This is a genomic window from Noviherbaspirillum autotrophicum (assembly GCF_000818395.1).
GTDB lineage: Bacteria > Pseudomonadota > Gammaproteobacteria > Burkholderiales > Burkholderiaceae_D > Noviherbaspirillum > Noviherbaspirillum autotrophicum.
In genome coordinates, this window is the sequence record NZ_JWJG01000028.1 from 3,226,215 (window position 1) to 3,282,946 (window position 56,732).

Sequence of the window (56,732 nt, forward strand, 5' to 3'; positions counted from 1 at the left end):
AAGTGTTAGCCCATAATTTCAACGACCTTTATTTGTACGTTGAAATATGAGTTACAAAAAAGCGGCGTCAAAACCTTTAAAATAAAGCGCTTGACGCAAACGATAAAACGCTTCATAATCCCGTTTCTCTGCTGCTGACAAACAAAACGCTATGTCAGCGAGTCGCAAAGCGACGGCAATATAAGTTCTTTAACAAATAACAGCCGATAAGTGTGGGCGCTTGGTGGCAGTGCGGCGGCGACGGAAGTTGCCGAAGCTCAAAGCATATCAAGTGCTCACAAAGAAATACAGGTAAGTTCGCAAGAACGGACCTAGTCAGTATTTTGAGTGAGCGACGGTTCTACGGAACCTGCCAGAGATGGCACAAAACAGGAATTAAACTGAAGAGTTTGATCCTGGCTCAGATTGAACGCTGGCGGCATGCCTTACACATGCAAGTCGAACGGCAGCGCGGGAGCAATCCTGGCGGCGAGTGGCGAACGGGTGAGTAATATATCGGAACGTGCCTTAGAGTGGGGGATAACTAGTCGAAAGACTAGCTAATACCGCATACGACCTACGGGTGAAAGTGGGGGATCGCAAGACCTCATGCTCTTAGAGCGGCCGATATCTGATTAGCTAGTTGGTGGGGTAAAAGCCTACCAAGGCGACGATCAGTAGCTGGTCTGAGAGGACGACCAGCCACACTGGGACTGAGACACGGCCCAGACTCCTACGGGAGGCAGCAGTGGGGAATTTTGGACAATGGGGGCAACCCTGATCCAGCAATGCCGCGTGTGTGAAGAAGGCCTTCGGGTTGTAAAGCACTTTTGTTCGGGAAGAAATCCCTTGGGCTAATACCCCGGGGGGATGACGGTACCGGAAGAATAAGCACCGGCTAACTACGTGCCAGCAGCCGCGGTAATACGTAGGGTGCAAGCGTTAATCGGAATTACTGGGCGTAAAGCGTGCGCAGGCGGTTGTGCAAGACAGATGTGAAATCCCCGGGCTTAACCTGGGAACTGCATTTGTGACTGCACGGCTAGAGTGTGTCAGAGGGGGGTAGAATTCCACGTGTAGCAGTGAAATGCGTAGATATGTGGAGGAATACCGATGGCGAAGGCAGCCCCCTGGGATAACACTGACGCTCATGCACGAAAGCGTGGGGAGCAAACAGGATTAGATACCCTGGTAGTCCACGCCCTAAACGATGTCAACTAGTTGTCGGGTCTTAATTGACTTGGTAACGCAGCTAACGCGTGAAGTTGACCGCCTGGGGAGTACGGTCGCAAGATTAAAACTCAAAGGAATTGACGGGGACCCGCACAAGCGGTGGATGATGTGGATTAATTCGATGCAACGCGAAAAACCTTACCTACCCTTGACATGGAAGGAATCCTCGAGAGATCGGGGAGTGCCCGAAAGGGAGCCTTCACACAGGTGCTGCATGGCTGTCGTCAGCTCGTGTCGTGAGATGTTGGGTTAAGTCCCGCAACGAGCGCAACCCTTGTCATTAGTTGCTACGAAAGGGCACTCTAATGAGACTGCCGGTGACAAACCGGAGGAAGGTGGGGATGACGTCAAGTCCTCATGGCCCTTATGGGTAGGGCTTCACACGTCATACAATGGTACATACAGAGGGCTGCCAACCCGCGAGGGGGAGCTAATCCCAGAAAGTGTATCGTAGTCCGGATTGTAGTCTGCAACTCGACTACATGAAGTTGGAATCGCTAGTAATCGCGGATCAGCATGTCGCGGTGAATACGTTCCCGGGTCTTGTACACACCGCCCGTCACACCATGGGAGCGGGTTTTACCAGAAGTAGGTAGCCTAACCGCAAGGAGGGCGCTTACCACGGTAGGATTCGTGACTGGGGTGAAGTCGTAACAAGGTAGCCGTATCGGAAGGTGCGGCTGGATCACCTCCTTTCTAGAGTATTCGCACGAAAATCAAGCGTTCACACTTATCGGTGTGTTATTCGAGAACAGCAGTAGGTCTGTAGCTCAGCTGGTTAGAGCACTACCTTGACATGGTAGGGGTCGTTGGTTCGAGTCCAATCAGACCTACCACTTCATGACAATGAAAAATCAAACCTAAGTTGCGTCACACAAGGTGGCGAAGCGATGCGGGAATAGCTCAGTTGGTAGAGCGCAACCTTGCCAAGGTTGAGGTCGAGAGTTCGAGACTCTTTTCCCGCTCCAGTTTAGGTTTGATCTTTTAGATCATTGGCTGTTTTTGTTCTTTAACAATCTGGAAGAAGTAGTAAAGATTTATCAGCTGGAGCTGATGCGTTGTGATGACGCGTTGGTGAAGACTGGTGGGTTGTGATTGTATCAATCAATAGTATGAAAGAGTTCTCGTAACAACGAGAGTCTGGAATACGGCACGCAAACTCAAGCTCTATAGCGTTTCTCGCAAGAGAAGCTAACGTTATAGGGACAAGCGAATAAGTGCACATGGTGGATGCCTTGGCGATATCAGGCGATGAAGGACGTTGTAGCCTGCGATAAGCTGCGGGGAGCTGGCAAACAAGCTTTGATCCGCAGATTTCCGAATGGGGAAACCCGGCCCTTTGGGTCATCTCACACTGAATACATAGGTGTGTGAAGCGAACGTGGCGAACTGAAACATCTAAGTAGCTACAGGAAAAGAAATCAACCGAGATTCCCAAAGTAGTGGCGAGCGAAATGGGAACAGCCTGCAAGATTTAGCAGTCGAGATAGCAAAATGCTCTGGAAAGTGCAGCCATAGCGGGTGATAGCCCCGTATGCGAAATCTGGATTGTGGAACTAAGCTTGCGACAAGTAGGGCGGGGCACGTGAAACCCTGTCTGAACATGGGGGGACCATCCTCCAAGGCTAAATACTCGATATCGACCGATAGTGAACCAGTACCGTGAGGGAAAGGCGAAAAGAACCCCGGAAGGGGAGTGAAATAGATCCTGAAACCGTGTGCATACAAACAGTAGGAGCCTCGCAAGGGGTGACTGCGTACCTTTTGTATAATGGGTCAGCGACTTACATTCAGTGGCAAGCTTAACCGTGTAGGGAAGGCGTAGCGAAAGCGAGTCCGAATAGGGCGTTCAGTCGCTGGGTGTAGACCCGAAACCAGATGATCTATCCATGGCCAGGATGAAGGTGCGGTAACACGCACTGGAGGTCCGAACCCACTAGTGTTGAAAAACTAGGGGATGAGCTGTGGATAGGGGTGAAAGGCTAAACAAATCTGGAAATAGCTGGTTCTCTCCGAAAACTATTTAGGTAGTGCCTCAAGTATCACCATCGGGGGTAGAGCACTGTTATGGCTAGGGGGTCATCGCGACTTACCAAACCATTGCAAACTCCGAATACCGATGAGTGCGAGCTTGGGAGACAGACGCCGGGTGCTAACGTCCGACGTCAAGAGGGAAACAACCCAGACCGCCAGCTAAGGTCCCCAAGATTGGCTAAGTGGAAAACGAAGTGGGAAGGCTAAAACAGTCAGGAGGTTGGCTTAGAAGCAGCCATCCTTTAAAGAAAGCGTAATAGCTCACTGATCGAGTCGTCCTGCGCGGAAGATGTAACGGGGCTAAGCCAGTCACCGAAGCTGCGGATCTGCAGTAATGCAGATGGTAGGAGAGCGTTCTGTAAGCCTGCGAAGGTGTCTTGTAAAGGATGCTGGAGGTATCAGAAGTGCGAATGCTGACATGAGTAGCGATAATGCGGGTGAAAAGCCCGCACGCCGTAAGCCCAAGGTTTCCTGTTCAACGTTCATCGGAGCAGGGTGAGTCGGCCCCTAAGGCGAGGCAGAGATGCGTAGCTGATGGGAAGCAGGTTAATATTCCTGCACCGTCGTGTGATGCGATGGGGGGACGGATCGCGGAAGGTTGTCCGGGTGTTGGATGTCCCGGTTCCTAACTCAAAGAAGGCCAGTAGGCAAATCCGCTGGCGTAATTCAAGGGGTTGGGACGAGCGGCTTTATGCCGCGAAGCAATCGGAAGTGGTTCCAAGAAAAGCCTCTAAGCTTCAGTCATACGAGACCGTACCGCAAACCGACACAGGTGGGCGAGATGAGTATTCTAAGGCGCTTGAGAGAACTCGGGAGAAGGAACTCGGCAAATTGGTACCGTAACTTCGGGATAAGGTACGCCCTTGTAGCTTGACTGGCCTGCGCCAGGAGGGTGAAGGGGTTGCAATAAACTGGTGGCTGCGACTGTTTAATAAAAACACAGCACTCTGCAAACACGAAAGTGGACGTATAGGGTGTGACGCCTGCCCGGTGCTGGAAGATTAAATGATGGGGTGCAAGCTCTTGATTGAAGTCCCAGTAAACGGCGGCCGTAACTATAACGGTCCTAAGGTAGCGAAATTCCTTGTCGGGTAAGTTCCGACCTGCACGAATGGCGTAACGATGGCCACACTGTCTCCTCCCGAGACTCAGCGAAGTTGAAGTGTTTGTGATGATGCAATCTACCCGCGGCTAGACGGAAAGACCCCATGAACCTTTACTGTAGCTTTGCATTGGACTTTGAACCAATCTGTGTAGGATAGGTGGGAGGCTTTGAAGCGGTGACGCCAGTTGCCGTGGAGCCAACCTTGAAATACCACCCTGGTTTGTTTGAGGTTCTAACCTTGGCCCGTTATCCGGGTCGGGGACAGTGCATGGTAGGCAGTTTGACTGGGGCGGTCTCCTCCCAAAGTGTAACGGAGGAGTTCGAAGGTACGCTAGGTACGGTCGGACATCGTGCTAATAGTGCAATGGCATAAGCGTGCTTAACTGCGAGACTGACAAGTCGAGCAGGTACGAAAGTAGGACATAGTGATCCGGTGGTTCTGTATGGAAGGGCCATCGCTCAACGGATAAAAGGTACTCTGGGGATAACAGGCTGATTCCTCCCAAGAGTTCATATCGACGGGGGAGTTTGGCACCTCGATGTCGGCTCATCACATCCTGGGGCTGTAGCCGGTCCCAAGGGTATGGCTGTTCGCCATTTAAAGTGGTACGTGAGCTGGGTTTAAAACGTCGTGAGACAGTTTGGTCCCTATCTGCCGTGGGCGTTGGAAGTTTGAGGGGGGCTGCTCCTAGTACGAGAGGACCGGAGTGGACGAACCTCTGGTGTACCGGTTGTCACGCCAGTGGCATTGCCGGGTAGCTAAGTTCGGAAGAGATAACCGCTGAAAGCATCTAAGCGGGAAACTTGCCTCAAGATGAGACTTCCCGGGAACTTGATTCCCCTAAAGGGTCGTTCGAGACCAGGACGTTGATAGGTCAGGTGTGGAAGCGCAGTAATGCGTTAAGCTAACTGATACTAATTGCCCGTGCGGCTTGTCCCTATAACCTTAGCAGGTATAGGCAAGAGTAGCGTGTGACTCGATTGAGCATCACACCCGCCAATATATGTAGTACCCCTACTGCTTCTTCCCAGATTGCGTTGTTTGATGCGCCAGTGCACCGGCCTCAAGCAACACTACAAGTTATGCCTGATGACCATAGCGAGTTGGTACCACCCCTTCCCATCCCGAACAGGACCGTGAAACGACTTCGCGCCGATGATAGTGCTGCAACCAGTGTGAAAGTAGGTTATCGTCAGGCTAGTTACTCCTAAAACGCCCCCAGCATCCCCTTGCTGGGGGCGTTTTGCTTTGCACCCCGCCTTTTGCCTGCCCCGATCAAAAACGCATCTGCAGCAACACGGGGCACTCAAATCGAGGTAAGCGATCCATCATCGGCGTCTTGAATCGCGGAGTTTGAGCAGTCAGGATATGTCCACCTACATGGAGGTGGACACCTATGGCAGAGCATGACTCAGAGCTGTTGCAGCGGCTGGTTGTCGGCAGCAAGCGGGATGGACGCCGGCGATATGACAAACAGGCGAAGGCCGAGCTGGTCCAGACATGCCTCAAGCCAGGCGTGTCAGTGGCGCGCGTGGCGCTCAAGCATGGCATCAACGCGAACCTGCTGCGCAAGTGGATCAGCCTGCACCTGCAGAAACAGGAGCAATCTCCTGTTGCGACATCACAGTCTGTCGCGCCTTCACCGCCTCCATTCATACCGGTCGTGCCGGCGGGCTCCTGCAGCAAGCCCACAGAGTCCGGGTTACGAGTGCGGCTGCCCAACGGCATCGAGATTTGTCTGAGTGGGCATGGCGAAGATGAGCTGTCGTGCTTGTTGCGCCTGCTGTGCACACTGCCATGTTCCGTCTCGACCCGGCTCTGAAGGTATTCCTGCACCGCGAGCCGGTGGACGGCCGCAAGAACATCAATGGCCTGGCTGCGCTGGTCGAACAAGGCCTCGGGCTCGATCCCTTTGCTCGGGCGGTCTACGTCTTCAGCAATAAGCGGCGCGACCGCATCAAACTGCTGCTGTGGGATCGCACCGGATTCTGGCTTCTGTTCAAGCGGCTGGAAGCGGACCGCTTCGTCTGGCCGAAAGCGTCAGCGGTGGTCGAGCTCAGCGTCGAGCAGCTGCAATGGCTGCTCGATGGGATCGACCTGGAAGCCATGCGCGGCCATCCTGTGCGCCATTACCGTCGCACGGCGTGAACCGGGGCGGCAGAGCGTTGTCAAAAAGTCCATGCAAAACGTCATGATCACGGCCGAGGAACTGGAAGCGTTGCGCCAGGCAGCGCAGGAGCGTGACGCGTTGCGCGGTGAGCTGCGGGTCGTGACGCTCGAGCGGGGCCTGCTCAAGGAACGCGTGCAGGCGTATCTGCACAAGCTGTATGCGGCACGCAGCGAAGCACGCAGTGCCGGGCAAAAGGATCTGTTCTTTAACGAGGCCGAGACCCTGGCGCCGACTGCCTCCGCTGAGCCTGCCAAAGAGGACGAGCCAGGCGTTGAAGTGGCGAGCCATCTGCGCAAAAAGCGTGGTGGCCGCAAGCCGCTCGATCCCGCGCTACCGCGCGACGTCGTGCGTCACGAGCTGCCCGAATCCGAGCGTATTTGCCCGCATGACGGCAGCGTCCTGATCGAAATCGGTGCCGAGATCAGCGAACAGCTCGACATCATTCCCCAGCAGGTACGCGTGATCCAGCATCAGCGCATCAAGTACGCCTGCCCGTGCTGCGATGGCGGCATCAAGGTCACGCCTGCCGCAGCGCGCGTCATCCCCAAGGGCCTGCTGACCGAAGCGGCGCTGGCGTGGATCGTGACGGCGAAGTATCAGGATGGCTTGCCGCTGTATCGGCAAGCGGCCTTGCTGCGCCGCTTTGGCGGCGACCTGTCGCGCACCACGCTGGCCGCCAGCGTGGTGCGCGTTGGTCAGGCAGTGCAGCCGATCATCAACCTGCTGCGCGACGTGCTGCTGGAATCCGAGCTGGTGTACGGCGACGAGACGGAACTGCAGGTGCTCAAGGAACCGGGCCGCTCGCCGCAGACCCAAAGCTATCTGTGGGCGCAGATGAATGGCACGGGACCGCCGGTGCGCTTGTTCGGCTACTCTCCCGGTCGGGGAACCAGCCATGCGCTCAAACTCTATGCCGGCATGGCCAAAGGCGCAGTGCTGATGACGGATGGCTATGAGGTCTACAACGCCATCGCGGCGACCCATGGTCTGGTGCACCTCGGATGCTGGGTCCATTGTCGACGCTACTTCATCGAGGCCGAGGACGTGCTGCCGAAAGAGTCGCGCACACCGCAGCAGCCTGCCACGCAATTCATTGCAGCCATCGGCAAGCTCTATGCCGCCGAGGCCCGAGCCAGGCACGCCGACGCGGCCCACCGACAACGGCTGCGCGCCCGCTACAGCGCCCATGTGCTCAAGCACATCGAGCGCCTGCTGCTGACGTATCAGCCGATCGTCACGCCCAACAGCAAGCTCGGCCGTGCTCTTGCCTATCTGAGTGGGCAGTGGTCCAAACTGACGCGCTACATCGAGAACGGCCTCTGGCCGATTGACAACAACCAGTGCGAAAACGCGATCCGTCCCTTCGTGATCGGGCGAAAGGGCTGGCTGTTTGCGGACACCGTCGGCGGCGCTACTGCCAGCGCCAATCTGTATTCCATCATCGAGACCTGCAAGGCCAATAACGTCAATCCGTACGCCTACCTGATCAAACTGCTCCGCGCGCTGCCTCTGGCAACTACGGCCGATGATTACGAGGCGCTGCTGCCCTGGAAAATCTCCCTCCCGACGACTCGGTTGTAATCGCGCTAACAACACGCGAGACTATCCGACAAGGGACGTCCGTCATGGATCGCTTACATCCAATCGACAACTTGTAGACGCGGTTTACTGATACATTCGGCCACGGCACTCCAAAGTGGGTCAACTTCCGGTGAACGTCAACAGTCCGTGCTCACCGCTGGGTGGTAGGGAACAAACAGCTGACTGAACCGGTTTCGCCGACTGCTGGTGCGATGGGAAAAGCGTGCAGACACATACCTGGCGATGCTGCAGTTCGCTTGTGGCCTCATTACATGGCGGTTCGCCCTATCGAAATAGGCTGGAAATATGGAAAGGATTCGCTTTTTATTTTTATTTCATAAGTCCATTTCTTTTGCCTGGCAATCATGTGTCTTCACCGAGGGCATTCAGTAAGTTCAGTGCCTGCGCTACAAGGTATCGGAGAAATACACGAACCGGTCTCGCCCGCGCATCTTTGCAACATACATCGCTTCGTCCGCATGTTTGACAAGCGATTGGAGATTGTCGGAATCGGACGGATACACAGTAATACCAATGCTGGCCGATACCTTCCCCTGAACGCCCCCAAGTTCGAATGCGCTACGCAGGTCCTGAACGATTTCTGTCGCAATACGATCAACTGTTTCCTTGCCACCATATTCCGGGATAATGATGGTGAACTCGTCTCCACCTAAACGTGCGAACGTGTCGGTTCCGCGAATTAGGCGTTGAATTCGCCGAACTGCCTCTTTTAACAACAAGTCCCCCTTGTCGTGGCCAAGCTTGTCGTTGATTTCCTTGAAGTTGTCGAGATCGATGAACAGGATTGCAAGCGGCAAGCCGGTGCGCTTTGCCTTCTTTAGTTCATGTTCCAAGCGGTCGAGAAACAGCCGCCTGTTCGGGATGTCCGTCAATTGATCGTAGTTGGCCTGATGCCAGATCAATTCATCCTGCTGGCGTCTTTCGGTAATGTTCGAGAACTGTGCAACATAGCGGTAAACGCGGCCGTCGGCGCTACGGATTATGCTGACGTTCAGCCATTTTCCGAGCAAATGCCCGTCCTTGTGGTGATCCCACATTTCGCCCTGCCAGCACCCGTTTTTGTTAAGCGAATACCAGAACTGAACGTAGAACTCCTTGTTGTGCAGTCCGGACTGCATCAACTTCGGGTTCTTGCCCTTGATCTCGTCCAGTTGATATCCAGTGATGCGGGTGAATGCGGGATTGACGTCAAGAATCCGGTTTTCTTCGTCGGTCACCATGATGCCTTCATTGCTCGACAGGTAAATCAATGAAGCGAGCTTCATGGATTCGTCCAGCTTTCTGGCATTGGTAATATCCTCGACAAGCGACCAGACGCAGGGCTGGGTGCCAGGTCCAGGAATTTGTACGCCGGTCAATCTCACCGGAGTCCGCTCGCCGTCCTTCCGCAGGTACTCTTTTTTATACGGACCGTAGCTGCCACTACGCTCAAGCGACTCAAGCTGCACCTCATCCTCTGCATCATATTCCGGAGGAGTGAGCGACCGGTAGTCGAGGGCATGGAGCTCGTCTGCGGTGTGCCCGGTGATTAGCTCAAACGCCCGGTTGAATTCAAGAAAGCGACCATCACAATCCGTCAGCACAATCCCAACCGGGGCAGATTGAAAGAGGCCTCGCAACATGGCGTCGCTTGCACGCACTTTTGCGTCGGCATGCTTCTGGACTGTGACATCAATCGTTATGCAGATAAGATAGAGCGGCGTTCCATCGTCATCGAAAACAGGCCTTTTCGAGGTGTTGCCAACGCGATTTTCCTTGAGGGACTCGTTCCAATAGCTCTCTTCGAAGTCGACCGCAGTTCGACTGGCCCACACATGACGGTCCATTTCGAGGAAGTGTTCCATCTGGTCCGGGGGAAAGAATCCGCTGCCATCGGTCCCGTATAAGTCGTCAAACGCGATCCCCCACTGCTCCTCGCATGCGCGGTTCATCAGGATGATCCTGCTTAAACGATCCTTAACGAAAAAGGCTGCCGGAATCGCGTTGACGATATCCCTGGCACCTCGATTCAGAAACTCACGCTCTGCGAAGATGGTGCGGGCGTCCATGGGCGCTTTCGATAATAACAATTTGAAATTTAAGGATAATCGAACGGAACGACTTTCGCTACTAAAATGCAACTTTCCCTCACGTCCCACCTGTTTTTTCTAAAGAGCTAATTCTCAGTGTCAACGGGCGTCCTCTGGTTCTTTCTCGACCTGCGTCCTGCTCTATATCTGGGATGATTAAACTTTTGGAGAACCTTGAAGGCGCAATCGATGTTCTTTCCTTATTAGATACGCATAGGCTTCAATCAGCCGAGCTAAAAAGTAGTGAATGGCAAAGCGTCTACTCATACATAGACCGCTTAAGCAAGGTTCTGAAACGTGCGTATGCTGCCTGCAAGGTATGCGTGCGATAGCAAATTGAGATCATTCTCTTTTTGCTTCCATATTTGCAGCAATCAAGCGACCGAGCGTGGTTAACGCTGCCTCCGTTCGCTCATCCCACGGATGTCCATAGTTAAGACGAAGGCAATTCGCAAATCCGCGGTGCGCGGAAAACATCGGTCCCGGCGCGATGCTGATTCCCAGTGAGAACGCTTGCCTGTGCACTTCAAGCGTATTGATTTTGCCCGGCAGCTCTATCCACAAGAAATACCCACCGCTTGGGCGAGTCGCTTTTGTGCCCTTGGGGAAATGACGCACAACGGCTTGCACCATTGCGCTTTGTTGCACGGATAACGCGTGGCGCAATTGGCGCAAATGCTTGTCGTATCCACCTTTGGCCAGGTAGTCGGCAAGCGCCGCCTGTGCCGGCGCCGAGGCGGACAGCGTCGTCGTGACCTTTAAGCGAGCCACGCGCTGGGTAAATCGCCCTGGCACTGCCCAGCCTATCCGGTAGCCCGGCGCCAAACATTTCGAGAAGGAGGCGCAATGCATCACCAACCCCTTCGTGTCGAACGCTTTTGCGGAAATGGGACGCTTGCTTCCAAAATAAAGCTCACCGTAGACGTCATCCTCGATTAACGGCACATCATGGGAGGTCAGCAGCTCAACCAGTGCCTGCTTTTTTTCATCTGACATCAGGCTACCCAGCGGATTCTGGAAGTTCGTCATCAACCAGCATGCCTTCGGTTTGTGACGTTCCAAAGCTAGCGCCATCGCTTCAAGGTCGACACCTTCCCGCGGGTGCGTCGGCACCTCGATTGCCTTCAGCCCAACGCGTTCCAGCGCCTGGAGTGCTGCATAAAAGGTTGGAGATTCAATGAGCACGCAATCGCCCGGGCGGGTGACCGCCTGAAGACATAAATTCAGCGCTTCCAGCGCACCATTGGTAATCACGATTTCATCGGTGTGGATATGCAGGCCGTCAGCGAGGTAGCGCAAAGCGATTTGACGACGCAATGCCGCATTTCCCGGCGTCAGATCATCCACCGTGCTCCACGGGTCCATCTCCTGCACGCTGCTCGCCATCGAACGTGCGAGCCGCTGCAGCGGGAACAGCAACGGGCTCGGAAAGGCAGAGCCAAACGGAATCACGTCACGTGTCTTGAGCGACTCAAGCACATCAAAAACCAGCTGGCTGACGTCAACGTTAGTCGAATCCCCGCTTGGCTGGGAAGAAATGTCGGGTTCGGGCGGAAGCGATTTTGCCCCTGCGGTCACGTAATATCCGGACCGCTCGCGTGCGCGTATCAGCCCCCGCGCTTCCAACAGGTAATACGCCTCAAAGACTGTCGAGGGGCTGACCCCGCGGCTCGTGCTTGCCTGCCGAACTGAAGGGAGACGATCGCCTAGTTTCATCACCCCGGTGCGAATGGACTGAGCAATTTCCTCGGCAAGTGCTTCATAGCGTTTCATAAAGACCTTGGGTTAAGCGCTGAAATAAACTTTCTTGAGGCATGACATCTGATACGGTAAGCAAACACAAAGACATTCTGCTCCGTATCACGTTGCTGCTGTTGTATTTCACCATAGCACTCGTTAGAAAGTACAGGTACAGGAACGAATTTTTTGAATAATCAAGATGGCTCTGATCTGGTTTTTAAAGCCGTCCCTGATCCTGTTATTCAACAACACTTTGGAGCATACTCAATGGCGCCGATCTCGTTTTTCCGATTGGTAAAGAACTTGAGGGAATGACTATGCTGGGCTCGACCGCGCTTGAACTCGCCCGAATTCAATTCGGGTTCACCATTTCCTATCACATCGTTTTTCCTGTCATTACCATCGGCCTCACCTGTTACCTGTCTGAGCTGGAAGCGTGCTTGCCGCGCACCTGGCAAGAGGTATCGCCGCCCAGATCAAAGGCAAGTCAATACCCGTAGCCCTCCCGATTTCCAGTAAATGAGGGAATTTGTTCGCAGCACAGTCCTTCCCTCAAACAGCCCGCTCAAACACGCTCAATCAACACGAAGATGAATCGATACTGGAGCCCAGGCGTAGGGAATTTGACACCCTACTCCCCGGGCGAGCAGCCGGCAGGTGAACATGTCGTCAAGCTGAACACGAACGAAAGCCCGTTCGGGCCTTCGCCGCTGGCGCTTTCTGCCATTCAAGAAGCCGCCACGGATAGCCTGCGGCTCTATCCCGATCCGAACGCGGCCGCCCTAAAGGAAGTCCTCGCGCGTTACCACGGCGTATCTCCCGACGAGATCTTTGTCGGTAACGGATCGGACGAAGTGCTCGCCCTGGCCTTCCTCGCGCTGCTAAAACATGATGCGCCGCTATTGTTTCCCGATGTGACGTATAGCTTTTATCGCGTCTACTGCAAGTTGTATGGCATCGGATTGCGTGAGATTCCTCTATCGGACTCCATGGAAATCAATACGAAGGATTATGACCAGCATTGTGGTGGAATCATTTTTCCGAATCCGAATGCGCCGACAGGGATAGGACTGCCCTTGGTCGCGGTTGAAGACCTGGTTGCAGCTCATCCTCACGCAGTCGTCGTGGTTGATGAAGCCTACATCGATTTCGGCGGCGAATCCGCCATACCGCTGATTCATCGCTATTCCAACCTGTTGGTCATCCGGACCTTCTCGAAGTCCAGGTCGCTTGCGGGGCTGCGTATCGGATTCGCCGTCGGGCATGTGGGCCTCATCGAGGCATTAAATTGCGTCAAGAACTCCTTTAACGCTTACCCTCTTGACCGCGTTGCGATCGCCGCTGCCATCGCATCCTATAACGACGAGAAATATTTTCAAACGAACCGCATTGCAATCATGACGACTCGGGACGCGTTGGTACAGAAACTTTCTGCGATGGGCTTTGAAGTGCTGCCATCCATCGCGAACTTCGTATTCATGCGCCACCCGGCTGTGGAAGCGCCCCTACTCGCAAAACCCCTGCGCGAAATGTCTATCTTCGTACGGCATTTTGCGCAGCCTCGCATTAATCAATATCTTCGTGTAACTGTCGGAACGGCAACGGAATGTGCGCGATTGGTCGATGCGTTAAGCGACATGGTGGGCAAACAGAAGAGCGCCTTCGAATGATGAATAGCGTCATAAAGATCCTCATGTTCCAGGCCCTGGGAGAGGCAGTCGCATACGAGCTCTCGCTCCCCATACCAGGAGCCGTCATCGGCATGCTGTTCCTGTTTTTCTATCTGCTGGCCCGAGACACGGAAGATAAAAGCCTGCTGACATTCTCAACTCGGTTCCTTGGTTACATGACTTTGCTGTTTGTCCCGGCGGCCGTCGGCATCATGTTGCATATGGAGCGCATTGCCAATGAATGGCTTCCCATTACGGTTGCGTTGACAACAAGCACAGTCGCATCGATAGCGATTACGGCGTTCGTTGTTCGCCGCTTAAGAAAATGACGACTTCTCCGACTTCTTTATTGAATTTTCTAGCGGCCTCACCACTGCTATGGCTACTGGCGACATTGCTTGTGTATCAACAGGCGCTCGCCATTTACGCTAGGGCTGGATTCAACCCATTGCTTCATCCTGTGGTCGTATCCGTGGCAATCCTCGTGGCAGTGCTAAAGTTCACCGGAACGCCATACCAGACGTATTTCAACGGTGTCCGGTTCATCCACTTCCTGCTGGGACCGGCCACCGTTACCCTCGCGGTTCCGCTATACCGCCAAGTGAAGGCGATCAGGCGCAACTGGCTTGCGCTTCTCTTCGCTGCCGCGGCCGGTTCCGCCGCCTCCGTTGCGATTGCGATGGGAACGGGCGCATTACTTGGAGCGTCCCGTCCAACGGTTTTATCCCTGGCAGCAAAATCGGTCACAATGCCTATCGCAATGAGTGTCACCGAAAAGATCGGCGGCTCCCCTTCTCTGACATCCGCACTGGTGATGCTTACCGGGATCTTTGGCACCTGTGTAGCACAGATCGTTCTGCGCGGGATGAAGATTCCTGATGCGGATGCAGGCGGCTTCGCGCTTGGTGTGGCAGCGCATGGCATAGGAACATCAAGGGCGCTGCAGATAAGCCAGGAGATGGGGGCATTCGCCGGCCTCGCAATGGGGCTGGCCGGCATGCTCACCGCCTTTGTCCTGCCATTCCTTATTCAGGCGCGATAGGTCATTTAATCGGCCGCACGCGCCGGTTGGAGCTCGCCGGCGGCAACAAATCCACCACGGGACGATCATGACTGCCGGCTGTCTTGCCAGTCGCCGATATTGCGATTCGCCTCCCGGAAAATCAATCAGCGCAAATCAAGGCGGCTCTGGCAAGTGGCTAACAGCCTGTGTGGGTAGGTCGATAACCGGAGTGAGGCTGGCAGCCAAGCCGATGCCAGGAAAGGAAGACACCAGCTTTTATGGTTATCGACCTACCCAAACAGGCTGTTAATGAACGACCAAGTGCACGACCGCCATAAGAATCGCAATAAATGTCGCGCCGCCGATCAAGCCGGCAAGAACGACGTATAGCGGGTTTAACCTGCCTACATCCTGCTCAAAATCTTTTCTCCTGCGCAGGCCAACAAAGGACCATGCCACGGCATTTATCGTAGAGAAAAAGGAGCGCTTGGTTGACATGTCGGAGGTCCTGTGTGGTATTTGGCTGCTACAAGGAGAAGTTAGACACCTATCCGTTATGCGCGACAACGCCGGTACATCGGTCAGAAGGTTTTACTGGCGTTCATGTGCATTCTCATTTCAGAACTGCTGATGCGCCGACTATTTTTGGAGCAGCGTGGTGAGCAGCAATGCGACAGGCGCGATGGCCACGAAACCGCGCAGCAGCCAGGCGATGAACGGATGCGCGGAGCGCGATTCCAGAAAATAGCGGGTCACCACGGTTCCCTTGAGCCACATAACGGCGGCGACGACGAAAGGCATCCACGAAGCATGGCCAACCTTCTGCCCCAATAGCAGGCTGATGCCGGTGAGCGCGAGCAGTGCCAGCCAGGCCGGCACCGGCAGCGATTTTTTTGTGGTTTGATTCATCGTTCAAGCCAATACGTAAAACAACGGGAAAAGGACCAACCAGATAATGTCGGTTGCGTGCCAGTAGCATGCCAGCGCTTCCAGGCCGTCGTGCTGCTCTGCGGAGTAAGCCTTGGTCGACAACCTGAAAAATGCCCAGCACATGCCCAATATGCCCCAACACGCATGCACCAGATGGTTGAACGTCAGGTAGTAGTAGACCGTGTAGAAAATCCCGGCCTTGCCATCGATGCCGTGCGCCAGGTTCCAGTCGACTTCCAGCAGCTTGACCACGGGGTAACCCAGTGCCGTCACGATGGCTGCCGCCAGCCAGAACCTGGCGCGGCGAAGTTGCGCATTCTTGACGGAGGCGAGCGAACAGGCCACGAAAAAGCTGCTCGTCACCATGATGAGCGTGTTCACAGCGCCGGCCGTGGTCCAGATCAGCTCCGGCCCCTTCCGAAACGCCTCCGGGTAGTGATACCTGGCGATGAAGTACACCGAAAACATCAGGGCGAACTCGACGAATTCGCAGGTAATACCAACCCATATCCCCTTGTTTCCTGGTATGCGCCCCGCCAGCTGCCGCGTAATGGCTTCCGACGTAGGCTTCGGGGAGTGCTCCGCATCTGCCGCCGCATGCGCGGGAGCGTAAGTCGCTTCCATCATCATCTTGAACGTCCTTTATGTTACAGCTTGAATATCGATAATGAGGGGCTTATCGTGGCACGAAAAACACGGCCTTTTCTTTCACCTGAAGCTGCACGTCATCCTGCGCTTGCAAGCCGAATGTCACCGTGTTGGATCCCGCCTTTCCCTTATCCTTGGGAATGTGAACCGTCACCGGGACCGCGCGCGATTCCGCCCCCTGCAGTTGAACCTCGTCCTGCGTCACCAGGGAAATGCCCTCAATTCCAGTGACCGAAATCTTGTAGCGGTGCGGATGCTCGTCGGTGCTCATGATCTGGAGACGGAATGCATTTTCGATCATGCCCTCCTCCACCTCGCGCCCCATTGCACCGCGGTCGCGAATGACATCCATTTTCAGGGGCGTCCGGGTAAGCAGCGAGACCCAGAACGCGCTCATGACTAGTACGAGAATGCCTGTGTAGATGAGCACGCGCGGGCGCAGGACGCGCCGTGCAATCTGTTTGGGAGCGAGATTGTTGCGCAAGGCATTCTCCGTCGTGAAACGAATCAAGCCACGCGCGGCACCAATCTTGTCCATCACCGAATTGCAGGCGTCCACACAAGCGGCGCATCCGATGCAGTCGGACTGGAGGCCATTGCGAATATCAATCCCGGTCGGACAGACTTGGACGCACAGTGAACAATCGATGCACGAACCCGAGGCCAGGTTCTTTGCGGTGGCCTTCGCAAGTGCGTTGCGCGGCTCGCCGCGCTTCTGGTCGTAGCTGACAATGAGCGTGTCCGGATCAAACATCGAACTCTGGAAGCGCGCGTACGGGCACATGTAGCGGCAGACCTGTTCGCGCAGCCAACCGGCGTTGCCATAGGTCGCGAAGCCATAGAACAGAATCCAGAACGACTGCCAAGGCCCGAGCGCCAAAGTGGCAGCCTCGAGCGCGAGCGTGCGAGCCGGCGTGAAGTAGGCAACCAAGGTAAATCCCGTCCATAACGCAAACAGCCCCCAGGCCGCGTGCTTGGACGCCTTCCTTGAAAACTTGGCGATTGACCACGGTTGCCGGTCCAGGCGCATGCGGGCACTGCGCTCCCCCTCGATCTTGCGCTCGAACCACATGAATATCTCCGTATATACCGTCTGTGGGCATGAGAACCCGCACCAGACGCGACCGGCCACCGCAGTAAACAGAAAGAGCGAAAAGGCAGCGATAATCAGCAGCAAGGCCAGGTAGATGAGATCCTGCGGCCAAAGCACAATGCCGAACAGATAAAACTTGCGCGCCGCGAGATCGAACAGCACGGCTTGGCGCCCATTCCATGATAGCCATGGCAACCCGTAGAAGATGAGTTGCGTCAGCCAGACGCAGGCCCAGCGCCAGTTTGCATACACACCGTTCGCCGCTCTCGCATAGATCTGCTCGCGTGGCGCATACATCTTCACAACTGACACTGTCTGGGCGGATTGGCTCATGATCGTTATTCGCTTGATCGGGATGGAGACGGGCTCAAAGGCCGGTTATATGGACAGGGGCAACGGGTAAAGAACTGCGCTTATCCGTGGTTCCCGCTTCTGCGCCGGAACAGCGGAAGCGGCTCGTCGACCGAGCCCTGGTATTTGACCGAGTAGTGGTTGAAACTCAGGAGCGCATCGTGGATGTCCTTGTCAGCGCGCACCGCAAAGGAATCGAACCCGCAGCGCCGCATGTAGTTGAGCTGATCCCGTAACACATCGCCAATGGCGCGCAATTCGCCGGTCCACCGGTATCGGGAGCGCAGCAGAGTAGCAATGCTGTAGCCGCGGCCGTCACGGAAGCTGGGAAAATCGACGGCAATCAGGTCGAGCTGGCGCAGATGCGGCGCAAGTGGCTCAAAGTCGTCGTCCGGCGAAATCCAGACCGCGCGACACTTCGACGTGTCGGCGCGGATGCCAGCAGTATGAAAATACGACAGCGGCACGATCTTGTTGGATAAGTTGATTTCATCGAGCAATTCGACGTCTCGAATCACTCCCCAAAGGTCATCCACGATGTGCGGAGAACCACCGACCAGCTTGATTATCTTCGGCATAAAAGCACTGAAAAATTGATTAGGCCGCCTCGCGGTAAACACCGGACCTGAACGGCTCGGCGCCGACACGGGCCAATGTCTCAATGAAAGGCTCATCGTGCACGCGTAGCCGACAAAACGTTTCGACTAGCCGCTCTATGACCGTCGACATTTCTTCGGCGCGGAACGAAGGACCGATGACTTTGCCGAGCGCCGATTCCATTCCTTGGGCGCCGCCGATGGTGACTTGGTACCATTCCTCGCCATCCTTATCGACCCCGAGAACGCCGATGTTTCCTATGTGGTGATGGCCGCATGCATTAATACAGCCGGAAATGTTGAGGGACAGATCGCCAAGCTCGCACAGGAAGTCCAGGTCCTCGAAGCGCTGCGCAATGGCTGCCGCAACAGGAAGCGACCGGGCATTGGCGAGCGAGCAGTAGTCTCCGCCAGGGCAGGCAATAATATCGGTCAGCAGGCCAAGATTGGCCGTTCCAAGGCCATTTGCTGTTGCCTTCACCCAGAGCGTGTACAGATCGCGCTTGCGTACGTCCGGCAGGATGACATTCTGTTCGTGCGCGACCCGGATTTCGCCGAATCCGAACTCTTCCGCCCATGCCGCGATCTGTTCCATTTGACCGGCCGTCACGTCGCCTGGTGGCGTTGCAACGCCCGGCTTGGTCGACAGCGTCACGCATGCGTATCCGGCCACCTTATGCTCGCGCACATTCCTTTTCACCCATTGGGCGAAGCGCCTGTTTTCCGACAGATACTGTGCGAATGCAACGTCCTCGTCGTCGAGCGGTTCATATCGCTTGTACTGGAAAAATTGGGCGACGCGCTCGTACTCCTGTTCGGTCAAGGTAGACGGACCATCCTTAAGATGGCGCCACTCCTCTTCCACCTCGGCGGAAAACGTTTCGACGCCAAGCGCCTTGACCAGAATCTTGATCCGGGCCTTGTATTTGTTGTCCCTGCGGCCATACCGGTTATACACCCGCAGAATGGCCTCCACATAGGAGAGAAGGTGTTCCCATGGCAGGTTATCCCGGATCTGCGAACTGAGAATCGGCGTGCGACCCAAGCCGCCGCCGGCAAATACGCGTAGCATCTTTTGCCCGGCCTCGTTCTTGTACAGATAGATACCGACATCATGCATGCGCACGGCGGCGCGGTCCTCCATCGAAGAAGAAAGCGCAATCTTGAACTTGCGTGGCAAAAAAGCGAATTCCGGATTCAGCGTCGACCATTGGCGCAATATCTCGGCGAGAGGACGCGGGTCAATCAGTTCATCCTTTGCGACACCAGCAAACTGCTCTGTCGTGATGTTGCGTACGCAGTTGCCGGACGTCTGAATCGCATGCATCTGGACAGTCGCGAGTTCGGCAAGAATGTCGGGCGCTTCCTCCAGCTTGATCCAGTTGTATTGAATGTTTTGGCGCGTGGTGAAATGGCCGTAGCCGCGGTCATACTTGCGCGCGATATGCGCCAGCATTCTGAGCTGAGTAGAAGACAGCACGCCGTAAGGAATGGCCACGCGCAGCATGTACGCATGTTTTTGCATGTACAACCCGTTCTGCAATCGCAGCGGCAGAAACTCTTCCTCCGACAAAGCTCCCGAAATTCTGCGGGCAACCTGGTCGCGAAACTCTGCCACGCGCTCGTTCACAAGAATCGCGTCGTACTCATCGTATTGATACATCTACCTACCCCTGTTTCAACCAATGCCTGAATCGCGGCGCCAGGTGGCGTTCAGGAAATCAAGACATTTCGTTGTTCTTGTCCGTTGCATCTGATTGTCTGTCTTTAACGATGTCCAAAACAGATTCAGAACCCTGAAAAAACACCGTATCAGATCGATGTGTCAGCGAGGCAGTTGATGCCGTGGCCGTAACCAACATCCAGAGAGCAAAAGCCTGGAGAGGTGATGTGGAGAGCGCAGTCCGCCAACATTTGGTTCGTGCCAGATCAGAAGGCCGTCTGATATGCAAAAAGAAGGCGCTACTGACACTGTTTTGGAGGGCGTTCGAACAGCAAAATGTCGGCTGATACCAAAAGCGTTGTCTTGTTACTAATGGTGAGCTCCAATGTATTGAGCGCATTAACCCAATTTTGACGTTATGAAGAGAACTTCAAGGAGTTCACACGACCGAGAGCGGCCCCGCCGTCTCGCCACAGGCCGCATAAATTTGATTTGCGCGTGCTTCGCAGGCGTCCTTGCATCGGGCGCGCAAAGTGTCCAGGCGCAGCAGTCGCAAATTCCCGACACGATCGCACAGCGCGCCATTGCTTGTGCCGCCTGCCATGGTAAAGAAGGACGGGCCACGAATGATGGCTTCTTTCCCCGCATAGCGGGAAAACCAGCTGGGTACTTGTATAACCAGCTAGTCAATTTCCGCGACGGACGCCGGCAGAACCCGCAAATGACCTATATGGTCGGGCATATGTCGAATGCCTTCCTGCAGGAGCTAGCCGAATATTTCGCCAGCCTGCACCCGCCCTATCCGCCGCCCCAGCTCTCCAATGCGGCGTCCACTGCCCTGGAGCGCGGACGTACCTTGGTCATGTCCGGAGATCGGTCAAGGAATATTCCTGCATGCGTGGCTTGCCATGGACAAAAACTGAGTGGCACGCTCCCGGCGATTCCCAGCCTGTTGGGTCTGCCGCGCGATTACCTGAACTCCCAGTTCGGCGCGTGGAAGACAGGCACCCGCCGTGCCGCCGCGCCCGACTGCATGGCAAAAATCAGCAGGCAGCTCAGCCCGGAAGACATCAGTGCCGTGTCGAGTTGGCTCGCTTCGCAGCCGATTCCGAATGACATGACGCCTTCCCCAGCGTCATCCATCAAGCTGCCTATCGCTTGCGGCAGTGTGCCGCAATGACCAAGCGTCACCTCATGAAACGCCTTTTCCTCATTGTTCTTGCCATGGGTATTTTTGTGCCTGCCTGCGTGATCGGCCTCGAGTTGGTCCGCGAGCCGGGCAGCGACCAGGTCAGCACGTTGGCGGCCGACTCGAACGGTCAGATTGCGCGGGGTGCGTATTTGGCGCGCGCCGGGAACTGCATGGCCTGCCATACGACACGAGGCGGGCAGGAGTACGCAGGAGGAAGAGCGATTTCTACGCCATTCGGCAATATTTATTCGTCGAATATTACGCCGGACAAAAAGACTGGAATCGGAACATGGACATCAAACGACTTTTGGCGGGCGATCCATAACGGCAAATCGAAAGATGGCAGCTTCCTGTATCCAGCCTTTCCGTATACCAGCTACACAAAGGTAACGCGAGCGGATTCCGACGCCATCTTTGCGTACCTCAGGACGCTTACACCCGTGGCACAGGAAAACCGGCAGCATGAGCTGCAGTTTCCATTTAGCCAGCGCATCTTGCTGGCATTCTGGCGGATGCTCTATTTCAGTCCCGGCGCCTATCAGGAGCAAGGGAACCAGAGCCCCGAATGGAACCGCGGCGCCTACCTGGTCCAAGGACTTGGACATTGCAGTGCCTGCCATACGAGTAGAAACTTCCTTGGCGGATCGGCGGACACGGCGGCCCTCACCGGGGGAATGATTCCCACTCTGAACTGGTATGCGTCTTCGCTTGCATTGGACGCCGGGGCCGCTCGTCGTGATTGGCAGACGAAAGACCTTGCCGACTTATTAAAGACTGGCGTGTCCTCCAAGGGAGCGGTGTTTGGGCCGATGGCTGAAGTCATTAGCGGCAGCCTGCAGCATCTTTCGGCCAGCGATATCAACGCAATGGCCATCTATTTGAAGTCCATTCCTCATGTCGACACTATCGCGCAATCAGAGTTGGGCGAAGTATCGAAGCAAGAAGAGGCAGTATTAAAACAAGGCGCAAAGCTCTATGAGAAATATTGCGCAGAATGTCACAAGTCGGACGGAAAAGGAGCACCTCCGGGGTATCCCCCGCTGGTCGGAACGCGATCGCTGGCCGCGCGCTCTCCCATTAATCCGATTCGCATTGTATTGAACGGTGGGTATCCCCCAACCACAAAGGGAAATCCGCGACCATATGGTATGCCCCCATTTGCGGTCGAGTTAAACGATAGTGAAGTGGCGGCAGTTGTGTCTTACATTCGTACGAGTTGGGGGAATAAGGGAAACATGGTGTCGCCGATCGACGTCGGCCGGTTTCGCGGGGCTCCCATAGAATAATCACCTTCGCTTTGCCACATCCGGTTATTAACGGTCCGCTTTCGGGTAGAAATTTGGATGTTGAGAGACTGCTTGTGGCCGAGCTGGACTTTTCTTTGCTTGTCGAGTTTATGCCGTAAGGCGGACGCTTGGCGCTCCCGGGGGGGGCGCAGGCAATGTTAGTGTCCGCAATAATTCCGATCGTCCTGCGTTCGGAAAACATCGTAATACGCCCCTACTCCGTCTATCGGACTATCTGGCAGCGGTACTAGACATTATGCTCATAATGTTGAAAGTGCCGCCCCACTGATTGTGCTGTTCTCACTTCACAGAAAAGCCAGCCCTATGCTTTTTTCTGGGGAAAGCTGTGAACACAGAAAGGTCCTCGCTTTCCAAATAAGAAAACGGAGGCGACTCATGATCATCGTTTTGGAAGATAGATATGCCACAGCTGGAACTCATGATGTGCGACGCGCCATGGCAGCACATCGGGATGCCTTTCTCCAAGAAGGAAAATCGAAACCGGTCGTGGCGTCGTCGATAATCGGCTTTCGATTGAGGCCGTTCTATTGGAATGCACAACCATCCCATGGCGTGGCCTGTCGATTTCGGCCAAGGCGAATGCCGCATCCGCGTTCAATGAGTCATCAAATTTATGACGGGCATATTTTTATTCATTGATTTCTTTTACCAGTCGAATCTCGAGCAAGATGTCCGCCCTCGCTATCCCACTTGGCCACTTCGGCTTGGTCAATTTCATACCCGGGAGGTCGATAAGTGCCGGTCTTCGTCACAGCCTCGTCAATTTCCTGAGGGGTAAGCAGCACAGTCGTTTTGCACTGGGTTACTCCAGCGGCATTGACTCTGATAGCAAGTGCCGCGGCAGTAGCATTGTCAGGGAGATCGGCAATGATGAAAACGTCCTCGTTGCCAAAGGCAAAATAAAATGCTTCAACGGTTCCGCCCATCGATTTGAATAATTCATCAACAGCATCACGTCGCCCCGTCCCCCCCTCTTTGAGCAGGCCCTTTACGCCGTCGGTGAGATAGTTGGCTTGAATGAGATATTTTGGCATTTGAATCTCCTTCCAGGTTTTGCGCACCTTCCTGGGACACCAGTCTGACAACGCCAATCGGTCAATTCGTCAGCGCGCGTCAAACGCTACAGCGTTTGTTGACGCGCGAAGGCCAGCTCGCCCGCCATGGTCAACACTGCTTTCCTGATCGCTGGCACAAGCGCCATCGAGCCGGAGGCGCAGTAGTAGCGGGTTTGCCGAAGTGGCGCCCACGATCGTCACCGGCCTTCAAATTGTCGGGTATCCGATACGACTGAACGGATCTCTGCATGACGTCCGTCAAACTCGTTGTCCTTCGCACAGACTAGTACAGCTGCTGAATAGGGGTAAAAAAATGGTTAACGTGCGATCGTGTTGGTGCGCTTGATCTTGCTGTGTAACTGGATGAGGCCGTAAATCAGCTGCTCTGCAGTCGGCGGGCAGCCCGGCACATAAATGTCGACTGGGATGATGCGATCACAACCACGCACAACGGAATATGAATAGTGATAATAGCCACCTCCATTCGCGCACGACCCCATTGATACCACCCAGCGTGGCTCAGCCATCTGATCGTACACCTTACGTAGAGCCGGTGCCATTTTGTTGCATAAAGTACCGGCGACAATCATCAGATCGGACTGCCGTGGAGACGCGCGAAACATGATACCGAATCGGTCCATATCGTAACGCGACGCACCAGCATGCATCATTTCCACTGCGCAGCAGGCCAAGCCAAACGCCATTGGCCACATCGAGCCGGTACGGACCCAGTTGACAAGCTTGTCCACTTCCGTTGTAACGAACCCTTCGTTTAACACGCCTTCGATTAACATGATGCGCTCCTGATTCGGAACATTTCCCGCATGGCCGACATCCCGCATTTATTTGACAATGCAACTCGGCAGAAAATGCATGGCACCCGATGAACCGCAATTTAGTCATTCGTTTCGAGCGCCCGCCATGATGAGATGAGCGAACGGCGGGCTACGTATTTTTCGGTGCTCAGAGGTGGCCCCGGAATTTCGGACAGTAGGATAAGTGGCAGCTTTGCTTCACAATCTGGGCCGCAAGGCCGATTACAGGAGCAAAAGCATGACCAAAAGAACAAGGCGCAACCACTCAGGGAGTTTCAAAGCAAAGGTGGCGTTGGCAGCGCTACGCGGCGACAAGACATTGACCGAGGTAGCGCAGCAGTACGAAGTCCATCCCAACCAGGTCACCGAATGGAAGCGGCAGTTGCTGGAGCGGGCTGCCGACGTATTTGACGGTGGCGCTGCGGTCAGCGAGAAAGAGAGCGTGCCGGACCTGAAGGAGTTGCACGCCAAGATCGGGCAGCAGGCATTGGAAATCGATTTTTTAAGCGGCGCGCTCACCAAAGCGGGATTGGTGAGCGCAAAGAAATGATCGACCGAACCCATGAACTGCCGGTGTCCCGGCAATGCCAGATCCTGTCCCTGGCACGCTCGACGGCGTACTACCGGCCGCAGCAAGCCAGTGAAGCGGACCTGGAATTGATGCGGCGGATCGACGAGCTGCACACGCAGCATCCATTCGCCGGCAGCCGCATGCTGCGCGACATGCTCCGTCGGGAGGGTCATCAGATCGGCCGCAAGCACGTAGCGACGCTGATGAAGAAGATAGGCATCGAGGCGCTGTACAAGAAGCCCAATACCAGCCGCCGCCATCCGGCACATCCGGTCTATCCGTACCTGCTGCGCAATCTGGAGATCAATCGTCCCAACCAGGTGTTCGCTGCCGACATCACCTACATTCCGATGAAACGCGGCTTCGTGTACCTGTTCGCGGTGATGGACTGGGCCAGCCGGCGGGTGCTGTCATGGCGTCTGTCGAACACGCTGACGACGGATTTCTGCATCGAGGCCGTGCAGGAGGCGATTCACCGCTACGGCGTACCGGACATCTTCAACACCGACCAGGGCGCCCAGTTCACCAGTCTCGAATTTACGCAACTGCTCAAGGACAACGGCATCGCCATCAGCATGGACGGCCGTGACTGCTGGCGCGACAACGTGTTCGTCGAACGGCTGTGGAAATCGATCAAGTACGAGGAGGTGTATTTGCACGCGTATGAAACGGTGAGCGCGGCAAAGAGCGGGATCGGTCGGTATCTGGATTTTTACAATTCTCGGAGGCCACACAGCGCACTTGACGGCAGCACGCCGGATGCGTTCTACTTCGCCAACCTGCCCGCGTGGCAACAGGCGGCGTAGATGGCAGGCCGGGTTCCCCACCGCGCCGCACGCTCTTGCCCTGCCCATCGGGCGGCGAGCGGCGCCGTGGATAACCCTACATCCGCAAAGCTCCACTTAACGAAGTCAAATTCGTGTCCAACAAAACGGGGCCACCTCTCTCGTCAGCACCCGCAACTGGTCAATTCTGTTATAGGTGGATACTTCCATCAGGAACACATAGCGGAGGCGCTTGGCAGTGCGCAAACGGGGCGCAGCGTTGACGACGTCATGCACCAGTTCGTCGGTGTGCAGACTGCCTCCCATGAGTGCTTCACACTCGCTGGACCGGCAGAGCGCCATCGTCCGTGCTGCAGCCTCATGGCTGTGCTCCGTGGTGACGAGCCGGCAAGACGAAATATCGATGCCTGAGCCTTTGGCAATGGCATGTATTTTCGTGGGCGGACCGACCAGGACCGGGTTGATCAATTGCATCTAGGCCACTTCCATTTCACCAAGCAGCGACACGTCGCTACAGGGAGGGCAAATGGCGATGCTAACAAGCTCCAGTGAGCGGCCCAGGTCGATGAGGCTTTGGCGTGCCGGGGAAGTCTTATTCATTGTCAGCATCTTTGCTCTCGATGCGCCAAATTCCAGAAAAATGGCCTCTACCACTCGATTCAAAGTTTGCCTTTGATTATCAATGATCCCGATTTCATGCATACAGGGTTTTGCGTGTAAAACGCTTCTGCACCAATTGATTTTGGACAGTGCAGTGCGCCTAGTAAAAACGTTTGTGGTGCATCAGTGGTTCGGCTCAAATCCATTTCCAAACGCGATTCCAGCAACTACAACAACAGGGTATATAGCACGACGAAGTAGCCTGGAAACACTGATGCGAATTAGCATAGGCGCGCAAAAAACTTTCACCACAAGATTGCAACGTATGGCGCTGCGCTCGCGATGGGCGCGATACGATAAGTTGCAAAGTCAACGAATGGAGGTGCAATATGGCAGAGCGTGAGACGAAGTCGCGCACAGCGCACTCACATGAAGCGGGATCGGATGCGACGAAACAAAGGCGTCACGCGGCCCCTGCATCCACCGATGCATCGAAAGCATCTTCTCCAGTAGCCGGGAAGGTCAAAGAGGGCATCGCACGACGGCTCTCCGACATCAACGATATTGAAGCAGATATCACCAAGCTTGTCAGGACGACCGTATCCGATACTTTGCGCGCTGGCGGAGATGCGACAGCCCAGCTGACCAACGTCGTGGAGAATACCGTAACAGGCGCAATCCAGGCTGCCGAAAAAGTCGGCACGGGGCTGACAATGAGTGCCAAAAGCGTCGCTACGGGAATCGTGATGGGTGTGCATGACGTTGGGGGTGATGTCGCAAAAGCGTCTACAGAAACTATTCGCACAATCATCAGGCAGACAGCGACCATAGGTGCCGACATTGGTGCGGTAGCGAAGCGCACGGTGGACGGAATTATCGAAGCCACTGCCGAGGTTGGGGAAAACGTCGCAGAAATTAGCAAAAAGTCTGCCGAAGGTGCCATTGAAGAAGCGGCACACATCAGCAATATGGCCGTCCAGGCGGTGCAAGATGTATTAACAGGCATCCGGGGCGGGATCAGTGAGTCTGCCGCCGTTCCCGCACGTCGTGGCGGCGCTGCACAGCACGGGCATACCACGCATTAGGAGGATGGAATTGCTCGTTCTGACTGGAAGGAAATGACGTAAGCTGAAAAAACCTCGCATCAGCGCTGCGAAAAGAGTGGTGTTATGTCCTATAAAACGATTCTGGTACATGTCGACGATGGCCGGAATTGTGACATCCGTGTCGAACTGGCGGCCCGGCTGGCGATGCTGGAAGATGCACACCTCATCGGCGTCGCCATGACAGGCGTGTCCCGCTTTCTGATCGAAGCTGTCGCCATCGATGTCACCCCTGAGAGCCTTCAGCCATATCTCGATATCCTGCGCCAACGCGCCGAGCGGTCACTCGTTCCTTTTGAAAAAATCATCCGGCAGGCGGGACTTGCATCCTATGAGCAACGCCTGAGTGACGACGAAGCCGCCGGCGGCCTGGCTCTTCAGGCGGGATACTGTGACTTGGCCGTTCTGGGGCAATACGATCCAGAGGGAGCGGCGCCATCGGTCTATGCCAATCTGCCGGAATACGTCGCGATGACGAGCGGTTGCCCTGTCCTCGTAGTTCCTTATGCGGCTACGACAACGAGTTGTGGCGAACGGATTTTGGTCGGATGGAATGGCAGCCCCGAGGCCGCCAAAGCCGTGCGCAATGCAATTCCTTTGTTGCGCCGGGCAAAGATCGTGGAAGTAGCCGTGTTCAACCCGGATCGTCCATCCGATGCTCACGGTGAACAGCCCGGCGCCGATATCGCGTTATATCTTGCACGCCACAACATCAGAGTGGACGTGATGCAAGAAAGGACAGAAACAGATGTCGGCGAAGCGCTCCTGTCTCTCGCTGCCAATTTGAATAGCGACTTGCTGGTGATGGGGTGTTACGGGCATTCACGCTTTCGCGAAATTCTACTGGGGGGCGTTACGCGCACGATGCTGAACGCGATGACAATTCCCGTTTTCATGTCGCATTGAGGAAAAGGAAAGCGGCATCAGAATCCCATTTCCCCTGGCATTGCTTCGGGCGATGCCCTTGCCTGCGATGGTGCTTCCATGACGATGCAATCCGTGGTCAGCACCGGCTTGCGATCGCGGCCGCGTTGGCCAGCGCGAGGCGCGTGACTTTGGTGGGATCGATGATTCCCATTTTCATCAGATTCCTGTACCTGTCATCCGCCGCGTTGTACCCGAAATCACCGGTGCCGTCGGTTACTGCCTCGATCACCGCGTCAGGGTCGCCACCAGCATTGAAAACAATTTGGCGCAACGGCTCTTCCAGCGCACGGTGAACGATCTTTACCCCGGAATCTTGCGCCAGGTTATGGAGCTGAAGATTTTCAAGAGCGCTGCGAGCACGAAGCGAGGCCACTCCGCCAGCGGCACCGATGCCCTCCTCGACTGCGCGCGCGTCGCATGTCCGCATACGTGCGCGAAGAAATACTTGCTCTTGAAAATGTTAAGACTCCTCGGGAATGAGCGATCTCAAGCCCCGTACGGCATGCATGACTATGCTGAATTGCAGGCACATGCCCACTTCTGAATGAGATACGTTGTCTTGATTGCGCCAAGGTGGCATGGGGATTCTTACATGAAAAAAAACTTCAGAATCATGCCTCCAGTTTTTCCAATGATGCTCTTAATGCTGTTGGGAGTTCCCGGCGTGGCACAGGAGCGCCATGGACGTTTGGAACATGAAGAGCACGATGTCGAGCGTGCCGAACGGGGTCGTGCAGCACCCGGACGCAGTCATACCCCACGGCACTGGAGCGGCGATATCCGGCGCTTTCATGAACATGACCTGGCGCTTTGGCGCGGCGGCCGCTGGCTCCATGGACGACATGGTGACCAATCAGGTTGGTGGTGGATCGTCGGCGCGACCTGGTACTTTTATCCGGCACCAATCTACCCCTATCCGAATCCCTATCAACCGCCGCCCATGGCGTCGATCGCCCCGCCGAGCGACCCGTCGGCGATGCCGCAATACTGGTACTACTGTGCCGATCCTCCCGGCTACTACCCCTACGTGCCACAGTGCCGCGTCAATTGGCGCGCCGTGCCAGCGACTCCGCCGTGAACACGGTGGTGAAGCCAGCGCTGGCGATTCGGGCAAACACGATCGTGAAGTACTTTGGCAAAGGTGAAGCCAGGACGGTCGCCTTCAACCGCGCCAGCATCGTCACCTGCTTTGGTGAAATGCTCTCTATCGTCGGCCCCTCCGGCAGCGGCAAGACGACGTTCTTGCGCATCCTCTCGGGAATCTTGTTCCCGAATGAAGGCAGTGTCATGGTGGAGGAAACCGATATGTGCCCACGCTCTACGCTAGCTATTGCCGGGCGCTCCGGTACTTTCCGTCAACTCGATTACGATTTCCTACATCCTGGCCGAGCTGAAAGACCCGGCCGACGCACCAGCGATACAGAAAGAAGTGGCGCGCCTTGCCTACTTCGCGTTGACCAAGGGCGAGTTCATTCAACGCATCAGCAATTTCTACAAGTGCCAGACCGCCATCGGCACCAATATTTTTCTGATGACGATCATCAGCGTCATTGCCGGACCGTCGATGTCGGGACAGGCTTTTTACACTTTCACTCTGGAGAACCTGGAGAAGTTCGGCGCGTTGAAAGCCATCGACGCGAAGGGCCGGGAACTGGTCTACATGATCCGGTTCCCGGCAACGATTAAGGCATTGACGGGTTAGGGCATCGAAGTGGGTTGATGCACGCGCTTGATTGGCGTGGCGAAGCTCCGGCTACCGGATTATGCATCGTTGATCACGTTCTACAACTTCGGGAAAGCATTTGGCATGGTGATGCTGATCGCGACCAGCTCCAGTTACATCGGCATTCGCAAGGTGCTCAAGATCGCGCCGTTCGATATTTTCAGCGGGTGGGAGTACGCAGCCAATCTGCTTTGGTCGTCGCACAAAATCAATTTCCACGCATGATGAGTCTCAAGTCCGCACTGTCCAATGCTGATCGCTGGCTTCAAGATGCGTCGTTCAGCACAACTTTTCTATTGGCGCTCGCCAGCGTTATTGCGATCGGCATTCCAGACTACCTGTTTGGAGTCGATATTTCCCTCTTCATTCTTTATATCGTGCCAGTCGGTATCGGCACGTGGTATGCAGGAAAACATTGCGGGATCTTCCTCGCCATCCTGTCAAGCACTCCGTTGATGATGGAACAAGTCAACGCACATTATTTCGTAAATCGCCAAGGTCTGTTCTTTTGGAATCTGTTCATGCATGTCTGCACCTTGCTGGTCATCGTGTACTTGCTCGACGTGCTTGTAGTTCACTTGCGAAATGAAGCCGCGCTCGCGCGCGTTGATGCCGTCACCGGAGTTTTTAACCGCCTTGGCTTTTTTGAGCGCCTGGAGTTCAGCGTCAACCTGATGGCACGCCAGCAGATAGGATTCGGTTTGGTGTATATCGATCTTGATGACTTCAAGAAAATAAACGACAAGTACGGCCACGACGAGGGAGACAGGGTTCTTCGGCTCACTGCAAGCCTATTGGGAAAGTCTGTTCGCCATAGCGATGTTGCGGCCCGGCTTGGCGGCGACGAATTCGCGCTGCTCCTTCACGGAGTCGATCGGCATCAGGCCGTGATTCTCATTGAAAAACTCCGCGTTGCGCTTCATCGGGCCTTTCAAATGGAGCGGGTGGCGGTGACTTGCAGTATCGGATGCGTGACGTTCCGTTCTTTCATCCCCGATCCCCATAGCGCAATCAAGGCGGCAGACCTATTGATGTATGAAGTCAAGCGTCATGGAAAAAACAACGTCCTTGTCGAAGAATATGAAGCCATGACTGCGCACAGCGCGACGAAGCCACAATGAATTCGACCGTTTCAAAATGCAAGTACGTTCCACTATGTCATGTCGCCTTCTTTATGTCGCGGGAGAAGAACAGGCCTGGCACCATTGGCAGCCAGAAGCTCACCCCTCGGAACAACAAGGTCGCCGCGAGCGACGCCGGGATCGACACTCCCGCGTGCTGCAACGCCACGACCGAGGTCGCTTCAAATACACCCAGCCCGCCAGGCACGATACTGATGGTCCGAAGCAACGAGGAAGCGATGAAGCTCGTATATACGCCGGTAGGTGACGCCACCTCGCCAAGCGAGCGAATGAGAACCCATACTGTGCCTGTGTCAAGCAGCACAATGGCGAGGTGAAACAATACGCTCTTGAGAATGAGCGGGAAGCTACGGACAAGCGTCGGGTCGGCCTCGCCGAGTAGCGAAAGCATGTTCGCCAGCAGCGGAACGCGCCCGAGCCAAGCAGGCGTCGTGCGCCGTCGTCCCGCAAGGGCAAGGGCGGCTGTGGTCAGCGCGACGCTGAAGACGACCAGGCATAGGGCGACCGCGAGAATGAGCGGGTTCACTCGGCCCTCCACCATCGAGATGAGAAGCGCGAGAACAAGGGTCAGGACATAGGCGGCATAGTATGAGACGCCATCGACGAGCACCGAAGCCATGACAACGCTACGCGGAACTCCGCGTAGCTCGAGCGCCCGGGCGACGACCACCGTCCCGCTGACGCCGCCAGATGGAAGAGCCTGGCTGATGAACAGCTGGGCGAGGCTGAGTTTGAAGGCCACCCACAACGGCAGCACAATTCCGGCCGCCCGCGTGACCACGCGCCAAGTCTCGCCCTGCGCCAGATAGGTTCCGACTTGCAGAACGATCGCGACGGCCAGCCACCATGGCTGCGCCCTCTCTGCGAGGCGCAAGAACTCCTGTTCTTCCGAGAAGTGGAGCGCGGCGATGATGACCGCCGCAAGCATTGCGAAACCGAAAATCCAGGAAAACCAGCGAGCAGCACGCAATGCTGACCGGTGCTCGCCGGTTCCAAGGCCGGTGCCCGGTCCAACTTCTGCGCCATTGCCGTTCACATGCAAAGTTATCGAAGTGGTACCTTTTGCATTTTCCTCACTCATCGTTGGGATATCCTCACATGCTTGCTTTTTTTTGATGACGTGATATTGGCGCGTGCGACGGCAACGCATCACGGCGCAGTGCCTGGCGGAGCTGCCTCGGCTTGCGCGTCGCCCAGGACGACGGCGAACAGTTGCAGCGTGTCTAGGTAGCGCTGAGCCTTGGCGCGCGCATCGCCGAGCCTGGCCTGCTGATCGAGGCGCTGCGCCTCGATGACTTGCGGGAAGCAGGTCTGCTCTGCCTGGTAACTTTGCTGCGTGAGGTCCCGTGTCGATTGCGCCGCATCCAAGGCCTTGCGTTGCGCCTCGAGCAGCGTCGCTTCATTTGCCAGCGCCTGAAGCACATATGCAACCTGCGCGAATGCCCGCAGCACGGTATTGCTTATCAGCGTCAGCCTGCTTGCGCGCCACTGCGTCAGTAGGACATCGGCCAAGGCTTCAGCCTACGCGACGCGATGGGCCGTTGCACCAACTGCGCCAACATCGTACGACAATGCCGGCCCGATGGCCAAGCTATTCATTGGTCGTGCGCATAAACATCTCCGTCAGGACAACTTGGGCGTAACGGCACATTGGACCATGCATGCCGCTGGAAAGAGTATGTTTCCGATCTGATGCCGCTACGCCGTGACTGCGCCACACCCGCCGCGGCGTCTTGGAACAAACGTATCCAAAACCATTTGACTTGGATCATGCATATGGAACGTACCCGCTCCTAGCATGCTTATCAGGCATCACGACCATCATTCCGCCTTTCCGAAACCGGTTTCATCAGCAGCGCCATGGGACGCCTCCATGATGTCTGGAAATCGACTTAATCTGCTGCAAGTGACCGTATGCGCCATTACCTTGGCTGCCGGTAGCGTCTTGCATCTACAGGGGATGGAAGACATTGCCGATTGGATGTGGTGCGGCGGTGCCAGCCTCGTTCTCCTGTCGGTGCTGATCGATACCGTGGTCGCGATATGGCAAAGGAAATTTGGGCTTGACCTCATCGCCTTGGTGTCAATCGCCGGCGCGATCACGTTGCAGGAATATCTAACAGCATCCGTGATCACATTGATGTTTGCCGGGGGCCGTGCGCTGGAAGGACTTGCGGAAAGACGCGCGCAGGAAGAAATGTCCGCATTATTGGCAAAAGCACCTCAATTTGCCAATCGATATGACGGCAGCGTCATCGCTCAGGTGCCGATGACAGCTGTTCGCCCCGGCGATCGCATCCTTGTGCGATCCGGGGAAACGGTGCCGGTTGACGGGACGCTTCTTGCTGCGGCCGTCGTGGATCGATCGAGCCTGACCGGCGAATCTTTGCCGGTGTCATATTCTGCGGGAAATGCAATAGCCAGCGGCAGCATCAATGCCGGGGATGCATTCGATTTGCTGGCCACCAACACTTCCCAAGACAGCACATTTTCCAACATCATTCGTCTTGTCCACGCCGCGCAACATTCAAAAGCGCCTGCAGCGCGACTGGCTGATCGCTATGCGCTGCTATTTGTCCCGCTGGCTTTAGGGGTCGCAGGCTTGTCCTGGCTGTTGTCCGGTGATCCGAATCGCGCTTTGGCCGTCGTCGTGGTCGCCACGCCCTGCCCTTTGATTTTGGCGGTGCCGGTTGCGATTGTCTGTGCCATGTCCCGCTGCGCACAACGTGGGGTGTTAATCAAACACGGCGGCGCACTCGAAAAAATGGCACAGGTCAAGACCTTGTTCCTCGACAAGACCGGTACGCTCACCGTTGGCAGGGCTCGCCTGACTGCCATGGCCACCGCACCGACGGTGCCGCATGAAGAGGTGCTCAGGTTGGCGGCATCGCTGGAACAAATGTCCAACCATGCCATCGCGCAAGCTGTGGTCTGCGCCGCGATCGGACGCGGACTGGCGCTATCCATTCCTGAGCATGCGTCCGAGCAGCCCGGTGCCGGACTGTCCGGTCGAGTAGACGGCATAGAGGTCCGTGTCGGCGGAATCGAATACGTTTTGGGCAGCGCGGCGATGCCATCGTGGTCGATGGGCCTGGGCGAGCGCGTTGGATACGAAGGCACCGCAGGCGTCTATGTCGCCATTGATGGGCGGTTCTGCGGTGTGCTTCACATGGCAGACGAAATCCGCTTGGACACACCGCGTGCCATGCGGCTGATGCGGGCATCCGGCGTAGAACGCATCATCATGCTCACCGGAGATCGGCGTGACGTGGCCGCCACCATTGGCAATTCCTTGGGTGTAGATACCGTCATGGCGGAGCAGACGCCTGCTTCGAAACTTGCCGCAATTGCAGATGCACGCAGGAACAGCGTGACGATGATGGTCGGTGACGGAATCAACGATGCGCCGGCACTGGCCGCCGCCGACATCGGCGTCGCCATGGGTGCACGAGGTGCGGCTGCGGCGGCCGAGTCTGCACAAGTCGTGTTGTTGGTCGATCGCCTGGATCGACTGGCATTTGCAGTTCGTATTGCGCAGCAGACCCGGACCATCGCCTTGCAATGCGTCGCGGCAGGCATGGGGCTTTCGATGTTCGCGATGCTGGTCGCCGCCTTCGGCTATTTACCGCCCGTGGCCGGAGCCATCTTTCAAGAGGTGATCGACGTCACTGTCATCCTGAATGCACTTCGTGTTCTTCGCCTGGAGAAAGAAAAAGCGGCAGAACGTCTTTCGGCGGACGATGTCAGCAAACTGCAAGAAGAGCATGCTCGCCTGTTGCCCGTTATTGACCGCCTGAGATGGCTGGCAGATCGGGCTGATGAGTTACCGGCTTCGACGATCAGGGAAGAACTGGCTTCCTTGAGCACGTCACTTCAAGACCAGATCTTGCCGCACGAATCGACGGACGATGCCACGCTTTATCCGCGCGTCGCGCGTTTGATCGGCGGCCAGGATCCGATGGCATCCATGAGCAGCACGCACCGGGAAATTTACCGCCTGAGTCGCACCGTCGATCGGCTCGCCACGAAGATGCCTAGCGAGAAGCGCGACAAAGCGTCCATGCAGGAAATGCGCCGAACCTTGTATGCGCTCGATGCCATTCTGCGACTGCATTTCGCGCAGGAAGAAGAGATTTATCACGGCTTGTCCTCGTGAGCAAACCGGCATTTGAATGGAAAAACCATGACCCGCCGCCCAACTGCAGGCGCTAATCTAACGGCACCGGCCTTGCCCTGGATTACCGCGATACTTGTGCTGACTGCAGTCATTTTCGGCCCGGAAGGATCCGAACAGCGGATTTACGACCCCGGTCGCGATTTTGTTCGTCGGCTTCACGAAACAGTCGGACTGACAGTGCTTGGCCTTACCATCCAAAATCGATAGGTTGGCGCGCAGCCGGACCGAACGGAATCGCAGGTCAGGCAGGCTTTACGTTGCGATGCGTGAATAGATCCAGCCTGCCATCATCACGAGGACCATGAGCGCCACTGTGAGAACGGTAAAATCGGCCGGGAGTCCGAGCGGACTGGTGCCGCCAGCCAGCATCAACGCGCGCAAACCGTCGACTTCATAGGTCAGCGGATTTCCGTGGGCGACCCATCGCAGCCAGTCCGGCATGATCGCCGTTGGATAAATGGCGTTGCTCGCAAAAAAGAGCGGCATCGTCAATACTTGGCCAATGCCCATGAAGCGTTCACGGGTCTTGACGATGCAAGCAATGATCAAGGAAAACGTGGAGAACAATGCGGCGCCCAGCAGCACCAGCGCGATCACGCCGAGCATCGGCGCAAGCTGCCATTGCATCTTGACGCCGAGTGCCAGCGCGAGCAGGTAGACGATCACTGCTTGCGAGAGAGCCCGTACGCCGGCGGAAATCGCCTTGCCAAGCACGAGCGCGGTGCGCGGCACAGGGCTGACGAGAAACTTGTGCACGATGCCCAGATCGCGCTCCCAGATGATCGAGATGCCATAGAAGATCGCAACGAACAACACACTCTGCGCGAGCACGCCGGGTGCCAAAAAATCAACGTAATTGAGATTACCGGTTGGAATGGCGTGACTGCGCGCAAAAACTTGGCCGAACACGAGCAACCACAGCATCGGCTGTATCGCGCGTGTCAGTAATTCAGTCGGGTCGTGGCGCAGCTTGCGCGTTTCCATTTCGGCGATCGCGTACACTTTCGCGCCATAGCGCACGAGCGCCGAAAGCCAGCCCGACCGCGCATCGCGTGCCCGCGGCTTAGCCGAGCCGCTGGGCGGTGCGCCGGGTGTCGGCGGTGTCACGATAGTCTCCCTGGGCTTCGAGATGATCTTCGGTGTAGTGCGCGAATACGTCATCAAGCGTAATTTTCTTACCCTCCGGTTGATGCAGGGACGCGCGCAATTCGTCGATCGATCCAGCAACAACGATCGCGCCATGCTGCATGATAGCGACCCGCGTACAGAGGCGCGCGGCTTCGTCCATATAATGCGTGGTCAGAAAAATCGTCATGCCATATTCGGCGCGCAACCTCTGGATATGCTGCCATACAGCGTCACGCGCCACCGGATCAAGGCCGACCGTCGGTTCGTCCAGAAACAAAAGTCGCGGCCGGTGCAGCATCGATTGCGCGATTTCCAAACGACGTATCATGCCGCCGGAATACGTGCTCACCAGCCGATCGGCAGCGTCGCTCAAGTCCATGAAGGCGAGCCCTTCGCCGATACGCGCTTTGCGGGCACTGCGCGGGATGTCGTAGAGCCGCGCGAACACATCCAGATTCTCATAGCCGGTAAGTTCGCCATCGGCGGACAGCGCTTGCGGAACGTAGCCGATGACACGGCGAACCTGTGCAGCCTCGCGCACAATGTCGAATCCTGATACCGTTGCACTGCCCGACGTCGGAGGCAGCAGCGTCGTCAGCATCTTGATCAGCGTGCTCTTGCCTGCGGCGTTACGTCCGAGAAGGCCGAACGTCTCGCCCGCGGCAATCGAGAATGTCGCACCATCAACGGCCACGATGTCGCCAAAGCGGCGCGTCAACGATTGCGTGGTCAAGATGAACGGCATTTCCGAGGCCCCGATCTTGAAAGGACATGGCATCCTCGTTGTATTCCCAACACAAGGCGCACTGATGGCCACTCTAGTCGAAGCACTTAGATGGCTCTTGATCCATATCACCTCGACACGCCGTATCGAATCTCCTCATCCGGCGCTCAGAGTTGAAAGCCGACCACGCGCACAATGCCTTCTATCAGGTCGCGCCACCAGGATGGCTCCTGTGCTTCATAACGATCAGATTGTTGCACGTACCGCATCGCCCAAGCGGTAAGCCACTGAATTTCCGTTCGGCCATAAAATGCCGTCATCAATTCAAAGTTCAGAAACAGGCTGCGCCCATCCAGATTGGCTGACCCGCATAGCGCAAGATCGTCGTCGATGATGACCGCCTTTGCGTGCAACATGGCGGGAAACAAATACACTTCGGCGCCTGCGAGGCACAGATCGCGCAATGCCCGCTCCCGAGCCCAATCCGCCAGCCGGTGATTCGATCGCACGGGTATCAGCAGTATGACGCGCACACCGCGGCGACACGCCATGCACCACGCGCCAAGGAGCGCCTCGTCCGGCACAAAGTAAGGGGTAACGGCTACAATTTTCTGTTGAGCCTGATACGCCGCCGTCAGCAATAATGCATACACAGTGTCGTCCGCATAATCTGGCCCGCTCGGCACAAGTTGCGCGAGGCTTCCTGTCGCAGCAGGCGGTCTGCCAAATGATATGGAATGTGCATTGCCTGCGGCCGCACGCCAGTCGCACTCGAACAGCAACGCCGCTTGCGAGGCAAGCGGCCCCGTGACGACAAAACTCAAATCCAGCCACGCGGAATGCCCTTGACTGCCTGTGAAATATTCGGAAGCAAAGTTGCGCCCGCCGCTCCACAGGGACTCCCCGTCGCAGACCACTAGCTTGCGGTGATTGCGCAGGTTAATGTGTGCATGTAGAGGCGTGTGCAGCAACGGCATGAACCAGCGAACATCAATACCGACGTCGCGCATCGCGCGTAGCTGCGACCGCGCGCACCGCAGCCCGCCAATCCTGTCAAGCAATACGCGGATGCGCACACCACCCTGAGCACTTTTCACCATCGCCGCGACCAAAGCGTTGCCGAGCGCGTCGTCGCCAAGAATAAAGGTGCACAGGTCAATGCGTTGCCGTGCCTGCTCAATCAACGTCAATACCGCGCGCTGTGATGCAAGACCATCTTCATGAAAGCGGACCATCTGATTATGCGTCTGCGGCGGCGCAGCCAATACTGCGAGCAGTCTGGTCGCCCATACCGGCCCCGCTTGATCGGCATCGAGAGGAAACGAAGGATGATCGGGGCGATGCGGGCGCACCAATTTACGCGCGCCAAACAGCAAAAATAGTGGAATGCCGATATAGGGAATGACGGCAATGGTCAGAACCCAGGCAAATGCCGCAGAGGGATGCCGGCGCTGACGGCCGATCCGGGTCACCAGCACGTAAAGCAGCAATCCACTGAACACGAAAGCGCCATGCGCCAGTGCCGACAGCGAGACGATCCAGCGAATATCCGGGCCAATATTACTTGCCACGCGAACGGCTCGCCGGTTGACATGGATCAGCCAATTGCATTTTCTTCTCGTCTCATCCCGCCCTGTCATTGCGACCGCATGTCGCGGCCCATAGAATGACCATTCTAAGCCGGCAATTGCAATTTGCACACCATGCAGAACAGCATTGAACCGGGTTCTGCGGCACAGTGAGTGACATGGTGCTGCATGCTCCTTACCCGGCCTTTGCGAGCCGAACCCACCGGGAGCCGTGAGATGCCGATAGACCAGACGCCGGTACCGTGGTGGCTTGCGCCGTCGTCAGTAGAAACGACGCAGCGTGCGGTCGAGGCGAGCGGCCTGTCGGAGGCGCAGGCCGCAGCCCGGCTCACCCAATACGGCCCCAATCTGTTCCGCGAACGGAAAGACAAACCGCTCCTGCTGCAGTATCTCACCCGGTTCAAGAATCCTCTCGTCCTTATTCTCCTCGCCGCCAGTGCAGTTTCGGCAGCAACCGGGGAGGTCACCAACTTCCTCATTATCAGTAGCATCGTTTTGCTCAGCGTTACGCTGGATTTCGTCCAGGAGTACCGTGCCAACGCGGCGGCAGAGAAATTGCGTCAAACGGTTTCCGTACGGGCCACGGTCATACGCGATGGCAAGCCATCGGACATTGCCGTGACCCAGATCGTACCTGGTGACGTCGCGCTGCTATCGGCCGGAGATTTGATTCCGGCCGACGGGTTCGTGCTTGACGCGCATGACTTCTTCGTCAAGCAGGCGCTGCTGACCGGAGAGTCCTACCCAGTGGAAAAACGTCCGGGCGCGCTTCCGGAAACGGCCACGGAGCTGGAGGAAGCGACCAACGCGGTGTTCATGGGGACATCGGTCATCAGCGGCAGCGCCCGCATACTAGTGGTCAAGACTGGGACCACCACCGCAATTGGAGCAATCGCCGACAGCATCTCCCGCCAGTCGCCGCCAACATCGTTCGAGCTCGGTACCCGCCGTTTCGGCATGCTGATCATGCGACTGACGATCTTGATGGTGATGTTCGTTCTGCTGGTGAACACCTTGTTTCACAAGCCTTGGCTGGAGTCCTTCCTGTTCGCGGTGGCCCTTGCCGTCGGCCTGACGCCGGAATTGTTGCCCATGATCGTCTCGGTCACGTTGGCGCGCGGCGCGCTGCGCATAGCAAAGCAGCATATGATCGTCAAACGCATGACTGCTATCCAGGACTTGGGCTCGATGGATATCCTGTGCACGGACAAGACCGGCACCTTGACCGAGGCGAGCATCCAGATGGAGCGGCATGTAGACGCGAATGGCCGGCCCAGCGGGCGGGTGCTGGAACTGGCCTATTTCAACAGTTATTTTGAAACCGGCCTGAAAAGCCCGCTCGATGACGCCATCCTCAGGCACCAGCATATTGAAATCGGCCACTGGAGAAAGATCGACGAGGTGCCGTTTGATTTCGAACGGCGCCGCGTCTCCGTACTGATCGACAATGGCGAAACGCGTTGGCTGGTGGTGAAGGGCGCACCCGATGAAATCGTGGGGCTCTGTACCCATTACGAAATGGAAGGTGCGGCGCGCCAGCAGCCCATCGATGAAACGGCGCTGGTCAACATTCATGATCAGTACCATGCGCTGGAAGAACAAGGTCTACGCGTGCTGGGCATCGCCTGGCGCCAAGTGCCGCTGGACCATCCGCATGCTGTCGTGAGCGACGAAGCAGCGCTGGTGCTGGCCGGGTTTGCTGCCTTCCTCGACCCACCCAAGGAGAGCGCTGCCTCCGCGCTTCAGGCGCTCAAGCACGCCGGCGTCGCGATCAAGATCGTCACGGGCGATAGCGACCTGGTCACACGCCATGTCTGTACCCAATTGCAGATTCCGGTCGTGGGGATTCTGACTGGCAAGGAGATCGCGCGGATGGATGATCACGCCCTGCGCGCGCGGGTAGAGACGGCCAACCTGTTCTGCCGAATCAATCCGGCGGAAAAAAATCGGGTGATCCTGGCGCTCAAGGCACGCGGCCATGTGGTGGGTTATCTGGGCGACGGCATCAACGACGCACCGTCGCTGCACGCCGCCGACGTCGGCCTGTCGGTCGATTCGGCCGTTGACGTAGCCAAGGAAGCGGCAGACATGATTCTCCTCAAGCAGGACTTGCATGTGCTTCACGCTGGCGTTCTGGAAGGGAGACGTACCTTTGGCAACATCATGAAATACATCATGATGGGAACCAGTTCCAACTTCGGAAACATGTTCAGCATGGCCGGCGCATCGCTGTTTTTGCCATTCTTGCCGATGTTGCCGACACAGATCCTGCTCAACAACATTCTCTACGACATATCGGAGGTACCGATTCCGCTGGACAAGGTCGATGCGGGGGAAACCAGCCACCCGCGCGTGCTCGACTTGCACTTCATCCGCAACTTCATGCTCGTGATCGGGCCGATCAGTTCGCTATTCGATTTCCTGACCTTCTACATCCTGCTGACGGTGCTTCAGGCCGGCGAGAAATTGTTTCATACCGGCTGGTTCGTTGAATCGCTGTGCACACAGGTGCTGGTGATCTTTATCATCCGTACCCGCGGCAATCCGCTGAAAAGCCGAGCCCATCCGTGGCTGGCGGCAACCTCGCTGACGGTCGTGGGCATTGCGGTGGTGTTGCCGTTCACACCGATGGGAAGGTATTTCGGATTGGAGCCCCCGCCCGCCCGGTTCTATTTCCTCCTCGGGGGCATGGTGCTGCTCTATCTCTTTGTTGTCGAAGTAGCCAAACAGGGCTTCTATCGCTGGTATTCGACGGCAAAGCCGATCGTGCAGCCTGGCGATCCCGATCGCATTGCCTGATCTGCTGCGAAGTCATCCACCCGGCGCCTGTCGAGACACACTATCTGACGCAGTAACTGATTTTGTGAGAAATCATTACCACGAAATCGTCGGATCCGCAGCAACGACCTCATGAACGCCTCATCGCGCGGTAGCGCATCGGAGACCGCTCCCGTCTCGCATCCGAATTTCTGGAAAACCTGGACCAGCCCACCCAATGCGAACCTGGCGCGCCTCACGCTCGGCGTCTTTCCCCTTGCGCTGGCATCCGACTTTGGAGACTGGGCCACGCATCTTGCTGCCGCACCTGGCAAGCATCAGCAACTCGTGCGCAAGACAGTGTTCAAGAACATGCGCTTTGCCCGATATGTGCTGCAGTGGCTGTACGAACTGGCGACATTCGCACAGTTGCCTCGCGCAGAGGAATTGCCGGATCGATGGGCGTGCGTTCATCCAGGATGGGCAAACGATGGAATGGCGACGGTGCGGCGCTCATCGGATTTTTCCATTGAACCAGTTATCCAATATCCCGCCGATATCTATCTGGTACGATTAGGTTTCGCTCATGCAAAGGGAGAGGAGCATGTCAACATCATCTATCGGGATAGCTACTTGGTTAAATAGCAACTTGACCACATCGTCCCAATCGTCTCAAAAGACAACGTCCATCCTTTCTGATATGGGAAGCACGACGAGCGCAAACCAGACCATGGCGTCGGCAACGGATGCGGTCAACAATAGTTCGCTTTCCGCCGCCATTCAACAGGCGCTGGCCCAGGTGAATGCGGGCGCAGACTTAACCAGTCTCCTGCCCCAGGATTCCCAGCAAGCCAGCTCCGACTTCATGGGAAGCCTGCTTGCGGCGCTACCGATGCCCGCCTCATTGAGTAGCTCATCGGCAAATTCCTTGCCTGCCCTGTCCGCATATACGTCGGCGCAGGCTGGCGCGTCGGTCGCGTTAAACCAGTCAAGCCCGACAATCAAGCTGCAGACGGCGATCCAGAAGCTAATTTCCCAACTCGACAGCAACAGCAATAGCGACGAGCTGCCTGGCACGGAAGCAGCGCCCGGGCTCGGGAATCTGAAGCAATCGTTCAATCAGCTGATTACCTCGAGTGGCGGCAACCCGAGCGAGGCATCATTGCAGTCCTTCCTGAAAACCGTGGCCCTGAACGTCCAACACAGCGTGTCCATCGGCAGCCTTCTGGATGCGAGTGCCTGATTGGCACCGCTCCTGCTCGACGTGGTTGCATGAACCGTGTTTTCGCAGGGGGATGGCAGCACGCTGGGTTCATGCCTAGAGAGGTTACCAAGGCCTATTTACATCCGAGCGTGCGTCGCGCATCCAAACCGGTGATTTCGACGCCGGACATCGTCTTCGCGGTAATCGCCTCACCTGTTGACAAGGTCATCTTGAACTGGCTTGGGACTGCATAAAGCGGACCGACATCGGTGCCCACCGACGCTGTGCCGTTTGGCAGGTCGACCTGAATTACAGGCGCTGGGTAATTCAGCAAGAACATGCTGTGGTAACAGAAGCGTCGTAAAACGTGACTCCTCGCAAAGTCGGTAGCGGGAACTGAACTTGACTGGGTAGGTTCTGTATAAGTGCGCCGTCGTCGAGTGTCGCAAAATCAATTGAAGTTGGTGTTCCCCCTTCTGCAGTGGAATATACTGAACAGCCAGCATAGGTGCTCACGTTGGCATATGCAGTTTGGAATGCAGACATAACCATTACCGCTGACGTGGCCCCCTTTTGGGAGGCGTCACTTCCCACGTTGTAGGAAAATTTTCCCAATGAAGCGCTGAAGTTCTGCTGGCTACTCACGCGCCAGCGACATTGGAAAAATAGCTGATGACCAAATCCGCAATCCGCTCACTTTCATCCACGTCGAATTTGTGCGTTGCATGCAAAGCGCGCATCGCAATCATGCGCTGCCCGACGAAATCGTTCAGATCGTCGTTCGAAAATTGATACCCGATTGCGCCGGGCGGGTCATCAAGCGCAACAGGTTCCAAGTCGGCCAGCATGGCAAAGATCATGCGCAGTGAATGCTCGATGCGCGTGCAGACATGAAACCAGAACGGGAATTGCTCGTCGAGCTCCTGAAAAAAGGCGCGTACCTCGGGAATCAGGTGGAGTTCTCGCGGATCGTTGTCGTAGCCGCTCACCATGAGCGAAATCGTGCCATTGCTGGCCTCCAGTGCTTCCCGCGAGTCGATCAGTCGGTTCAGGGATGCCAGTGCCTGTTCGAGATCACGACGTTCGATATCCTCCCGTTGAATGGTAATCACGACGACCTTGGTGCCGACCAAGCCACCGTACAGATTGCGCATACTCATGCCGTCACTCTTTTCTCAGCCGAACGGGTTCTTGACCTTCTCGGTCGGCTTCACCTGCACATGCTCGGGCAAGGATTTTTCCTTTTCCAGCGCGGCCACGACGGCATCGACGACCTCCTTCAATGCCCTCGCCTGCGCCAAGCCGGCCTTGTCCTTCGTGAATTCGACCGAGCCGTAGACCGATACCCGGTCCAAGCGGTTTTCGATATTGAGGTCGCCGATGGCGAGTGCCTCTTCCTCGTTCTGAAACGGTTTGATGGATGCCATGATCATTGCCTTTCAGGGGGATCGACTTCGACGGGTTTGCTCTTTGCGCTGCGCCGGCCATGCGGCGTGGGCACCGGCATGGGCATTTTCATCGCCTTGACTTCCGGCGCCAGTTTCGGGAAGACCGTGATGTGGATACGTTGCTCCAGGTCTGCAATCGACATCGTCTGATATTCCATGCCTTCCGCATTCGGCGTCACATAAGCACCTGCCTGTTTTTGCGCCGGATCATAGATCGCCTTGTAGACGGAAGTCGGCACCAGCACCCGGCCATTGATGCGCGCCAGGTCATTGCCCTCGAAGATCGGCCCTGTCACCACGTACAGTTCCTTGTCTTCGCGTGCCAGCTCGCGGGTGGCCTCTTCAATGCCTTCCCACAGGATTTGATTGTTCTTCGGATTCTGCGGGATGATGTTTACCAGCGAAAAGCTTTCGTACTGCGCATTCTCGGTCGGCATATCGCCGTTCGGCGCCATGTGGCCGCGGTCAAAACCGGAACGCACATAATCCGCCAGCTCCGAGCGATCCGCCGGCGGCAATTGCTCTTCCATGTGAAATGCATTCTTGCGCTTCAGCCGCCCCGCTTCATCCACCCGCTTCTCGGTCAGATGTTCGGCCGACCATAACGGCGTACGTGACACACCACTGTATGTGACAGCGTACCCCTCGAAGCACAGCATCGTGGTTTTCTTTGCCAGATTGGGGCTGGTAATGACAGGGGCCTGCCCGTCCAGGAAATGGTCTGCACAGGAGGTCGGCTTTGTCGTGCAGCCGGAGGTCGCCAGCAGGAGCACAGCGATGCCAAGCACTAATCGGAATTTCATCGAGGTCACGGTTTCAGCAGAAGCTGGATGACACGCAATCGTGTCATTCTATGCGAGCCGGGACTGCGAGCCGGGGCTACTTATCGAATGATTGCTGTCAGACACAGTTTGTTACAAAATCCACATACTTCCTGTCGTCCAGACAATGCTGGGCCTCGTTAAGGAGGGGCAGCACCATGCAACCAATATACCGACTGAAAGGGACCATCATGTTGACCTCCAAGCAAAAAGCCGCTCTCGCCTCCGTGCTGATCGCCGCATTTGCCGCCAGCGCTGGCAGTGCGATGGCTGAAACCAAGTGGGAAAAAAATCATCCGCGCCGTGACCAAGTGAATGACCGCTTAGAGCGACAGAATCGCCGGATTACACAAGAACGCAAGGAAGGCGAGATCACGAAACAGCAAGCACAGGCACTGCGCAAGGAAGATCGCCAGATTCGCCAGGAAGAGCGCGATATGGCAGCGCAGAACCACGGTCATATCACCCGCGCCGAACAACGCGTGCTGAACCAGCAAGAAAATGCGGTCAGCAAGCAGATCGGCAAGTAATCGTCCTGCTCCTGAACCAGAATTTTCAATCTTTTCAAGGAAGATACCGTGAAAAAACTGTTTGCCGCATTGATACTGGCGTCGCCGTTCCTGTTGAACGCTGCCCATGCCGCGACCGCACAGCAAAACAAGATGACCACCTGCAACAAGGAAGCCGGCGACAAAAAGGGGGGCGAGCGCCAAGCCTTCATGAAGGAATGCCTAAGCGCCAAGCCAAAGGTCAGCGACGCGCAGAAGGCGCAACAAGACAAGATGAAGACGTGCAACGCCGAAGCCAAAGATAAGAAAGGCGACGAGCGCAAGAAATTCATGAGCGCATGCCTGAAGAAGGCATAAGGAGCTGGCACCCGCGATAAAGCTGGGGGTCTTTCCCTTCCTTGTCTGAAGGAAGTAAACTTTACGGCTAGCACAAAAATTCAAGCCAGGGGAAGACGAGAGCCACGAGTCCGCACGCCACAGGCGTCACAAGATTTTTTCTTACCACCCTCTTATTCGCAATGAAAATATCTGTTATTCGTTAACTGAATCGGACATTTCGCTTGCATATAAGTATTATTTTCTCTGTCTCCTCCAACCCTCCCTGACTTGGATTGAACCCGCTGCCGCAAGGTCAGCGGGTTTTTTTTCGTCTTTTTTTGTGCCGACCATATCGCGTTGTTTGCATGCCCGCAGGCGGTACATACAAACCGCGCCTGCGTGGTCCAATTGTGGGCCGACCGGTGGTCGCAGCACGGGCAGGTGCGGCGCACGTCGGCGATGTGGGCATGCAGGCGCTGCACGCGCACCTTTGCCTTCTTCCAGTTGCGGCTGAATTTCTGTTTGTGGCTCATCGCCTGCTGCACGGTGCCGGACGCTGTTGGCCGGCGCGTAGGACATGCCTGCCAACAGCGTGGCGAAGCGGGCAATGCCCACGTCGATACCGGCCGCACCGATCCTGGGAACGGAGTGGTTGACCTCGCCCTCGGTCTGGTGCGATATCCGGCAGAGTGGCACACGGTGAAGTTCTTCACCGTGCCCAGCACACCCCGGCTGAAGCGCACTCGCAGCCAGCCGAGCTTGGGCAGGAACAGGCGGCCGGTGCGCTGATCGAGGTGGATCTGCTGCAGGTCGGAATAGCGCAAGCTGTCGTGGCGGCCCTTCTTCTTGAAGCGGGTAAATGCAGCGCGCTGCGCAAAGAAATTGGTATACGCGTGTTCCAGGTCAGCGAGCGCCTGCTGCAGCGGGTGCACCGGCGCTTCAGATAGCCAGGCCGTGCGCACTTTGGCGCCATTGCGTCAGCCGCTTGTACAGGCCGGCGTAGCCGAACTTGCTGTCGCCCAGAGCACGGCGTTCCTGCTGCAGCGCCAGCGCAATTGAACACGAAGCGGTGCAGTTGCCGCTCCTGCCAGCCGTCGGGTCGACAACCGATCGGCGACAGCGATTCGCGCAAATCATCCTCGCTACCGGAAGCAACCAATTTCCGTAATTGACGCTGTCTCGCAACCCCGCTGCGATGGCCAGGCATGCCACGATTACGCATAGCCCCGCGCATGTTTGGTCTCCAAAATGACCGGGGCTGACAGTCAGTCGGCCCGAAGCGGGAATGCAATACGACACGAAGTGCACTGCCTGCTCTTTGAGCGGACCAGGTGCCGGCGGATCAGGACAACGTGCCGCTATGGCAGCCATACCGCTTGTCGTGACGTCGAGCAAGGCTGACGCCCCTTTTAACAAACAATCGCTAAGACAATAGCCGAATCAGGGCCGCCGGATGAATTGTCCAGCCTAATAAGCCGGCCAAGCCCATCAATATTCCGAAGCCTGTCGGCACCATCGCAACGACAAACAACCAACGCTTACGTGTGAGCGATGTTACGGCCAATAGCGATATGGAAATCGCTAACAACGCATCGGACAGGTCGAACTGATCATCACGGAAGTTTGCGTCGTCGTATGCCTTCTGATCCTGATCAGCCAACTTCTTCAATTCTTCCTTCTTGCGACTCTGTTCATCGACCAGCTTCTGGTAATAAGCGATTGACTCGTCGTATCGCGACCTGTCCGGCGCACTGGCGGCACCAAGCTGCAATTGCACCAAGGTTGCTTTCGCAATTTCCTCGCGTATATTGCGCGCCTGATAGAACGCCCAATGATCGATCTTGTTTGCCTGGGCCTGCTGCATGGATTGCACGATATTGTCATCCTTTACCTTACACACCCCCATGAAAGTCGCAAGAATAGCGACCGTGATCGCTACCAGCGTGTTTAGCTTCGAGGTGGCTCGGTCTTCGGCGGCTTGCGCGACGCTGCGCTCATTCGCTTGTGCAACAGCTTCCAGTGGATCGACATCCATTTCTCTTCCCGATACGATGTGACGCAGGAATCATACTGAAGAACACATGTGGCGTCACGCTGGCAACATTTTTACGCCGGCATGTGTAGTCCAGTGTTCGGCTGCAGCCCGTCCGGCGACGTAAGCTGCCACGTTGGTGATGATAATCACCGTCGGCTAGCTGCGTGAAAGTGCCTGGAGTCCTTTTTTGAGGACATGCGGTAATCAACTCCGAGAGATCGTTTCAGGCGATACACAGCGTACATGCACTGGAACGAGCCTATGTGTCGATCGCCCCTTAGTCGGTGATTCATTTTCCAGAAAATAACGCCATGCGTGCGATCGGTGGATGTCTTGGAAATATAGGCTCCTCCAGTGAACGACCCAGATCGTATCTGCTCAATGAGTGCTCCCGCCCCCGATCTGAAAGCGCATCGTTTGGACTGCGGCATCAAGAACAATTCCTTTGTCGCTTGTTATTCGGACGATGCAATAGATTGATTGATATTTTTCTTGACGCAATAAAGTCTGCCCTTTTAGAATCCGCCTGTTTTCATCTATATGGAGTCCCTTTAATGGGCACTTGTTCGAGTGATAGTTGTTGCCGGATTTTGTCCGGTTCCGCCTCGGCAAGATAACGCAGGTTTCCATCCTCCTGCCGTCATTGCGCCGTAGGCTGATGATGGTATCCCGATTCCGGCCTGTTCCGGATAGTCTGAATTCCAACAAGCAATTCATTAATGTCAGGGGCGCCGTTCTCATTTCCGGTGGTCGTGATAGCGTTCCCCGTATTGTCTTGCTAAGGGCAGTTGCAGCAGGACAGTGATCCTGCTTTTGCGGGATCGATGGCATTGGCAAGCGCAAATGAAAGGCACACCCGTTCACTCTGACGGAGGTACCCATGTTTCAACCGAAGGCCAATACCGCAAGCGCTCTCTGGTTGGCAGCCCTCGCGGGTTTGCCACTGCTGTCCTATGGGGACGATATCCAGGAAGCGGCCTGGAGCGCGCACTTCCAGACAACGTACATCTGGGAGGCAAAAGCCCCGTTTTCCGCTCCGTATACTGGCGAGTTCAGCCTACGCCCCGAGCGCGAAAAGGGTTATTCCTTCAGCGCCACGGCGGCCCTCGGGTTTAGGCCCTGGACCGGCGGCGAGCTCTATTTCGACCCGGAGGCGGTCCAGGGCGTGCCGCTGTCGAACCTGCGTGGCCTGGGCGGCATGACCAATGGCGAGCAGCAGAAGACCAGCGGCCCGAACCCCACGTTGTACCGCGCACGACTCTTTCTGCGCCAAACCTGGAACCTGGGAGGAGAAAAGGAAGCCGTCGAATCGGATTTCAACCAGATGGCAGGCCTGCTAGACAAGCGGCGCATCGTCGTTACCGCTGGCAATCTCTCGGTCACCGACATTTTTGACAATAGCGCTTATGCACATGATGCGAGGACCCAATTTATGAACTGGGCGTTGCTCGCGCACGGTGCCTATGATTTTGCCGCCGATGCGCGTGGCTATACCTGGGGGGCGGTCATCGAATATTTTGACGATGATTGGGCGATTCGCGCCGGGCGCTTCATGCAGCCCGCTGAATCCAACGGCCTGGCTCTGGATAAACGGATTTTCACCCATTATGGTGACCAGGTTGAAGTTGAGCATGGGCATGTCTGGGGCGACCAACCGGGCAAGGCACGTGTACTGGTCTTCCGCAATCGTGCCACTATGGGGGGCTTCCGAGATGCCTTAGCGGAGGCTCCGAATAATGGCGGCGTGCCGGATGTCGCGCGTGTCCGCACGGAGCGGAGCAAGATTGGATTTGGCTTTAGCGCAGAGCAAGGCTTGACTTCCGATATCGGCGTCTTTGCACGGGCGAGCTGGAACGACGGCGCTTCAGAGACATACGCTTTTACGGAAATCGAGCGTTCGTTCTCGGTCGGTGCCGCTGTCAGAGGAGGTGCTTGGAATCGAGCCGACGACACGTTAGGAATTGCGTGGGTCCGCAACGGGCTATCGCAGGCGCACCGGGATTATCTGGCGGCGGGTGGCGTCGGTGCGTTTATTGGTGATGGCAGGTTGAATTACCGGCCAGAATCAATAACTGAGGCTTATTACAGCTTCAAGTTGGCCAAAGCCGTCACCTTGTCGCTGGATGCGCAACACATCGTGAATCCAGCCTATAACGCCGAGCGCGGCCCCGTGAATGTCGGCTCGATCCGCCTGCATGCCCAATATTAAGAAAACGAGACGACTTCATGTTCGAGCTCTTCACTCCCGGACGAACTGGCCGGTCCTTCCTGACGACAACGCCCAACCGTTGGGATTGGGCGCTGTTGCCGCTGGTGCTTGCTGTGCTGGCCGCCCTGGCTTTCGGTGCTATGCAGATGAGCCGGCCCTTTACGGTAGGTCAGCCGACGCCAATTTCCCTCGACCCGCTGTATCTGCCTTATTACCTGCTGCGGACCATGCTGCGCATGTTTACGGCGCTGGGATTCGCGCTGCTGTTTACGTTTGTGTTTGCAGCTCTTGCAGCAAAATACCGTACGGCCGAAAAGGTTTTGATTCCATTGCTCGACGTTCTGCAGTCGGTCCCGATTCTCGGCTTTCAGGCGATTGCAATAGCACCATTTATTGCGCTGTTCCCCGGCAATCTCCTCGGGGTCGAATGCGCGGCGATTTTTGCCATTTTTACCTCACAGGCGTGGAACATGGCGTTCAGTCTGTACCAATCAATCAAGACGATTCCACCGGAGTTGAATGAAGCAGCATGTGTATTCCGGCTATCCGCCTGGCAGCGCTTCTGGCGACTGGAGCTTCCTTTTGCAATGCCCGGACTGCTGTGGAACATGATGATGTCGATGTCCGGCGGTTGGTTCTTCCTCGTGGCGGCAGAGGCGATTTCGGTTGCCAATCAGGACATCAAGCTGCCGGGTATCGGTGCTTACATTGCCGTCGCTATCGACGGCAAAAGTGGCGCCGCCATTGCTTGGGCGATCGGGGCTATGTTGTCTGGAATCCTCCTGTACGACCAATTGTTCTTCCGGCCCTTGCTCGCATGGGCAGACAAGTTCCGTTTCGAGGAGTCACAGGGCGACACTGCGCAACAGTCCTGGCTGCTCGACTGGGGCCGGCGCAGCGTGTGGCTACGCGCGGTGACCGATCGCTTCTGGACCATGCTGGGCCGCACGCTTGGCTGGTTCAGCCGCCGTCAGGACAGCCCCATCAAGCAACGCGAATCGCAACCCCGAAATATCTTGTGGTCCAGGGCTTGGGACGCGCTGATTCTGGCTGTCGCTGTATTCGCGGCCTGGCGCTTTGTGGTCTTTGTACACAGCGACGTTGGCTGGGGCGAGGCCGCCCATGTCATTGGTCTCGGTTTCATTACGCTGGTCCGTGTACTGTTGCTGATTGCGCTGGCTTCTGCTGTATGGGTTCCCATCGCGGTCTGGATCGGCTTGCGCCCGCAATACTCGCAAAAAGTGCAGGCCGTCGCCCAATTTCTGGCGGCATTTCCGGTCAACCTGATGTTTCCGCTCGTGGTCTATGTGCTGGTGACCTATCGGCTGAACCCCAACATCTGGCTCAGCCCGCTGATGGTGTTCGGCACTCAATGGTACATCCTGTTCAATGTGGTGGCCGGTGCATCGACGCTGCCCAATGAATTGCGATTGGCAGCCGACAACCTGGGACTGAAAGGCTGGCTCAAGTGGAAACGGGTGTACTTGCCTGCGGTATTTCCGAGTTTCATCACCGGCGCCATCACCGCCAGCGGCGGTTCCTGGAACGCCAGCATCGTCGCCGAATACGTAACCTGGGGCAAAACTTCTCTCGTTGCCGACGGACTGGGAAGCTATATCAAGCAAATGACCGACGCCGGTGATTTCCACCGGATCGCACTGGGCATTGGTGTGATGTGCGTGTTTGTGATGTTGTTGAACCGATTCTTCTGGCGCAAGCTGTACCTGCTTGCCGAAGACCGTAGCCATTGAGGCAGGCAAGATGAACAACAAGAGTGCATTGGTTGAATTGAATGGCGTTGCCAAGTCCTTCCGCAGCGCGGACGGCGCGCCGCGCAAAGTACTGGACGACGTAAACTTCTCCCTGGCCGAAGGCGAAATTGTCGCTTTGCTCGGAAAGTCAGGATCGGGCAAGTCGACCTTGCTGCGTATTATTGCGGGATTGATTCCCGCCGATGCTGGAAAAGTCACCTATCGTGGACAACGGATTCAGGGCCCGGCATCCGGCATTACGATGGTATTCCAGTCATTTGCGCTATTCCCATGGCTGACGGTGCAGCAAAATGTCGCGCTGGGTCTTGAAGCACAGGGCATTGCGCCGGAAGAGCGCGCCAAGCGCGCGGACGCCATGCTCGAACTAATCGGTCTGGCCGGTTTTGGCGGCGCGCTGCCCAGGGAGCTGTCAGGCGGGATGCGGCAGCGCGTCGGTATCGCCCGAGCGCTGGTCACCGACCCGGACGTCCTGCTGATGGACGAAGCCTTCTCGGCTCTGGATGTGCTGACTGGCGAAACGCTACGCAGCGATATTCTCGACCTATGGGACAGCAACCGGATTCCGACCAAGGGCCTCCTGGTTGTATCTCACAATATCGAGGAAGCGGTGATGATGGCGGACCGGATCATCATCCTGGCAAGCGACCCGGGGCGCATACGCAATGAAATCACCATTGGGCTTGAACGGCCACGCAATGTTGATTCACCGGAAGTTCGCAGCCTCATCGATGAAGTGTACGGACTGATGACGATGCGCCCGGTGCAAGAGCCTGTTACTGGCACCTCGCCACCCATTACGCATCCCGGCTATCGCTTGCCCGATACCGATGTCACTCGTATTGAAGGCGTGCTCGACCTGCTGGCCAATACGCCTTTTAACGGCCGGGCCGACCTTCCACACCTCGCGGAGGAATCGGAGCTGCAGGATGAAGAGTTGTTTCCCACTTATGAAGCACTTGGTATGCTTGGATTGGCGCAAGTCGAAAAGGGAGACATTACACTCACGCCGCTTGGTGTGCGCTATGCGGAGGCTGAGCACACACTCAGGCAGGAAATCTTTGGCCAGCAATTGCTGACGCACGTCCCGCTGGCTTCACATATCCGGCAGCAACTGGAAGCAGAACCGAGCGGCGCATTGCCGGAGAAGCAATTTCTGGAGTTGTTGGAAGAATTTTTAAAAGCCGATGAAGCCAAGCGTGTACTCGAAATTGCCATTGAATGGGGGCGCTACGGCGAAGCCTACGAATACGACTTTCATACCGGTCGGCTGAAGCTTCCTGACCAAGCGGAGGAATAGGCGTCGACCGCGGCGCACACTGTCGATGGCAGATGAAACCACACTGAGCCGGCCTGGCTGGCGCCACAGCCACGTCATATAGCGACTGACGAGTTCTGCAATGGCCTTGGCGAGCTAGAGCGCATTTCATAAATGCAAAGGGAACATGAGGCTTTATGTAGAGTCGTACGGCCAACTTTGCAACAGTCATGGTGCAATCATGGCCGCTCGGTATTCAGTGGATTTACGCCGCAGAATTGTGCAGGCGTGTGAAAGAGGAACGCAATCGCAACGCGAGGTGGCAGAGTTTTTCAATGTCAGCCTGTCCTTCGTTGAATCTCTTCTGCAATATTACCGTCGCAGCGGGGGTGAGTTGGTTCGGCCGCAGCGCCGGCGCGGCAGGCACGCTCTACTTGACGATGCGTGCCGTGAACGATTACGGCACTGGCTGCACGAACAGTCCGACATGACCTTGAAGGAATTGGTCGAGCGTCTGCACGGCTGCACAGGCATGACCGTGAGCGAGCCGACTATGTGCCGAGTGCTGCATCAGATGGGCATGCGTCGAAAAAAAAGACTGTCCATGCCACAGAACGGGACAGCTTGCGCGTACGTGTGGCACGCCGCCGATACCGCAGGAAAATCGCAAAATACTCGGTCAAAAGGCTGAAATTTGTCGACGAGTCTGGATTGAACATTGCTATGAGCCGGCGCTATGGAAGGGCCGAGCGCGGCAGGCGCGTGCATGATGCGGTTCCCAAGAACTTCGGACGCAATGTCACCATTCTTGGCATGTTGTCCTGGTATGGCATGCATGCCGTCATGACGGTCGAAGGCGCTACCGATGCCGCCGTATTCCGTGCCTACGTGGGGCAGGTTCTGGCTCCAACCCTGCGACCTGGCGATGTAGTGGTGATGGACAACCTGAGCGCGCATAAAATCCAGGACATTGAAGCCATGATTACGGCTACTGGCGCGGAATTAGTCTACCTGCCGCCATATTCTCCCGATTGGTCTCCGATTGAACCCTGCTGGTCCAAAATCAAAACGCGCCTGCGCGGCATGAAAGCCCGAACCCGTGAAGCGCTAGATATGGCACTGACGAAAGTCATTAACAAAATCAGTAATAGCGACGCCAGAGGCTGGTTTGCCCATTGCGGCTATTCCCTACACTAATTTGAAAACCGCTCTAGAAGAAGACTATCTACACGCCATGAATATACCCGCCTCTGAACGCTTCGCGTTGTCGTAGGCGGTTTCTCGTTTCACAGACTGCAGCACACGCGAACCAGACTGCTTTCGCGTGCGTCTGACGCGCGTCTCCACGAGCGTGGGCGAACCGAGGTCCGCCGGTTCGGAGCATCCCGCCCCTACCTCTTTCTTCTGTTGCTGCTTCGTGGTGACGCCAGCTGTGCTGGCGCAACCAGGCTGCCGTGTGGTCGTCCTTTGGCTCGATGGCGCCATCGTCGTACGAGAAAGACAGATGCCAGCGGCCGTGCTCAATGGAAAGATGAACGCTGTTCGGCGGCTGGAATGGCACGTGCACGTGAAACGGGATGGTGCCGACCGGGTGTTTCTGCGTGCCGATCTCGAGCGCATAGTCGCCGGCGGGCACCTCGCCCTTGCCCACCGCTGGCAGGCGGAACAGTTCACGGGTGATCGACACCGCCCGCCTGCCATGGCGTTGCTTGAACCCTGGGCGGCCCGCCAGCTTTTTGAAGAAGCGCTGATAGGCCTGGTACCACGTTGCTGCGCCATTGCGCAGGATCTGGCTGGGCATGCTACGGATCCAGTCAATTGCGTTCGCGTGGAAGTGGCAGTAGACCTGATCAACCGGAGGATGCTGTCCCGCCAGCGCCAGGCACTTGCGCGCGAACGTGCGGAAGTACCGGTCCTCGCCACTGTGGGCGGTGTCGATGAATTCCTGCGCGCCGATCCACTGCCAGAGAGTGTCTTGCAGCGCGGGGGCGGGATAGCAGCGCAGGCGTTTTCCGGTTTGCATGCAGCGATGCGATCTTGGGCCGCATGGAACCTCAAGCCATCACATCGGCGTCGCATGCCGTATTTGCGCTTCAGCTACCTATCGTGTTCGTCACGAAATACCGGCGCAAGATCCTGCATCCCGAGACGCAGGACTCCCTGCGCGGTACGTTCGAGGAGATTCTCCTGGAATGGCGCTGCTCGAATTTGGCGCCGGAGAGGATCATGTCCATTTGCTGGTGAGCATTCACCCGGCGCTCAATATCTCGACGTTGATGAACAACCTGAAGACGGCTACCGCCAGGCGCGCGCAACCGGTTTCCGCAGCATCTCGCGCAGTGCTACGGGAAGCCGTATTTCTGGCACCGGGCCTATTATGTGGGCAGCGTCGGCGGCGCTTCTCTGGAGGGGGTGAAACAGTACGTCGCCAGCCAGAGTCAGGTGGAACGCCCGCGGTCCCGCTACCCCCCTCCCGGCTGGCGCCCAGGCAGGGGAATGCGTGAAACCTTTATGTTCAAGTTCCTGATAACGTCGTAATCGCTATCGTCAATGGGTAGAAAGCGAATGCCATGCATGTCGCCGAGAACGGTTTTACTTGGCTCACTTTGGCGAAAGAAGGTGGCACGAATTTTTTCCTTCACGTCCTGACATAATTCACCGCGGTAGACAAATGGATCCATCGGTACGGGGGCCGAACGCCACAGCACGCGAAAATCGCCTTTTCTTGCTGTTCCGTTATTAACCAAGTAAAAGGTGCAAGCTGGATATGAAGGCAGCGTCTACCCGACCGTCTAGTAGCGCTTCCGCCGCAAGTTGATGACTTCCAGCATATGAAATGCTTGCAAAATGGGTGTGCAATGGCCCTTGTAGAACGCGGCCGAAATACAGTCGTGGTATTTTATTCCCGGAAGTGCTTTCAGGGTCCACTAGTGCCAGGCGCTTTCCCCTCAAGTCGTCATACGTCCGGAAAGGCTTCTTGGCCAGTACAACCAGCATCGAATAATAGAATGCGCCCTCTTCCTGAAATGTACTTGCCTGTTGAGAGAAAGTGGCGAAAGGTGTGATTTTTGAGTTTCTTCCCTTTACGGCAATATACGCTGCCGGGCCAAGCCGTGCGACATGGACCGCGCCACTGGTGAGCGCTTCAATCACTGCGCCGTATGAAGCTGGCGTCACAACATCCACCGGCACACCAAGAGATTCACTTAATTCCGTCAACAGCGGCCGGAATCGCGTAAGGTCCTGTTCGACGCTACCTTCAGGCACCATGGAATAAACGAGACGCTTTGGCCTTTCACAGCCAGAGGCGCTAGAACCCACCACGCCCATCAGCACTAGCGGCATGAAAAAAGAGAAAAGGAACCTTACCAACGGCTTATGCATAAGCACGCATACTCTCTACAGGAAGACGGCCGAAATTTTGCAAGCTCACAGCAACATCTGACGCCGGAGCGGGCCGATGAAAATAGAATCCCTGTACTTCGTCACAACCGGCCGTTTTTAAATGCACGACTTGCTCTTTTGTCTCAACACCTTCAGCGACGACTTTCAAGCCGAGATTGTGGGACAGGGCGATCGTTGAGGAGACGATCATCGCATCGCTCGTATCGTTACGGATGTCGCGAATAAAGGACCGATCAATTTTCACCGCACTGATCGGCAACTGCTTCAAATGGCT

53 protein-coding genes, 2 tRNA genes, 3 rRNA genes and 5 pseudogenes (1 of these 63 only partly in view) are annotated in these 56,732 nt (G+C 56.3%); 35 read left to right on the forward strand and 28 right to left on the reverse strand.

Annotated features, from left to right (window positions below):
* Positions 1-377 precede the first annotated feature (377 nt).
* The 9 genes and pseudogenes from TSA66_RS16150 to TSA66_RS27045 all read left to right on the forward strand — a co-directional run.
* Positions 378-1,908, forward strand: a 16S ribosomal RNA gene (locus TSA66_RS16150).
* Positions 1,909-1,971: 63 nt separating this feature from the next.
* Positions 1,972-2,048 (forward strand) — tRNA-Val (locus TSA66_RS16155).
* Positions 2,049-2,104: 56 nt separating this feature from the next.
* A tRNA-Gly gene (locus tag TSA66_RS16160) sits at positions 2,105-2,180 on the forward strand.
* 235 nt (positions 2,181-2,415) lie between these two features.
* Positions 2,416-5,291: ribosomal RNA gene (locus tag TSA66_RS16165) — 23S ribosomal RNA — on the forward strand.
* Between the two features lie 146 nt (positions 5,292-5,437).
* Positions 5,438-5,550 (forward strand): 5S ribosomal RNA (gene rrf, locus TSA66_RS16170).
* Together the 16S, 23S and 5S rRNA genes with 2 tRNA genes alongside form the textbook arrangement of a ribosomal RNA operon.
* Before the next feature lie 198 nt (positions 5,551-5,748).
* Positions 5,749-6,174, forward strand: coding sequence for an IS66-like element accessory protein TnpA (gene tnpA / locus TSA66_RS16175; RefSeq protein ID WP_040038455.1), 426 nt, complete (start codon positions 5,749-5,751; stop codon positions 6,172-6,174).
* Positions 6,150-6,500 (forward strand): IS66 family insertion sequence element accessory protein TnpB, encoded by a 351-nt coding sequence (tnpB, locus tag TSA66_RS16180; protein ID WP_040038456.1) that lies wholly within the window; start codon positions 6,150-6,152, stop codon positions 6,498-6,500. The genes tnpA (TSA66_RS16175) and tnpB overlap by 25 nt, the downstream gene beginning before the upstream one ends.
* Positions 6,501-6,531: 31 nt before the next feature.
* Positions 6,532-8,103, forward strand: a complete 1,572-nt coding sequence (gene tnpC, locus TSA66_RS16185) for an IS66 family transposase (protein WP_040039297.1) — start codon at positions 6,532-6,534, stop codon at positions 8,101-8,103.
* Positions 8,104-8,249: 146 nt separating this feature from the next.
* Positions 8,250-8,400, forward strand: a pseudogene (locus tag TSA66_RS27045) (IS5/IS1182 family transposase); the annotation flags it as partial.
* 110 nt (positions 8,401-8,510) lie between these two features.
* On the opposite strand, the gene TSA66_RS16190 reads toward TSA66_RS27045, so the two are convergent.
* Both TSA66_RS16190 and TSA66_RS16195 read right to left on the reverse strand, forming a co-directional pair.
* Positions 8,511-10,172 carry a sensor domain-containing protein gene (locus tag TSA66_RS16190; RefSeq protein WP_052451974.1) on the reverse strand — a complete coding sequence of 554 codons (1,662 nt, stop codon included), beginning with the start codon at positions 10,170-10,172 and terminating at the stop codon, positions 8,511-8,513.
* Between the two features lie 363 nt (positions 10,173-10,535).
* Entirely contained in the window at positions 10,536-11,966 is a 1,431-nt protein-coding gene (locus tag TSA66_RS16195; protein ID WP_040038586.1) for an aminotransferase-like domain-containing protein, read from the reverse strand.
* Between the two features lie 284 nt (positions 11,967-12,250).
* Between TSA66_RS16195 and TSA66_RS26310 the strand changes: the two are divergent.
* From TSA66_RS26310 to TSA66_RS16210, 4 genes and pseudogenes are all read left to right on the forward strand, one after another.
* Positions 12,251-12,385, forward strand: a pseudogene (locus TSA66_RS26310) (cytochrome ubiquinol oxidase subunit I); the annotation flags it as partial.
* Between the two features lie 138 nt (positions 12,386-12,523).
* Positions 12,524-13,603 (forward strand): histidinol-phosphate transaminase, encoded by a 1,080-nt coding sequence (gene hisC / locus TSA66_RS16200; RefSeq protein ID WP_040038584.1) that lies wholly within the window; start codon positions 12,524-12,526, stop codon positions 13,601-13,603.
* Positions 13,600-13,932: a CidA/LrgA family protein gene (locus tag TSA66_RS16205; protein WP_040038583.1), complete on the forward strand. Its 333-nt coding sequence runs from the start codon at positions 13,600-13,602 to the stop codon at positions 13,930-13,932. Before hisC ends, TSA66_RS16205 begins: the two co-directional genes overlap by 4 nt.
* A complete protein-coding gene (locus TSA66_RS16210; protein ID WP_040038582.1) occupies positions 13,929-14,645 on the forward strand; it encodes an LrgB family protein in 717 nt (238 codons plus the stop codon). Before TSA66_RS16205 ends, TSA66_RS16210 begins: the two co-directional genes overlap by 4 nt.
* Positions 14,646-14,912: 267 nt before the next feature.
* Here TSA66_RS16210 and TSA66_RS16215 read toward each other — a convergent pair whose 3' ends face one another.
* The 6 genes from TSA66_RS16215 to TSA66_RS16240 form a co-directional block, all read right to left on the reverse strand.
* Entirely contained in the window at positions 14,913-15,104 is a 192-nt protein-coding gene (locus tag TSA66_RS16215) for a DUF2970 domain-containing protein (RefSeq protein WP_040038581.1), read from the reverse strand.
* A gap of 141 nt (positions 15,105-15,245) precedes the next feature.
* Positions 15,246-15,515, reverse strand: coding sequence for a hypothetical protein (locus tag TSA66_RS16220; protein ID WP_040038580.1), 270 nt, complete (start codon positions 15,513-15,515; stop codon positions 15,246-15,248).
* A 3-nt stretch (positions 15,516-15,518) separates the two neighbouring features.
* The gene (locus tag TSA66_RS16225) at positions 15,519-16,166 is read right to left on the reverse strand and encodes a cytochrome c oxidase subunit 3 family protein (protein ID WP_198358648.1); all 648 of its coding nucleotides are present in this window, start codon (positions 16,164-16,166) and stop codon (positions 15,519-15,521) included.
* Positions 16,167-16,212: 46 nt separating this feature from the next.
* On the reverse strand, positions 16,213-17,610 hold the full coding sequence (gene ccoG / locus TSA66_RS16230) for a cytochrome c oxidase accessory protein CcoG (RefSeq protein WP_040038579.1): 1,398 nt from the start codon (positions 17,608-17,610) through the stop codon (positions 16,213-16,215).
* A gap of 80 nt (positions 17,611-17,690) precedes the next feature.
* A complete protein-coding gene (locus tag TSA66_RS16235) occupies positions 17,691-18,206 on the reverse strand; it encodes a DUF934 domain-containing protein (protein ID WP_040038578.1) in 516 nt (171 codons plus the stop codon).
* A 19-nt stretch (positions 18,207-18,225) separates the two neighbouring features.
* Entirely contained in the window at positions 18,226-19,887 is a 1,662-nt protein-coding gene (locus TSA66_RS16240) for a nitrite/sulfite reductase (protein ID WP_040038577.1), read from the reverse strand.
* Positions 19,888-20,557: 670 nt separating this feature from the next.
* On the opposite strand from TSA66_RS16240, the gene TSA66_RS16245 reads away from it, so the two are divergent.
* The 3 genes from TSA66_RS16245 (at position 20,558) to TSA66_RS27050 (ending at position 23,025) form a co-directional block, all read left to right on the forward strand.
* Positions 20,558-21,067, forward strand: a complete 510-nt coding sequence (locus tag TSA66_RS16245) for a c-type cytochrome (protein WP_332309919.1) — start codon at positions 20,558-20,560, stop codon at positions 21,065-21,067.
* 14 nt (positions 21,068-21,081) lie between these two features.
* The gene (locus TSA66_RS16250; RefSeq protein ID WP_084199153.1) at positions 21,082-22,365 is read left to right on the forward strand and encodes a c-type cytochrome; all 1,284 of its coding nucleotides are present in this window, start codon (positions 21,082-21,084) and stop codon (positions 22,363-22,365) included.
* A 396-nt stretch (positions 22,366-22,761) separates the two neighbouring features.
* Positions 22,762-23,025, forward strand: a complete 264-nt coding sequence (locus TSA66_RS27050; protein ID WP_157691539.1) for a hypothetical protein — start codon at positions 22,762-22,764, stop codon at positions 23,023-23,025.
* Here TSA66_RS27050 and TSA66_RS16255 read toward each other — a convergent pair.
* A complete protein-coding gene (locus TSA66_RS16255; protein ID WP_040038575.1) occupies positions 23,019-23,420 on the reverse strand; it encodes a GYD domain-containing protein in 402 nt (133 codons plus the stop codon). The two genes, TSA66_RS27050 and TSA66_RS16255, sit on opposite strands and share 7 nt — an antisense overlap.
* A 338-nt stretch (positions 23,421-23,758) precedes the next feature.
* On the reverse strand, positions 23,759-24,235 hold the full coding sequence (locus TSA66_RS16260; protein WP_040038601.1) for a NuoB/complex I 20 kDa subunit family protein: 477 nt from the start codon (positions 24,233-24,235) through the stop codon (positions 23,759-23,761).
* Between the two features lie 259 nt (positions 24,236-24,494).
* Here TSA66_RS16260 and TSA66_RS16270 point away from each other — a divergent pair.
* Positions 24,495-25,633 (forward strand): IS3 family transposase gene (locus TSA66_RS16270; RefSeq protein ID WP_408639464.1). Its coding sequence is split into 2 segments (ribosomal slippage): positions 24,495-24,753 and positions 24,753-25,633, totalling 1,140 coding nucleotides; the frame shifts between segments, so codons are not numbered across the junction.
* 105 nt (positions 25,634-25,738) lie between these two features.
* Here the strand turns inward: TSA66_RS16270 and TSA66_RS16275 are convergent.
* Together TSA66_RS16275 and TSA66_RS16280 are read right to left on the reverse strand one after the other, a co-directional pair.
* On the reverse strand, positions 25,739-26,086 hold the full coding sequence (locus TSA66_RS16275) for a hypothetical protein (RefSeq protein ID WP_040038572.1): 348 nt from the start codon (positions 26,084-26,086) through the stop codon (positions 25,739-25,741).
* A complete protein-coding gene (locus TSA66_RS16280) occupies positions 26,087-26,314 on the reverse strand; it encodes a hypothetical protein (RefSeq protein WP_040038571.1) in 228 nt (75 codons plus the stop codon). It abuts the gene before it with no gap.
* Positions 26,315-26,601: 287 nt separating this feature from the next.
* On the opposite strand from TSA66_RS16280, the gene TSA66_RS16285 reads away from it, so the two are divergent.
* Entirely contained in the window at positions 26,602-27,297 is a 696-nt protein-coding gene (locus TSA66_RS16285) for a hypothetical protein (RefSeq protein WP_052451973.1), read from the forward strand.
* An 84-nt stretch (positions 27,298-27,381) separates the two neighbouring features.
* Positions 27,382-28,221, forward strand: a complete 840-nt coding sequence (locus TSA66_RS16290; protein ID WP_040038570.1) for a universal stress protein — start codon at positions 27,382-27,384, stop codon at positions 28,219-28,221.
* Positions 28,222-28,318: 97 nt separating this feature from the next.
* On the opposite strand, the gene TSA66_RS16295 is transcribed toward TSA66_RS16290, so the two are convergent.
* Positions 28,319-28,669, reverse strand: a complete 351-nt coding sequence (locus tag TSA66_RS16295; protein ID WP_040040453.1) for a TCP-1/cpn60 chaperonin family protein — start codon at positions 28,667-28,669, stop codon at positions 28,319-28,321.
* Between the two features lie 204 nt (positions 28,670-28,873).
* Between TSA66_RS16295 and TSA66_RS27055 the strand changes: the two genes are divergently transcribed.
* The 4 genes and pseudogenes from TSA66_RS27055 to TSA66_RS16315 all read left to right on the forward strand — a co-directional run bounded on the left by TSA66_RS27055 (position 28,874) and on the right by TSA66_RS16315 (position 31,086).
* Positions 28,874-29,320, forward strand: coding sequence for a hypothetical protein (locus TSA66_RS27055; RefSeq protein ID WP_198358654.1), 447 nt, complete (start codon positions 28,874-28,876; stop codon positions 29,318-29,320).
* 119 nt (positions 29,321-29,439) lie between these two features.
* Positions 29,440-29,559, forward strand: a pseudogene (locus TSA66_RS27805) (ATP-binding cassette domain-containing protein); the annotation flags it as partial.
* Positions 29,553-30,190 (forward strand): annotated as a pseudogene (locus TSA66_RS27810) (ABC transporter permease); the annotation flags it as partial. The pseudogenes TSA66_RS27805 and TSA66_RS27810, both read left to right, overlap by 7 nt.
* Entirely contained in the window at positions 30,187-31,086 is a 900-nt protein-coding gene (locus TSA66_RS16315; RefSeq protein WP_040038565.1) for a GGDEF domain-containing protein, read from the forward strand. The pseudogene TSA66_RS27810 and the gene TSA66_RS16315, both read left to right, overlap by 4 nt.
* A 37-nt stretch (positions 31,087-31,123) precedes the next feature.
* On the opposite strand, the gene TSA66_RS16320 is transcribed toward TSA66_RS16315, so the two are convergent.
* Together TSA66_RS16320 and TSA66_RS16325 are read right to left on the reverse strand one after the other, a co-directional pair.
* On the reverse strand, positions 31,124-32,188 hold the full coding sequence (locus tag TSA66_RS16320; protein ID WP_040040454.1) for a lysylphosphatidylglycerol synthase transmembrane domain-containing protein: 1,065 nt from the start codon (positions 32,186-32,188) through the stop codon (positions 31,124-31,126).
* 68 nt (positions 32,189-32,256) lie between these two features.
* On the reverse strand, positions 32,257-32,619 hold the full coding sequence (locus TSA66_RS16325; RefSeq protein WP_040038563.1) for a hypothetical protein: 363 nt from the start codon (positions 32,617-32,619) through the stop codon (positions 32,257-32,259).
* Between the two features lie 448 nt (positions 32,620-33,067).
* Between TSA66_RS16325 and TSA66_RS16330 the strand changes: the two genes are divergently transcribed.
* Positions 33,068-35,263 (forward strand): heavy metal translocating P-type ATPase, encoded by a 2,196-nt coding sequence (locus tag TSA66_RS16330; RefSeq protein WP_232429366.1) that lies wholly within the window; start codon positions 33,068-33,070, stop codon positions 35,261-35,263.
* Positions 35,264-35,536: 273 nt separating this feature from the next.
* Here TSA66_RS16330 and TSA66_RS16335 read toward each other — a convergent pair whose 3' ends face one another.
* From TSA66_RS16335 to TSA66_RS16345, 3 genes are all read right to left on the reverse strand, one after another.
* Positions 35,537-36,391 carry an ABC transporter permease gene (locus tag TSA66_RS16335; protein ID WP_232429365.1) on the reverse strand — a complete coding sequence of 285 codons (855 nt, stop codon included), beginning with the start codon at positions 36,389-36,391 and terminating at the stop codon, positions 35,537-35,539.
* Complete coding sequence (locus tag TSA66_RS16340) at positions 36,348-37,157, reverse strand: ATP-binding cassette domain-containing protein (RefSeq protein WP_040038597.1); 810 nt, start codon at positions 37,155-37,157, stop codon at positions 36,348-36,350. Before TSA66_RS16340 ends, TSA66_RS16335 begins: the two co-directional genes overlap by 44 nt.
* A gap of 146 nt (positions 37,158-37,303) precedes the next feature.
* Entirely contained in the window at positions 37,304-38,776 is a 1,473-nt protein-coding gene (locus TSA66_RS16345; RefSeq protein ID WP_084199141.1) for a phospholipase D-like domain-containing protein, read from the reverse strand.
* Between the two features lie 165 nt (positions 38,777-38,941).
* Between TSA66_RS16345 and mgtA the strand changes: the two genes are divergently transcribed.
* From mgtA to TSA66_RS16360, 3 genes are all read left to right on the forward strand, one after another.
* Complete coding sequence (mgtA, locus tag TSA66_RS16350; RefSeq protein WP_052451968.1) at positions 38,942-41,524, forward strand: magnesium-translocating P-type ATPase; 2,583 nt, start codon at positions 38,942-38,944, stop codon at positions 41,522-41,524.
* 111 nt (positions 41,525-41,635) lie between these two features.
* Positions 41,636-42,127, forward strand: coding sequence for a poly-beta-hydroxybutyrate polymerase N-terminal domain-containing protein (locus TSA66_RS16355; protein WP_040038562.1), 492 nt, complete (start codon positions 41,636-41,638; stop codon positions 42,125-42,127).
* Entirely contained in the window at positions 42,087-42,725 is a 639-nt protein-coding gene (locus TSA66_RS16360; protein WP_157691536.1) for a hypothetical protein, read from the forward strand. Before TSA66_RS16355 ends, TSA66_RS16360 begins: the two co-directional genes overlap by 41 nt.
* A gap of 602 nt (positions 42,726-43,327) precedes the next feature.
* On the opposite strand, the gene TSA66_RS16370 is transcribed toward TSA66_RS16360, so the two are convergent.
* From TSA66_RS16370 to TSA66_RS16380, 3 genes are read right to left on the reverse strand one after another with little or no spacing between them, the layout of a single operon-like run.
* Positions 43,328-43,846 carry a chlororespiratory reduction 6 domain-containing protein gene (locus TSA66_RS16370; RefSeq protein WP_084199139.1) on the reverse strand — a complete coding sequence of 173 codons (519 nt, stop codon included), beginning with the start codon at positions 43,844-43,846 and terminating at the stop codon, positions 43,328-43,330.
* A 15-nt stretch (positions 43,847-43,861) separates the two neighbouring features.
* Complete coding sequence (locus TSA66_RS16375; RefSeq protein ID WP_052451977.1) at positions 43,862-44,113, reverse strand: hypothetical protein; 252 nt, start codon at positions 44,111-44,113, stop codon at positions 43,862-43,864.
* 2 nt (positions 44,114-44,115) lie between these two features.
* Positions 44,116-44,937, reverse strand: coding sequence for a DNA/RNA non-specific endonuclease (locus TSA66_RS16380; protein ID WP_040038557.1), 822 nt, complete (start codon positions 44,935-44,937; stop codon positions 44,116-44,118).
* A 284-nt stretch (positions 44,938-45,221) separates the two neighbouring features.
* Here TSA66_RS16380 and TSA66_RS16385 point away from each other — a divergent pair, with 284 nt between their 5' ends.
* Both TSA66_RS16385 and TSA66_RS16390 read left to right on the forward strand, forming a co-directional pair.
* Positions 45,222-45,485, forward strand: a complete 264-nt coding sequence (locus tag TSA66_RS16385; RefSeq protein WP_408639465.1) for a hypothetical protein — start codon at positions 45,222-45,224, stop codon at positions 45,483-45,485.
* A gap of 48 nt (positions 45,486-45,533) precedes the next feature.
* Positions 45,534-45,821, forward strand: a complete 288-nt coding sequence (locus tag TSA66_RS16390) for a PsiF family protein (protein WP_040038555.1) — start codon at positions 45,534-45,536, stop codon at positions 45,819-45,821.
* A gap of 152 nt (positions 45,822-45,973) precedes the next feature.
* Here TSA66_RS16390 and TSA66_RS27375 read toward each other — a convergent pair whose 3' ends face one another.
* From TSA66_RS27375 to TSA66_RS16400, 3 genes are all read right to left on the reverse strand, one after another.
* Positions 45,974-46,744 carry a hypothetical protein gene (locus TSA66_RS27375; protein ID WP_052451967.1) on the reverse strand — a complete coding sequence of 257 codons (771 nt, stop codon included), beginning with the start codon at positions 46,742-46,744 and terminating at the stop codon, positions 45,974-45,976.
* Positions 46,722-46,919 carry a hypothetical protein gene (locus TSA66_RS25685; protein ID WP_052451966.1) on the reverse strand — a complete coding sequence of 66 codons (198 nt, stop codon included), beginning with the start codon at positions 46,917-46,919 and terminating at the stop codon, positions 46,722-46,724. Before TSA66_RS25685 ends, TSA66_RS27375 begins: the two co-directional genes overlap by 23 nt.
* Before the next feature lie 286 nt (positions 46,920-47,205).
* The gene (locus tag TSA66_RS16400) at positions 47,206-47,817 is read right to left on the reverse strand and encodes a DUF4337 domain-containing protein (RefSeq protein WP_040038554.1); all 612 of its coding nucleotides are present in this window, start codon (positions 47,815-47,817) and stop codon (positions 47,206-47,208) included.
* Between the two features lie 880 nt (positions 47,818-48,697).
* Here TSA66_RS16400 and TSA66_RS16405 point away from each other — a divergent pair.
* The 5 genes from TSA66_RS16405 to TSA66_RS16420 all read left to right on the forward strand — a co-directional run bounded on the left by TSA66_RS16405 (position 48,698) and on the right by TSA66_RS16420 (position 54,250).
* Positions 48,698-50,026 carry a carbohydrate porin gene (locus tag TSA66_RS16405; RefSeq protein ID WP_052451965.1) on the forward strand — a complete coding sequence of 443 codons (1,329 nt, stop codon included), beginning with the start codon at positions 48,698-48,700 and terminating at the stop codon, positions 50,024-50,026.
* Between the two features lie 17 nt (positions 50,027-50,043).
* Complete coding sequence (locus tag TSA66_RS16410; RefSeq protein WP_040038553.1) at positions 50,044-51,777, forward strand: ABC transporter permease; 1,734 nt, start codon at positions 50,044-50,046, stop codon at positions 51,775-51,777.
* 10 nt (positions 51,778-51,787) lie between these two features.
* Complete coding sequence (locus TSA66_RS16415; RefSeq protein WP_040038593.1) at positions 51,788-53,095, forward strand: ABC transporter ATP-binding protein; 1,308 nt, start codon at positions 51,788-51,790, stop codon at positions 53,093-53,095.
* Positions 53,096-53,240: 145 nt separating this feature from the next.
* On the forward strand, positions 53,241-53,744 hold the full coding sequence (locus tag TSA66_RS26325) for a helix-turn-helix domain-containing protein (protein ID WP_084199137.1): 504 nt from the start codon (positions 53,241-53,243) through the stop codon (positions 53,742-53,744).
* On the forward strand, positions 53,690-54,250 hold the full coding sequence (locus TSA66_RS16420) for an IS630 family transposase (protein ID WP_232429364.1): 561 nt from the start codon (positions 53,690-53,692) through the stop codon (positions 54,248-54,250). Before TSA66_RS26325 ends, TSA66_RS16420 begins: the two co-directional genes overlap by 55 nt.
* 28 nt (positions 54,251-54,278) lie before the next feature.
* On the opposite strand, the gene TSA66_RS16425 is transcribed toward TSA66_RS16420, so the two are convergent.
* Positions 54,279-55,076 (reverse strand): hypothetical protein, encoded by a 798-nt coding sequence (locus TSA66_RS16425; RefSeq protein WP_052451964.1) that lies wholly within the window; start codon positions 55,074-55,076, stop codon positions 54,279-54,281.
* A gap of 23 nt (positions 55,077-55,099) precedes the next feature.
* Here TSA66_RS16425 and tnpA (TSA66_RS28235) point away from each other — a divergent pair.
* Positions 55,100-55,591: pseudogene (gene tnpA, locus TSA66_RS28235) on the forward strand (IS200/IS605 family transposase).
* On the opposite strand, the gene TSA66_RS28240 reads toward tnpA (TSA66_RS28235), so the two are convergent.
* The 3 genes in view from TSA66_RS28240 to TSA66_RS16440 are tightly spaced (each overlapping or abutting the next) and all read right to left on the reverse strand, a layout consistent with a single transcriptional unit that may run on beyond the window.
* Positions 55,516-55,800 (reverse strand): PhnD/SsuA/transferrin family substrate-binding protein, encoded by a 285-nt coding sequence (locus tag TSA66_RS28240; RefSeq protein WP_157691534.1) that lies wholly within the window; start codon positions 55,798-55,800, stop codon positions 55,516-55,518. The pseudogene tnpA (TSA66_RS28235) and the gene TSA66_RS28240 sit on opposite strands and share 76 nt — an antisense overlap.
* Entirely contained in the window at positions 55,793-56,437 is a 645-nt protein-coding gene (gene phnD, locus TSA66_RS16435) for a phosphate/phosphite/phosphonate ABC transporter substrate-binding protein (protein WP_052451963.1), read from the reverse strand. Before phnD ends, TSA66_RS28240 begins: the two co-directional genes overlap by 8 nt.
* On the reverse strand, positions 56,430-56,732 hold the end of the coding sequence (locus tag TSA66_RS16440; protein WP_084199133.1) for a putative bifunctional diguanylate cyclase/phosphodiesterase. The gene runs 2,061 nt beyond the window's last position; 303 of the gene's 2,364 nt are visible here — the last part of the coding sequence; the start codon falls outside the window, past its right edge; its stop codon occupies positions 56,430-56,432. The genes phnD and TSA66_RS16440 overlap by 8 nt, the downstream gene beginning before the upstream one ends.

Coding starts and splice junctions, on each gene's coding strand:
- tnpA (WP_040038455.1), top strand. CDS start 5,749: ATGGCAGAGCATGACTCAGAGCTGTTGCAGCGGCTGGTTGTCGGCAGC.
- tnpB (WP_040038456.1), top strand. CDS start 6,150: ATGTTCCGTCTCGACCCGGCTCTGAAGGTATTCCTGCACCGCGAGCCG.
- tnpC (WP_040039297.1), top strand. CDS start 6,532: ATGCAAAACGTCATGATCACGGCCGAGGAACTGGAAGCGTTGCGCCAG.
- TSA66_RS16190 (WP_052451974.1), bottom strand. CDS start 10,172: ATGGACGCCCGCACCATCTTCGCAGAGCGTGAGTTTCTGAATCGAGGT.
- TSA66_RS16195 (WP_040038586.1), bottom strand. CDS start 11,966: ATGAAACGCTATGAAGCACTTGCCGAGGAAATTGCTCAGTCCATTCGC.
- hisC (WP_040038584.1), top strand. CDS start 12,524: ATGAATCGATACTGGAGCCCAGGCGTAGGGAATTTGACACCCTACTCC.
- TSA66_RS16205 (WP_040038583.1), top strand. CDS start 13,600: ATGATGAATAGCGTCATAAAGATCCTCATGTTCCAGGCCCTGGGAGAG.
- TSA66_RS16210 (WP_040038582.1), top strand. CDS start 13,929: ATGACGACTTCTCCGACTTCTTTATTGAATTTTCTAGCGGCCTCACCA.
- TSA66_RS16215 (WP_040038581.1), bottom strand. CDS start 15,104: ATGTCAACCAAGCGCTCCTTTTTCTCTACGATAAATGCCGTGGCATGG.
- TSA66_RS16220 (WP_040038580.1), bottom strand. CDS start 15,515: ATGAATCAAACCACAAAAAAATCGCTGCCGGTGCCGGCCTGGCTGGCA.
- TSA66_RS16225 (WP_198358648.1), bottom strand. CDS start 16,166: ATGATGATGGAAGCGACTTACGCTCCCGCGCATGCGGCGGCAGATGCG.
- ccoG (WP_040038579.1), bottom strand. CDS start 17,610: ATGAGCCAATCCGCCCAGACAGTGTCAGTTGTGAAGATGTATGCGCCA.
- TSA66_RS16235 (WP_040038578.1), bottom strand. CDS start 18,206: ATGCCGAAGATAATCAAGCTGGTCGGTGGTTCTCCGCACATCGTGGAT.
- TSA66_RS16240 (WP_040038577.1), bottom strand. CDS start 19,887: ATGTATCAATACGATGAGTACGACGCGATTCTTGTGAACGAGCGCGTG.
- TSA66_RS16250 (WP_084199153.1), top strand. CDS start 21,082: ATGAAACGCCTTTTCCTCATTGTTCTTGCCATGGGTATTTTTGTGCCT.
- TSA66_RS27050 (WP_157691539.1), top strand. CDS start 22,762: ATGATCATCGTTTTGGAAGATAGATATGCCACAGCTGGAACTCATGAT.
- TSA66_RS16255 (WP_040038575.1), bottom strand. CDS start 23,420: ATGCCAAAATATCTCATTCAAGCCAACTATCTCACCGACGGCGTAAAG.
- TSA66_RS16260 (WP_040038601.1), bottom strand. CDS start 24,235: ATGTTAATCGAAGGCGTGTTAAACGAAGGGTTCGTTACAACGGAAGTG.
- TSA66_RS16275 (WP_040038572.1), bottom strand. CDS start 26,086: ATGCAATTGATCAACCCGGTCCTGGTCGGTCCGCCCACGAAAATACAT.
- TSA66_RS16280 (WP_040038571.1), bottom strand. CDS start 26,314: ATGCATGAAATCGGGATCATTGATAATCAAAGGCAAACTTTGAATCGA.
- TSA66_RS16285 (WP_052451973.1), top strand. CDS start 26,602: ATGGCAGAGCGTGAGACGAAGTCGCGCACAGCGCACTCACATGAAGCG.
- TSA66_RS16290 (WP_040038570.1), top strand. CDS start 27,382: ATGTCCTATAAAACGATTCTGGTACATGTCGACGATGGCCGGAATTGT.
- TSA66_RS16295 (WP_040040453.1), bottom strand. CDS start 28,669: ATGCGGACATGCGACGCGCGCGCAGTCGAGGAGGGCATCGGTGCCGCT.
- TSA66_RS27055 (WP_198358654.1), top strand. CDS start 28,874: ATGATGCTCTTAATGCTGTTGGGAGTTCCCGGCGTGGCACAGGAGCGC.
- TSA66_RS16315 (WP_040038565.1), top strand. CDS start 30,187: ATGATGAGTCTCAAGTCCGCACTGTCCAATGCTGATCGCTGGCTTCAA.
- TSA66_RS16320 (WP_040040454.1), bottom strand. CDS start 32,188: ATGAGTGAGGAAAATGCAAAAGGTACCACTTCGATAACTTTGCATGTG.
- TSA66_RS16330 (WP_232429366.1), top strand. CDS start 33,068: ATGGAAGACATTGCCGATTGGATGTGGTGCGGCGGTGCCAGCCTCGTT.
- TSA66_RS16340 (WP_040038597.1), bottom strand. CDS start 37,157: ATGCCGTTCATCTTGACCACGCAATCGTTGACGCGCCGCTTTGGCGAC.
- TSA66_RS16345 (WP_084199141.1), bottom strand. CDS start 38,776: ATGACAGGGCGGGATGAGACGAGAAGAAAATGCAATTGGCTGATCCAT.
- mgtA (WP_052451968.1), top strand. CDS start 38,942: ATGCCGATAGACCAGACGCCGGTACCGTGGTGGCTTGCGCCGTCGTCA.
- TSA66_RS16355 (WP_040038562.1), top strand. CDS start 41,636: ATGAACGCCTCATCGCGCGGTAGCGCATCGGAGACCGCTCCCGTCTCG.
- TSA66_RS16360 (WP_157691536.1), top strand. CDS start 42,087: ATGTCAACATCATCTATCGGGATAGCTACTTGGTTAAATAGCAACTTG.
- TSA66_RS16370 (WP_084199139.1), bottom strand. CDS start 43,846: ATGAGTATGCGCAATCTGTACGGTGGCTTGGTCGGCACCAAGGTCGTC.
- TSA66_RS16375 (WP_052451977.1), bottom strand. CDS start 44,113: ATGGCATCCATCAAACCGTTTCAGAACGAGGAAGAGGCACTCGCCATC.
- TSA66_RS16380 (WP_040038557.1), bottom strand. CDS start 44,937: ATGAAATTCCGATTAGTGCTTGGCATCGCTGTGCTCCTGCTGGCGACC.
- TSA66_RS16385 (WP_408639465.1), top strand. CDS start 45,222: ATGGCTGAAACCAAGTGGGAAAAAAATCATCCGCGCCGTGACCAAGTG.
- TSA66_RS25685 (WP_052451966.1), bottom strand. CDS start 46,919: ATGATTTGCGCGAATCGCTGTCGCCGATCGGTTGTCGACCCGACGGCT.
- TSA66_RS16400 (WP_040038554.1), bottom strand. CDS start 47,817: ATGGATGTCGATCCACTGGAAGCTGTTGCACAAGCGAATGAGCGCAGC.
- TSA66_RS16405 (WP_052451965.1), top strand. CDS start 48,698: ATGTTTCAACCGAAGGCCAATACCGCAAGCGCTCTCTGGTTGGCAGCC.
- TSA66_RS16410 (WP_040038553.1), top strand. CDS start 50,044: ATGTTCGAGCTCTTCACTCCCGGACGAACTGGCCGGTCCTTCCTGACG.
- TSA66_RS16415 (WP_040038593.1), top strand. CDS start 51,788: ATGAACAACAAGAGTGCATTGGTTGAATTGAATGGCGTTGCCAAGTCC.
- TSA66_RS26325 (WP_084199137.1), top strand. CDS start 53,241: ATGAGGCTTTATGTAGAGTCGTACGGCCAACTTTGCAACAGTCATGGT.
- TSA66_RS16425 (WP_052451964.1), bottom strand. CDS start 55,076: ATGCAAACCGGAAAACGCCTGCGCTGCTATCCCGCCCCCGCGCTGCAA.
- phnD (WP_052451963.1), bottom strand. CDS start 56,437: ATGCATAAGCCGTTGGTAAGGTTCCTTTTCTCTTTTTTCATGCCGCTA.